The following is a 48,379-nucleotide window of genomic DNA, read 5'->3' as shown; positions in this document are numbered from 1 at the left end:
TTCCCCCCCCCCCCCCTCCCCCCCCAACCCGCCATTACGGAGCACCCCCCACCCCGACTGCTACGACTCGGACAAGCGACCCTCGGCCGCCCCCGCCCTACCGTGGACCACGAAAGCCAAGTACACCTCCAACGCGGAAGGGCCGGGACTCGCACATGACTTCCACTCACGCCTTCTGGCTCGCCGGCCGCCAGGTCACCGGCGAGGACACCTTCGACGTCACCTCCCCGTGGGACGGCCGGCTCGTCGGCAAGGTCAGCGTGCCCACCGATGCCCAGGTCGAGGAGGCCGTGGCCGCCGCGTACGCCGTGCGGGACGAGTTCGCCGCCACCCCGGCGCACGTGCGGGCCGCCGCCCTCGACCACGTCAGCAAGCGGCTGGTCGAGCGCACCGAGGAGATCGCCCAGCTGATCTCCGCCGAGAACGGCAAGCCGATCAAGTGGGCCCGGGGCGAGGTCGGCCGTGCCGTCTCCGTGTTCCGGTTCGCCGCCGAAGAGGCCCGCCGGTTCAACGGCGGCGAGGCCCAGCGGCTCGACACCGACGCCGGTGGCCAGGGCCGGCTGGCCCTCACCCGCCGTTTCCCGAAGGGCGTCGTGCTCGGCATCGCGCCGTTCAACTTCCCGCTGAACCTGTGCGCCCACAAGATCGCCCCGGCGATCGCGGCCGGCGCGCCCATCATCCTGAAGCCGGCGCCCGCCACCCCGCTCTCCGGCCTGATCCTCGGTGACCTGCTCGCCGAGACCGAGGGCCTCCCGGCCGGCTCCTGGAGCGTCCTGCCGGTCGCCAACGACAAGATGCCCGCCCTCGTCCAGGACGAGCGCCTGCCGGTCATCTCCTTCACCGGTTCCGAGAAGGTCGGTTACGCGATCATGGACTCGGTGCCGCGCAAGCACTGCACGCTGGAGCTGGGCGGCAACGGCGCCGCGGTCGTCCTCGGCGACTACGCCTCCGACGCCGACCTGGACTGGGCCGCGACCCGTATCGCGACCTTCTCCAACTACCAGGGCGGCCAGTCCTGCATCTCCGTGCAGCGCGTGATCGCCGACGCCTCGGTGTACGACCGGCTGCTGCCGCGCATCGTCGCCGCCGTCGAGGCGCAGGTCACCGGTGACCCGTCCGACGCCAAGACGGACGTCGGCCCGCTGGTCAGCGAGGACGCCGCCAAGCGCGTGGAGTCCTGGGTGAAGGAGGCGGTCGAGGCCGGCGCCACGCTCCTCACCGGCGGCGACCGCGACGGTGCCTCCTACGCGCCGACCGTCCTCACCGGCGTACCGGCGGACGTCACCCTCGCCTGCGAGGAGGTCTTCGGACCGGTCCTGACCGTGACGAAGGTGGACGGCGAGGCCGAGGCGTTCGCCGTGGCCAACGACTCCAAGTACGGCCTCCAGGCAGGCGTGTTCACGCACGACCTGCAGGTCGCCTTCCGCGCCCACCGTGCCCTGGAGGTCGGTGGCGTGGTGATCGGCGACGTCCCGTCCTACCGTGCCGACCAGATGCCGTACGGCGGCGCCAAGCAGTCCGGTGTGGGCCGTGAAGGCGTGCGGTTCGCGATGGAGGACTACACCTACGAGCGCGTGCTGGTTCTCACCGGTCTCGCGCTCTGACCTGCCACGGACAGGTCAGGCGGAACGGCCGCAGTCCACTGTGCGGGGACTGCGGCCGTTCCTGTTTCCGGCTGAATGATGTGGTCCGGTAAAGGATTTGGCATCCGCAGGTCAATTATCTTGTTCTGTGCATGACTCGCTCCACCGGGTGAGTGTCGACTAGGGCGACCAATCACGTCCGACCGATCACGCCCGATCGTGGACCACTCAGGGGAACACATGCACATAGCCCGTACCGGGCGCGGCCTCGCCGCCACCGCCGCCACCGCCGCACTCGTCGCCGCGGGACTGGCGACCGTCTCCTCGGCCGGCGCCGCCACCGCCGCCGCGCCCGCCGGCGTACCGCACACCTTCGCGGCCCCGGCCGTCGCCGGGCACACCCTCGCCCGCGACGTGGCCAGCCCCCTCCCCATCGCCCAGTGCCAGGCCAAGTGGCACATCAACTGCTACAACCCGCTCCAGTACAGAAACGCGTACAACCTCAACGCGCTGTACAAGAAGGGCATCACGGGCAAGGGGCGCACCATCGTCATCGTGGACTCGTTCGGCTCGCCGACGATCCAGCACGATCTCGACGTCTACAGCAAGCAGTTCGGGCTGAAGAGCACCAAGGTCAAGGTCGTCAAGTGGGGCCACGTGCCCGCCTTCGACCCCAAGAACTCGGACATGACCGGCTGGGCCGGCGAGACCACCCTGGACGTCGAGATGGCGCACGCCGTCGCGCCGGACGCCAAGATCGTCCTGGTGGAGACGGCCGTCGCCGAGACCGAGGGCACCACCGGTCTGCCGGAGATGATGAGCGCCGAGAAGTACATGATCGACCACGGTGTCGGCGACGTCATCAGCCAGAGCTTCGGCGCCACCGAGAACACCTTCCCCGGTTTCGCCAAGGGCGACTTCACCAGCATCAAGAAGCTGCGCTACGCCTTCGAGGACGCCGCCCGCAAGCACGTGACGGTCCTCGCCTCCTCCGGCGACGGCGGCGCCACCGACAGCACCGCGGACGGCAAGGGCTACTACAAGTACCGCGTCAACTCCTGGCCCTCGTCCGACCCGCTGGTCACCTCCATCGGCGGCACCCAGCTCCACCTGGACGACAAGGGCCAGCGCGTCAAGCCGGACAGCGTCTACAACGACTACGGCTCGGGCGGCGGCGGCCAGTCCCACGTCTTCACCCGTCCGGCCTTCCAGAACGGCGTGAAGAAGGTCGTCGGCACCCGCCGCGGCACCCCGGACATCTCGATGGCCGCCGCGGTCAACGGCGGCGCCTGGACCTACTCCAGCTTCGACCCGACCGCCATCGGCTGGGACGTCACCGGCGGCACCAGCGAGGCCAGCCCGCTCTTCTCGGGCATCGTCGCCCTCGCCGACCAGGCGGCCGGCCACCGTCTGGGCGACATCAACCAGGCCCTGTACACGCTCATGGGCCGCAAGGGCTCCGGCGTCGTCGACGTCAACGACGGCACCGACAACAGCTACCAGGGCGTCAAGGGCTACAAGGCCGTCAACGGCTACGACATGGCCACCGGCGTGGGCACGCTGAACGCGCTGACCTTCGTGCCGGCCCTCGCGAAGGCGGGCCGCCACTGACGAACGGCCACAAGGCCGCTCATCGGGCAACTCCTGCGACGGCCCCGGGTCCTGGACCCGGGGCCGTTCGCGTGTCCGCCCCCGACGCAACCATTCTTGCTAATGGAAATCATTTTTGTATAGCCTGACGGTGGCGCTAGCCCGCCAGGGTGAAGGGGCCCGGCACCGCTGCCTTCCGGTGCCGGCCCCCTTCCCGTCGTCGCCCCCTCCGGACCCTCAGCCGGAGAAGGCGACGTGCGCGAGCCGCAGCGGGCCGCGCAGTCCGATGCGGACGTCGCGTACGCCCTCGGTGACGACGCCGGCGCCCAGCGTGGTGTAGGCGTAGGGGCCGGCGGTCGGGGTGTCGAGGCGCAGGGCCGCGAGCACCGGCCCGCCGTCCAGGGAGACCTCCAGTACGCCCTCGCCCGACACCAGCGCGGTCAGCTCGGTCACGCCCGGTCCGAAGTCGCAGGCCCGGTAGACCAGTTGGGCCGCCGTGCCGTCCGCCGGGGTCACGGCGTCGCCCGCCGCCCGCGTCCGGTCCACGATCGCGATGCCCGCCTGTTCGTCGAAGTCCGCGCCCGCGAGGCCGAGTCGGACCACCGGACGCGGGGCCGGCGGGGTGCCGTCGACGTGGACGGTCGTCCGAAGCCGGACGTCCTGGCTGGACGCGCCGACGAGCAGCTCGTACGGGCCCGTCTCCAGTCGCGGGGTGCCGAGCGCCACGTCCCAGAACTCCAGCGCGGACAGCGGGACTTCGAAGGACACCTCGGCCGTCTCGCCCGGCGCGAGGGTGAGCCGGCGGTGGGCCAGCAGTTCCCGGCGCGGGCGGATCACCGACGGGTCCACGGCCCGGCCGTAGACCTGGACCACCTCGTCCGCCGCCCGGTCCCCGGTGTTCGTCACCGTGCAGGCGACGTGGAGCGTGCCGTCCGCGATCCGGGCCGCGAGCGAGCCGTAGCCGAAGGACGCGTACGACAGGCCGTGCCCGAAGGGGAACAGCGCGGTGCCCTCGAAGTAGAGATAGGTCTGGCGGCCGCCGATCACGTCGTAGTCGAACAGGTCGGGCAGATCGGTGTCGGAGGCGTACCAGGTCTGCGGGAGCCGGCCCGCGGGGCAGACGTCGCCGGCCAGCACGCGGGCCAGGGCCGTGCCCGCCGCCTGCCCGCCGTGCGCGGTCCACAGCACGGCCGGCAGTCGCGCCACGTCCACCGCGTACGGATACGCCGAGGTCAGGACCAGCACCGTACGCGGGTTCACGGCGCGGGCCGCGCGCAGCAGCCGCCCCTGGTGGGCCGGGAGTTCCAGGGTCGTACGGTCCTCGGTCTCGCGGCCGTTGACGTGCGGGTCGTTGCCCGCGACGACCAGGACGACGTCCGCCCCCTGCGCCGCCCGCGCCACCGCCTCCTCGCCCCGCTCCACCGTGATCACCTCGAAGACGTCGCCGGTGTCGGCGACCTTCGCGCCGTCGGCGGCGACCTGGACATGGCGACCCGTGCCCAGGTGCGTCAGGAGGTGACCGTGCCGGTGCGGTTCGAGGCGGAAGGTCTCCTGGACCACCCAGCCGCCCGGCTGGTCGGCCGAGGCGCGCACGAAGCCGTCGTCGGCGACCGAGAGGTAGCGGCCGTCCGGCGCGCGCAGGGTCAGCACGCCCTCGCCCCAGTCGGCCAGCGCGAACTCGGTGCCGGTGGCGTCCGTGGTGAGCGGCGGCAGATCGGTACGGCCGGACAGCAGCGCGGGGTCGAGCGCGCCCTCGGTGCCGCGCGCCTGCTCGGCGGCGTCCGCCGGTGGCACGTGCAGGAACGCGCCCGCGGCGGTGCGCAGCCGGATCCGGTCCACGCCCTCCGCGAACTCCACGCGCTCGGCGCCGAACCGCTCGTACAGGCCCTCCAGCGCGGTGGAGCGGTGGATGAGGCTGCCGCTGTACCAGTCGAGCTTGCACTCGTCGGCGAGGAGGCCGACCACCGCGATCCGGGTGTCGGGCGCGAGCGGCAGCAGGTCCTCGTCGTTCTTCAGCAGCACGATCGCCTGCTCGGCGGCCTCCCGTGCGAGCGCCCGGTGCGCCGGGGTGTCGAACGCGCCGGTGCCGGCGTGCGGGTCGCGGTGCGGGTCGAACTCGCCGAGCCGGAACCGGACCGAGAGCTGACGGCGGACGGCGGTGTCGATGTCGGCCTCGGTCAACAGCCCCCGCGCATGGGCCCCCTTGACCCGTTCGACGATCCGCGAGCCGTCCGTCCCGTGGTCGGTGAAGCTGTCCACGCCGGCCAGCAGGGCCGCCGCGGTGGCCTCCTCGTGGGTGTCGAAGTAGTGCTCGGCGTCGACCAGGTTGGAGGGCGCGCCCGCGTCCGAGCAGACCAGCAGATCCTCGCCGGTCCAGGTGCGCAGGGGCGCGCGCAGATACGGGGAGACGTGGTTGGGGCGGCCGTTGACCAGGTTGTACGCGGGCATCACCCCGGCCACCGCACCCGCCTCGACGGTCTCCCGGAAGGCGCGCAGATCGTACTCGTGCAGCACGCGCGGACGGACCGAGGCGGACGACGTGGCCCGGCCCGTCTCGTTGTTGTGCGCCAGCCAGTGCTTCAGGACGGGCGCCGTGCGCCAGTAGATCGGGTGGTCGCCGCGCAGACCCTGGGTGTACGCCGTCGCGATCGCCGAGGTCAGTTTCGGGTCCTCCGCGTAGCCCTCCTCGTTACGGCCCCACAACGGATGGCGCAGCAGATTGACCGTGGGGGACCAGACGTTGAGGCCGACCCGTTCGTCCCGGGCCCGCATCGCGCGGACCTCCTTCGACACCGCCTCGCCGACCCGCCGCACCAGCTCCGGGTGCCAGGTCGCGCCGAGGCCGACAGCCTGCGGGAACACCGTCGCCGGACCCATCCAGGCCACACCGTGCAGTGCCTCCTGGCCGGTGCGGAAGGCGCCGATGCCCAGACGCTCCACGGCGGGCGCGAACTGGTGCAGGAAGGAGATCTTCTCGTCCAGGGTCAGCCGCGTCAGCAGGTCGTCGATGCGCTTCGCGAAGGGCAGATGCGGATCGCGGAACGGTGGGGTGGACGGCGAGTCAACGGTCACGGGAGGTTCCCCTTGCGGAGGGAGCGACGAGGATGCTTTCGAAGCGCTTCGATGCTCGATCGAACGAGGTCGGGGTGTCAAGGTGCCGTGCGTGAAGATGACGCATATCCCGCCGCTGCAGCAAGGATTATCGACCCGCCGAACGGCTGCCCGTGGCATCGCAGGAATCTTGGGAGCGACCCTTGTGCGCCCCCAGGTGTTCACTTAACCTCACAGCAACATCGAAGCGCTTCGACTGACTGATTTTCGCCGCAGCATGCTTCCGCTCAGCCAGATCCACTCGAGACACCACGGCCGACGGCCACCGCCGGGTGTCCTGGTGCGCCACGAAGGGTTGACGCAATGACGCCGAACGCCGCCTCCGCATCCTCCGCGCCCAGCCGGAGAAGCGCTCCCAGCCGGCGGAGCTTCCTCGCCTCCACCGCGGTCGCCGCAGCGGCGGTCGCGGGCGGGGCGCCGTTGCTCAGCGCCTGCGGCGCCTCGGACGGCGGGTCGGGCGGGGGCACCACCTCCGGCAAGAACGCCAGGAAGCTGCTGCCGGCCTACGTGGCCAGCGACGTGGTGAGTCCGGACATCCCGTCCAGGAACGGCTCCTCGATGGGCTTCACCGGCAAGCTGGACGTCGCCACCCTCAAGACCTCGGTCCCGAAGAAGCTCGGCAAGGGCGGCAGGTTCACCGTCATGTCGCCGTTCTGGGGCTCGCCGCCGAAGCAGGACAACCCCTACTACACGGCGATGAACGACCTGATCGGCGCCGACGTCGTCTGGCAGAACCAGGACGGCAACACCTACGACCAGAAACTCGGCGCGGTCCTCGCCTCCAGCGAGGTCCCGGACGTGGTGGTCATCCCCGGCTGGAACATGGGCGGCAAGATACCCAGCGCCATCATCGCCAAGTTCGCGGACCTGGGCCCGTATCTGGCGGGCGACAAGGTCAAGGAGTACCCGAACCTCGCGGCGATCCCGACCGACGCCTGGCAGCGCTCGATCTTCGGCGGCAAGCTGCGCGGCCTGCCGATGCCCGCCTCGTACGTCACCAACATCGTGCCGATGTACCGCAAGGACCTCTTCGACAAGGCGGGATACCGGATCCCCCGGTCCGCCGACGAGTTCACCGCGCTGTGCAAGGAGATCACCAACGCCCGCGCCAAACGGTGGGCATGCGGCGACATGAAGTGGACCGCGTTCAACGCCTTCGGTGTGCTGTCCGGCTCGGAGAAGGCCCTCGGCTGGAACCTCGTCGACGGCAAGCCGGTCTATCGCGTCGAGACCGACGAGTACCTCGAAGCGCTGGAGTGGACCCGCAAGCTGTTCGCCGCCGGATACGTCCACCCCGACTTCGAGCTGGGCAAGAGCCAGGCCACCGACCCGAGTTCCAAGTTCGGCGCCGGCGAGTTCCTGATCTGGAACAACGACATCTCCAACTGGTACGGCCAGCAGGCCTCGCAGGCCACCCAGAACCCGGACTTCCGCATCTGGGGCATGGACATCTTCGGCCACGACGGCGGCAGCCCCACCCTGTGGGCCGCCGAGCCGGCGAGCATCTTCGCCTTCGTCAACAAGAAGGCCTCCGATTCCGTCGTCCGCGACGTGCTGGCGGCGGCCGACGTCACCGCCGCGCCGTACGGCACCAAGGAGTGGATGACGACCAACTACGGCGTCGAGGGCACGCACTACAGCATCAGGAACGGTGTGCCCGTCAAGAACGACAAGGGCAACAACGAGGTCATCAACGCCTACGTGATGCTCGCGAGCCCGGCCTCGACCATCGCCCACCCCGACTACCCGGACATCACCAAAGGCAGCGTGGAGTGGCAGCAGCGGATGGGCGCCTTCACCAAGAAGTCGACGTTCTGGGGTCTGCAGATCACCGAGCCCGCCCGCTACACCAATCTCTCCAACGACTTCGAGCAGCTCGAGGACGACGTCGTACGTGGCCACAAGAAGATCGGCGACGTGCAGCAGGCCGTATCCGACTGGCGGAAGAAGGGCGGCGACCGGCTCCGCGACTGGTACAAGAAGCTGCTCGACGACAACGGGCCGGCGGCGAGCTGATCCGGTACCGAGGCGAGGAGAAGGCCGTGTCCCACAGCACGGTGCCTCGGAACGGGGCCGAGGCGAAGACGAAGGCGGCGAAGACCCCGGTGGCGTCCGGCGGCCCCGGCGGACCCCACGGCCGCGTGCGCGGCGGGAAGCTGCCCTTCCGGCTCAGATTCGGACGCGACCGCACCCTGCTCCTGATGACCGTTCCGGTCCTGGTCCTGGTCCTGGTCTTCAACTACGTGCCGATCCTCGGCAACATCGTCGCCTTCCAGGACTACGACCCGTACGTCAGCGACAACGGCGTCGTCTCCATGCTGCACAGCCCCTGGGTCGGCTTCGACCACTTCCAGCAGATCTTCCAGGACCCGGACTTCTGGAGTGCCGTCCGCAACACGCTGGTGCTGTTCTTCCTCCAGCTCGTGCTGTACTTCCCCGTCCCGATCCTGCTCGCGCTGCTCATCAACAGCGTGGTCAGGCCCCGGGTGCGGGCCGTCGCCCAGGCGGTGCTCTACCTGCCGCACTTCCTTTCCTGGGTGCTCGTCATCGCCGTCTTCCAGCAGATGTTCGGCGGCGCCGGGATGCTCTCCCAACTGCTGCGGGAGCACGGCCACAACGGCATCGACATCATGACCGACCCGAACACCTTCAAGTTCCTCGTCACCGCGCAGACCGTGTGGAAGGACGCCGGCTGGGGGATCATCGTCTTTCTCGCCGCGCTCGCCTCCGTCAGCCCGGATCTCTACGAGGCCGCCGCGATGGACGGCGCCGGCCGCTGGCGCCGCATGTGGCACGTCACGCTGCCGGCGCTGCGCCCGGTGATCGCACTGTTGCTGGTGCTGCGTGTCGGCGACGCGCTGACGGTCGGCTTCGAGCAGATCCTGCTGCAACGCGACGCGGTCGGGCCCGGAGCCTCGGAGGTCCTCGACACCTTCGTCTGGTGGAACGGCGTCCGCAACCAGGACTTCGGCTACGCGGCCGCCGCGGGCCTGATCAAGGGCGTGGTCGGCATCGGCCTGGTCCTCGCCGCGAACAAGGTGGCCCATCTCATGGGCGAGCAGGGGGTGTACCAGAAATGACCGCCGTGATCGAGGAGCCCGCCCGCGGACAGGGCCGGTGGTCCGCCCCGCCACGGCCGGCGTGGGAGGAGGAGCCGTCGAAGGCCGGTCTCGCCGGCAAGGGCATCGCCCTGACCCTGGCCTGTCTCGCCGTCCTCTTCCCGCTGTGGATCGTGATCGTCACCAGTCTGTCCACGAAGAAGACCATCAACGACGCGGGCGGCCTGGTGATGGTCCCCAAGGGCATCACCTTCATCGCCTACCGGGAACTGCTCGGCGGCGGCCAGGTCACGCGGGCGGCGGTCATCAGCATTCTCGTCACCCTGGTCGGCACGCTGTTCTCGATGACGGTGTCGGTACTGGGCGCCTACGGCCTGTCCCGCACCGGCACGCTCGGCCACCGGTGGATCCTGATGACCCTGCTGGCCACGATGTTCTTCAGCGCCGGCCTGATCCCGACGTACCTGCTGGTCCAGTCCCTGGGCCTGACCGACACCTATCTGGCGCTGATCCTGCCGAGTGCGGTGAGCGTCTTCAACATCCTCGTGCTGCGCGGGTTCTTCATGGGCATCTCGCCGGAACTGACCGACAGCGCGCGGATCGACGGCGCCGGGGACTTCCGGATCCTGTGGCAGATCGTCATGCCGCTGTCGCGGGCGGTCCTCGCCGTGATCACGCTGTTCTACGCGGTCGGGTACTGGAGCGCCTGGTTCAACGCGTCGCTCTACCTGAACGACCAGGACAAGATGCCGCTGCAGAACGTCATGATCCAGCTGGTGCAGAAGCAGCAGGCTCCGGTGGGGCTCGGGCAGGCCATCAAGACGGGGGAGCTGTCCGGGCTGGCGGTGCAGATGGCGGTCATGGTGATGGCCCTGTTGCCGGTGGCCGTGCTGTCGCCGTTCGTCCAGAAGCATTTCAGGAAGGGGATGCTGACGGGGGCGGTGAAGGGGTGACGGTTCGCTGCGCGGCCGGCGCCGGCAGGCGACCCCGCTCCCGGCCGGCACCCATCCCGGTCCACCACTCCGCCCACGCCCACCGAGGTACCCCATGCCCACCCGTAGAACCGTCCTCGCCGGCACCGCAGCCGCCACAGCACTCCCCGGCCTCCCCGCCGAGGCGCACGCAGACCCGGCCCCGGCCCCGCAGGGCTACCGCCGGCGCACCGCGGTGATCGGCCGCACCGGTTTCGTCACCGGTGTCCTCTTCCACCCCGCCACCCCCGGCCTCGCCTGCGCCCGCACCGGCAGCGGCGACGCCTACCGCTGGGACGATCCCGCCGACCCAGCTGTCTCCTACGCCCACGACACCGACACCGGCCCCGGCACCCCGTGCGCCGGCTCCGACGGCGGCCGTACCTTCGCCGCCCGCGCCACCGGACTGCCCGCCGGGGACGGCCAGTTCCAGCTCGCCGTCGCTGCGACCGGCGATCCGCGCACCCACGGCCGCGTGTACCTCGCCACCAACGGGCGCGGCATCCAGTACGGGGAGCCCGTATGAGACCGACCCTCGCCGACGCCACCCGGGGCCGCATCCTCTTCGGCGGCGACTACAACCCCGAGCAGTGGCCCGAGGAGACCTGGCCCGAGGACGTCCGGCTGATGCGGCAGGCCCGGGTCAACTCCGTCACGCTCGGCGTCTTCTCCTGGTCGAAACTCGAACCCGAGCCGGGGGCGCGGGAGTTCGGCTGGCTCGACCGGGTGATGGACCTCCTGCACGAGCACGGGATCGGGGTCGTCCTCGCCACCCCGACCTCCTCCCCGCCGCCCTGGATGGGCCGCCTCCACCCGGACACCCTGCCCCGCGACGCCGACGGCCGGACCGAGTGGTGGGGCGGCCGGCAGCACTTCTCGCACTCCAGCGCCACCTACCGGCGCTACGCCGCAGCCATCACCGAGGACCTGGCCGCCCGCTACGGCACCCACCCCGCCCTCACGATGTGGCACATCAACAACGAGTACTGCACCTTCGACCACGGCGACGAGGCGGCCGCCGCCTTCCGCCGCTGGCTGCGCGCGAAGTACGCCTCCCTCGACGCCCTCAACTCCGCCTGGGGCACGGCCTTCTGGAGCCAGGGCTACGACACCTGGGACGGCGTCCTGCCCCCGCGGCACGTCCACTATCTGAAGAACCCGGCCCAGGTGCTGGACTTCAGGCGGTTCACCTCCGACATGCTCCTGGAGTGCTTCACGGCGGAACGGGACATCGTCCGCCGGTACACCCCGCACACCCCCGTGACCAGCAACTTCATGCCGCTGTGGAGCGGCCAGGACGGCTGGCGCTGGGCAGCGGAGGAGGATGTCGTCTCCGTCGACCTCTACCCCGATCCACGCGATCCGCTGGGCGGGCAGCGCGGGGCGCTCGTGCAGGACCTGACCCGCTCGCAGGCCCGCGGCCCGTGGATGCTCATGGAGCAGGCGGCCGGGCCCGTCAACTTCCGCGGGGTCAACCACCCCAAGCCGCGCGGCCTGGGCCGGCTGTGGTCCCTGCAGGCCGTCGCCCGGGGCGCCGACGCCGTCTGCTACTTCCAGTGGCGCCAGTCCCGCCAGGGCGCCGAGAAGTTCCACTCCGGGATGATCGGCCATGCGGGGGAGGGCGGCCGTACCCATCAGGAGGTACGGCGGCTCGGCTCCGAACTCGCCGAGCTGGCACCCGAAGTGAGTGGCAGTCGGGTACCCGCGGACATCGCCGTTCTGCACGACTGGCACTCCTGGTGGGCCGGGGCCCACGAAGGGCGGCCGTCCGACCGGGTGGAGCTGCCGGACGTGCTGACCGCCTGGCACCGGGCCCTGTGGGAGGCCCACCTGACCACCGACTTCGCCCACCCGGAGCACGACCTGTCCGGCTACCGGCTCGTCGTCGCCCCGCAGCTCTACCTCCTCACCGACACCGCCGTCGGCAATCTCCTCGGCTACGTCCGGAGCGGCGGCACCCTGGTCTGCGGCTTCCTCACCGGCATCGCCGACGAGGACGACCGGGTCAGGCCCGGCGGCATGGACGCCCGGCTGCGCGAGCTGTTCGGCATCCGCACCCTGCACGAATGGTGGCCGCTGGAGGCGGGGGAGACCGTCGAGTGCGCGGGCCTGCGCGGGACGCTGTGGTCGGAGGAGATCGAGGCCGAGCCCGGGGCCGCCGACGTCGTGCCGTACCGGGGCGGGGAGCTGGACGGGATGCCGGCCGTGCTGCGCAAGGGCCGCGCCTGGTACGTCTCCACGCTCCCCGAGCCGCACGACCTGCGCGCCCTGCTCGCCTCCGTCGCCGCCGGGGCGGGGGTGCGCCCGGTGCTGGAGGGGCTGCCGGCCGGCGTCGAGGCGGTGCGCCGGGGCGAGCTGCTGTTCCTGCTCAACCACGGGCGGGAGCCGGTCACCGTCGAGGTGCCGGGCAGCCACCGTGACCTGCTCGGCGGTGAGAAGGTCACGGGGTCCGTGCGCCTCGGCCGCTACGGTGCGGCGGTGCTGCGGCCATGAGTCACGGACCCGTCCACGGGACCTGGGAACCCGCCCCGGCGGCACGCTGGGAGGACGCGTTCCTGAGCGGGAACGGCCACCACGGCGCCCTTGTGTTCGGTGATCCGAACGATGAGCGGGTCGTCGTCACCCAGCACACCCTGGTCCGGCCGAACGGCGGCCAGCACGCCCGGCCGCCCCGGCTGGCATCCCAGCTCCCCGCCCTCCAGGACCGGTTGCTCGCCGGTGAGCCGGCCGCCGCCGAGAGCTTCACCGACGGTCGCCCGCTCCAGTGGGTGCAGCCCTTCCACCCCGCCTTCCGGATCCGGCTGCGCCGCCGGGGCGGGACCGGGTCCGGCTGCCGCCGGGCCGTCGACTTCACCGCCGGTGAAGTCACCGCCGTCCGCGGCGACCACACCAGCCGGGTCTTCGTCTCCCGCGCGGACGACGTGATCGTGCACGAGGTCACGGCGGGCGACCTCGACATCCGCCTGGACCACCGGCTGCCCGGCGTGCCGGCCGGGCTCCGGGTCGGCCACGGCGCACTCCTCACCCCCGAAGGCGCCCTGCTGAGCCTGCGCGCCCGCTACCCCGACAGCGACCGCGCCTACACCGGCGTGACCCTCGTCGCCGTTTGCGGTGGCGGCGTGGAACTCCGCCCGCCGGGCGCCCGCGTCACCGGCGCCCGCTCGGTGCTGCTGCTCACCCGCGTGCTCCGGCACACCGGAGAGACGGACGTCGTGGCCGAGGCCCGGCTGCTCCAGGCCCTCGCGGCCGGCACCGAGCGGCCGTACGAGGAACTGCTCGCCCGTCATCTCGCCCTGCACCGCACCGCCTACCAGCGCGTCACCCTCGACCTCGGCGCCGACCCCGCCGACCGTGCCCTGCCCGGCTCGGAGCTGCTCCGGCGCCCGCACGGCCCCGCCCTGCTGGAACGGCTCTTCGCCGCCGGCCGCTACCACCTGCTCTCCAGCAGCGGCCTGCTGCCGCCCCGGCTCACCGGCCTGTGGACCGGCGACTGGAACACCGCCTGGTCCGGGGCGTTCACCACCAACGCCAACCTCAACCTCCAGACCGCCTCCGCGCCTGCCGCCGCCCTCCCCGAGGTCACCGAGGCGCTGGCCCGGCTCGTCCAGCGGCAGCTGCCCGACTGGCGGGAGAACGCCCGCGCGATCTTCGGCGCCCGGGGTGTCGTCGCCCCCACGCACACCGACGGCGAGACCGGCCACACGTACCACTTCGACCGCGCCTACCCCCATCAGCTGTGGACGGCCGGCGCCGACTGGCTGCTCAAGCCGCTGGTCGACCACGACGAGACCCGCGGCGAGCGGGACCCGCGCACGGCCGCCGTCCTCGCCGAGATCGCCGCCTTCTACGAGGACTTCCTCACCCGCACCGACTCCGCCGGCCGCCTGGTCGTCGTGCCCTCCTACTCGCCCGAGAATCGGCCCGCGAACGCAGACTGGGGCGCGCTCAACGCCGCCATGGACCTGTCCGCCGCCCGGCACGCCCTGCTCACCGCCGCCCGATACCACCCCCAACAGGCCGGAAAATGGCGGGCGTTGGCGGCTCGGCTGCCGCCACACCGGATCAACGCCGACGGCGCGCTCGCCGAGTGGGCCTGGCCGGGCCTGGACGACACCTACGACCACCGCCATCTCAGCCACCTCTACGGCGTCTGGCCGCTGGACGAGATCAACCCCCACGACACCCCCGCTCTGGCCGAGGCCGCCCACCGTGCCCTCGCCCTGCGCGGCGCCGAGAACGACTCCGCCCACGGCCATCTGCACCACGCCCTGATCGCGGCCCGCCTCGGCGACGCCGGCCGGGTCGCCCGCGCCCTTCGCCAGGTCCTCGACGGCGACTTCTTCCACGCCTCCCTGATGAGCGCCCACTACCCGCACCGGGACGTCTACAACGCCGACGCCGCGCACGCCCTGCCCGGCGTCCTGATCGAGATGCTCGTCCAGTCCACCCCCGACCGGCTGGTCCTGCTGCCCGCCGTGCCGGACGCCTGCCCGACCGGTGAACTGCGCGGAGTGCGCACCCGGTTCGGCGCCGAGATCGACCTCGGCTGGACCCCGGGCGGCGCCCGGGCCGTCCTCAGACCGAGCCGCACCCACCGCATCGAACTGCGGACTTCCTCCGGTGCACAGCCGCTCGACCTCGTCGCCGGAGAAGACCACGTCCTCACCCTGGGGGCGTGGTAACCCCTCGCAGCTCCCCCCACCCATGGAAGGGACACCATGGCAACACGCACGTTGAACCGGGTCGCCACGGCCCTGATCGCCCCCGCCCTGGCCCTCGGCGCCACCGTCGCCCTCGCCGCGGCGCCCGCCTCCGCCGCCGTCTGGTCCTCCTGCGACCAGTGGGGCAACACCACGCTGAACGGCTACACCCTCTACAACAACATCTGGGGCTCCGGCGCCGGCAGCCAGTGCATCTGGGCCAACTCCGGCACCAACTGGGGCGTCAACGCCAACCACCCGAACACCGGCGGCATCAAGTCCTACCCCAACGCCAAGAAGGTGATCAACAAGTCGATCAGCTCCCTGGCCTCGCTGACCAGCGGATACAACGTCGCCGTCCCGTCCTCGGGCGCGTACAACACGTCGTACGACATCTGGGACACCGGCTACAAGTACGAGATCATGCTCTGGGTCAACAAGACCGGTGCCGTCGGCCCGCTCGGCACCTCGCAGGGCAGCCTCACCCTCGGCGGTTCCACCTGGACCGTCTACAAGGGCAACAACGGCTCCAACGACGTCTTCTCCTTCGTCCGCGGCTCCAACTCCGGCTCCGGCACGGTCGACATCCTGCCGATCCTGAAGTGGATCAAGGACACCAAGGGCTGGTTCGGCGACGTGACCATCGGTGACCTCCAGTTCGGCTTCGAGATCACCTCCTCCGCCGGCGGGCTCGACTTCACCGTCAACAGCGAGAGCGTCAGCAGCAGCTGAGCAACTCGTGCGGAGAGGGGGCCGGTCCGGAGCGGACCCGGCCCCCACCCGCTCACTCCGCGATCGGCAGCTCCGCGCCGTCCCGCAGGAACAGCGGGATGCGCTCCAGCGGGGCGTCCACCGTGACCGCCGTACCGCCCTCGTACGTCTCACCCGTCCACGCGTCCGTCCAGCGCGCGCCCGCCGGCAGATACGTGGTGCGGGCCACGGCGCCCGCGGTCAGCACCGGGGCGACCAGCAGGTCGCGGCCGAAGAGGTACGCGTCCTCCACCGACCAGGCCGTCCGGTCGCCCGGGAACTCCAGGAACAGCGGCCGCATCACCGGCAGCCCCTCCTCGTGCGTCTCCCGCATGACCCGCAGGATGTACGGCTTCAGCCGCTCGCGCAGCCGCAGATACCGCTCCAGGACCGCGCCGGCCTCCTCGCCGTAGGACCACACCTCGTTCGGGCCGCCGGTCATGTCCGGGCCCAGCGGCAGGCCCGGGTCGCGGAAGCCGTGCAGGCGCATCAGCGGGGACAGCGCGCCGAACTGGAACCAGCGGATCATCACCTCGCGGTACGCCGGATCGTCCGGGTCGCCGCCGTGGAAGCCGCCGATGTCGGTGTTCCACCACGGGATGCCGGACAGCGCGGTGTTGAGACCGGCCGCGATCTGCCGGCGCAGGGTCGCGAAGTCGGTGCCGATGTCGCCCGACCACAGGGCCGCGCCGTAGCGCTGGCTGCCCGCCCACGCCGACCGGTTGAGCGAGATCACCTCGCCGTCGCCGAGGCCCGCCGCCAGCAGGCCCTCGTGGAAGGTGCGGGCGTTCTCGCGCGGATACAGATTGCCGACCTCCAGGCCCGGACCCGCCCAGTAGCGCAGGTTCTCGGCGAAGCCGGGCTTCAGCTCGGGTTCGCAGGCGTCCAGCCAGAACGCCGTGATGCCGTACGGGGTGAGGTAGTTGTCCCGGACCCTCGACCAGACGAAGTCACGGGCCTCGGGGTTCGTGGGGTCGTAGAACGCCACCTGGACCGTGGACGCGACCTCCTTGTCCGGCCAGTCGGCGTGCGCCGTCGGGCCGTACTGGGTGCCGACGAAGTAGCCGCGCTGCTCCATGAGCCGGTGGTTCTCCGAGAGCGGGGACACCGACGGCCACACGGACACGACCAGCTTGATGCCCAGCTCCGCCAGTTCGCGGACCATGGCCGCCGGGTCCGGCCACTCCTTCGGGTCGAACCGCCACTCGCCCAGGTGCGTCCAGTGGAAGAAGTCGCACACGATCGCCGCGATCGGCAGGCCCCGGCGCTTGTACTCCCGTGCCACGGCGAGGAGTTCGTCCTGGGTGCGGTAGCGCAGCTTGCACTGCCAGAAGCCCGCCGCCCACTGCGGCAGCATCGGTGAACGCCCGGTCGCCGCAGTGTAGTTGCGCTGGCCGTCGGCCGGGGTGCCCGCCGTGATCCAGTAGTCGATCTGCCGGGCCGAGTCCGCCACCCAGCGGGTGCCGTTGCCCGCCAGCTCCACCCGGCCGATCGCCGGGTTGTTCCACAGCAGGGTGTAGCCCCGGCTGGACACCAGCACCGGCACGCTCACCTCGGCGTTGCGCTGCACCAGGTCCAGCACCAGGCCCTTCTGGTCCAGCCGCCCGTGCTGATGCTGGCCGAGGCCGTACAGCCGCTCGCCCTCGTAGGCGGCGAACCGCTGCTCCAGACGGTGGTGGCCGTTGCCGACCGCGGTGTAGAGGCGCGGTCCGGGCCACCAGAAGTGGGCCCGCTCCTCGGCGAGCAACTCGGCGTGGTCGTCGGTGCGCAGGAAACGCAGCAGGCCCTCCGCGCTCACCTCGACGGTCAGCGCGCCGGCCGTCACCCTTCCCGCTCCGTCGTCGACCGTGACCGTGGCCTCGGCCGGCGGCCGGTCCGCCGCCAGGGCGCCCGGCAGCCCCTCCAGCACCGGGCCGCCGAGCCGGGCCCGCACCCGGACCGCGTCCGGCCCCCACGGCTCGATCCGCACCGTCTCCTGACGGCCGCTCCACTCCAGCGCCCCGTCCCGCACCCGGAGCCGGCCGACGGTGGGGGAGGACTGGGCGAGGCTGACCTTGGACTCCGCGAGAGCGGGCTGAATACCGGCAGGCTGATTCACGGCGTGCTCCTGAAGAGATGCTCCTGACACGAGGAGCGCAGACAGGGGAAGCAGACAGGGGAAGCAGGCAGCGGTGTGCCCCGGCAGGGCAGGGTCGGTGAAGGTCAGGACGCGGCCGGCGCCGGTCCCGTACTCGCCCGCACCGTCAGCTCGGGCGCGAGCAGCACGACCTCGTCGCCGCCCCGCCCGTCCAGCTTGGCCATCAGGTGCTCCACGGCACGCCGGCCCATCTCCTGCGCGGGCACGGCGACCGAGGTCAGCCGGACCGACGCCTGGACGGCGACCTGGTCCGGGCAGACCGCGGCCACGGACACGTCCTCGGGCACGGCCCGGCCCTGCTGGCGCAGCAGCGCGAGCAGCGGCTCCACCGCCGACTCGTTCTGCACCACGAACCCGGTCGTTCCCGGCCGTTCGTCGAAGATCCGGGCCAGGGTGAGGGCCATCGTGTCGTACCCGCCCTCGCACGGCCGGTGCAGCACCCTCAGTCCCGACTCACGGGCCCGGGCGCGCAGTCCGTCGAGGGTGCGTTCGGCGAATCCGGTGTGCCGCTCGTAGACGGCCGGGGCCTCGCCGATGACAGCGATGTCACGGTGGCCGAGCCCCGCCAGATGCTCCACGCAGAGCGCGCCCGTCGCGCTCCAGTCCAGGTCCACGCAGGTCAGACCGGTGGTGTCGGCGGGCAGGCCGATCAGGACCGAGGGCTGGTCGGTCCCCCGCAGCAGCGGCAGCCGCTCGTCCTCCAGCTCGACGTCCATGAGGATCATCGCGTCGGCGAGACCGCTGCCGGTCACCCGGCGCACCGCGTCCGGCCCCTCCTCGCCGGTGAGCAGCAGGACGTCGTAGCCGTGCGTACGGGCCGTGGTGGCCACCGCGATGGCGATCTCCATCATCACCGGCACGTACATGTCGGTGCGCAGCGGGATCATCAGCGCGATGATGTTCGACCGGTTGCTCGCCAGGGCCCGGGCGCCGGCGTTCGGGTGGTAGCCCAGCTCCCGGATGCTCTCCTCGACCCGCTGCCGGGTGGTGGTGGAGATGGACCGCTTGCCGCTGAGGACATAGCTCACCGTGCTCGCCGAGACTCCGGCGTGCTGGGCGACCTCGGCGAGGGTGACCATCCGGCTCTCCAAGCTATGTGAAGCGCTTCGACAGAGCGCATAACGGTTAGGGCGAGTGAGGGTGAGATTGACACTAGCTTCAGCCGGGTCGAGGTGTCCATAGCTGTCGAAGCGCTTCGACACCTTTTCCTGGACCAGCTCAGAAGTGATCTTGCCGGGGCCTTCCGGCAATCCCTGGGGGCAAGGGCGGGCGGAAACCCTCCGGCCGAGTATCCGCCGAACGGCCGCGCGAGGGGTGGTGGGGTCGGCCCGTTTCGGGTACGAACGATCCAGTAGCACTGGTCGGTAGCGAACGGTCAGCAATCATCCCTCTTCGCGGCGAGGTGAGCCTCATGTCCGCCCCCACCACCCCACGCACCAACGTCACCGAGCGCGAGGCCCGTCAGGTGGCGGAGGCCGCCCGGGAACAGGACTGGCGCAAGCCCAGCTTCGCCAAGGAACTGTTTCTCGGGCGCTTCCGGCTCGACCTCATCCACCCGCACCCGCTCCCGGACGACGAGTCCGTCCGGCGCGGCGAGGAGTTCCTCGCCAAGCTGCGCGCCTTCTGCGAGTCGACCATCGACTCCGCCCGCATCGAGCGCGAGGCCCGCATCCCCGACGAGGTCGTGGCGGGCCTGAAGGAACTCGGCGCCCTCGGCATGAAGATCGAGCCCAAGTACGGCGGTCTCGGCCTCACCCAGCTCTACTACAACAAGGCCCTCGCCCTGGTCGGCTCCGCGAGCCCCGCCGTCGGCGCACTGCTCTCCGCCCACCAGTCGATCGGCGTACCGCAGCCGCTGAAGATGTTCGGCACCCAGGAGCAGAAGGACGCCTTCCTGCCGCGCTGCGCCCGCACCGACATCTCCGCCTTCCTGCTCACGGAGCCCGACGTCGGCTCCGACCCGGCGCGGCTCGCCACCGCGGCCGTACCCGACGGCGACGACTACGTCCTCGACGGAGTGAAGCTGTGGACCACCAACGGGGTGGTCGCCGATCTGCTCGTGGTCATGGCGCGCGTACCGAAGTCGGAGGACCACAAGGGCGGCATCACGGCGTTCGTGGTCGAGGCGGCCTCGGAGGGCGTCACCGTCGAGAACCGCAACGCCTTCATGGGCCTGCGCGGCATCGAGAACGGCGTCACCCGCTTCCACCGGGTGCGCGTCCCGGCCGCCAACCGGATCGGCCCCGAGGGTGCGGGCCTGAAGATCGCGCTCACCACGCTCAACACCGGCCGGCTGTCGCTGCCCGCGATGTGCGCCGGCGCCGGCAAGTGGTGTCTGAAGATCGCCCGCGAGTGGTCGGCCGAGCGCGAGCAGTGGGGCAAGCCCGTCGCGCTGCACGAGGCCGTCGGCTCCAAGATCAGCTTCATCGCGGCGACGACGTTCGCGCTGGAGGCCGTCCTCGACCTGTCCTCCCAGATGGCCGACGAGGACCGCAACGACATCCGCATCGAGGCCGCCCTCGCCAAGCTCTACGGCTCCGAGATGGCCTGGACGATGGCCGACGAACTGGTCCAGATCCGCGGCGGCCGGGGCTACGAGACGGCCGAGTCGCTCAAGGCGCGCGGCGAGCGCGGGGTGCCGGCCGAGCAGATCCTGCGCGATCTGCGCATCAACCGCATCTTCGAGGGCTCGACGGAGATCATGCACCTGCTGATCGCCCGCGAGGCCGTCGACGCCCACCTCTCGGTCGCCGGGGACCTCATCGACCCGGACAAATCCCTGTCCGACAAGGCGAAGGCGGGTGCGAGCGCGGGCGTCTTCTACGCCAAGTGGCTGCCGAAGCTCGTCGCGGGGCCGGGGCAACTCCCGACGTCGTACGGCGAGTTCAAGCACGGAGCAGATCTCTCGGGACATCTCCGCTACGTCGAGCGCACCGCCCGCAAGCTGGCCCGCTCCACCTTCTACGCCATGTCCCGCTGGCAGGGCCGGATGGAGACCAAGCAGGGCTTCCTCGGGCGGATCGTGGACATCGGTGCCGAGCTGTTCGCGATGAGCGCGGCCTGCGTGCGGGCCGAACTGCTGCGCAGCCGGGGCGAACACGGCAGCGAGGCCTACCAGCTCGCCGACGCCTTCTGCCGCCAGGCCCGCATCCGCGTCGAGGAACTCTTCGGCCGGCTGTGGACCAACACCGACGACCTCGACCGCAAGGTGGTCAAGGGAGTCCTCGCCGGGTCCTACACCTGGCTGGAGGAAGGCGTCGTCGACCCGTCCGGCGACGGCCCGTGGATCGCGGACGCGACCCCCGGACCGTCGACGCGGGAGAACGAGCGCCGCCCCTTCGGCGGCTGACCCGCTCGGTGACCGACCGGGCGCCTGGGGTCAGTTGCCCCAGGTGCCCTGGTTGACGGCGCAGTTCCAGCCCGAGCCGTGCAGGGCGAACTTCACGGCGTAGGAGCGGGTGTTGAGCAGATGCGTGGGGATCCGCACACCCAGGCTCGCCTTGCCCTTCAGCGTGGCGTTGTAGACGGACACCGACAGCGAGGAGTTGTGGGTGACCCTGCCGCCGGTCGGCTTGGCCTTGCCGAAGCGGATGTTCTTCACGTCCGTGACGCTGAACGTGACCTTCTTGAAGCTCTCGGTCGTCTTGCTCTTGATGCCGAAGTACAGGCCGCCGCCCGTCACCCAGCCGTGCGAGTCGACGTAGAAGCGGCTCGGAAAGACGATGTTGACCGGGCAGCCGGTGCTGGTCGACGTCCGGGTCGCGGCCGAGGCCGCGCCGGCGAGTCCGAGCTGTGCAGCGGTCAGGACCCCCGCGGTGGCCAGGACGGCCGCGGTCGCGCGCTTGCGGTTCATGATGGTGACTCCTCCCCGTTTCGCCCTACTTGATGGGCGCCAACGGGAAGGATGCCATCATCCGCGCCCCTGCGTGCGCAATTTCAGCAGTACTTGTCGCTGGGGTCCCGCGTGGTCCAGGAGCAGGCGTCGGCCCGGGCGCCGTTCGCCTTGGTGAGGGTGGCCGTGTCCTTGTCGTTGTTCCACACGTAGGCGCGGCGGTCCTGGTACTTGTCCGACGCGGTGTCCGAGCCGCGACCGGTGTGGATCTTCATGTACTTCCCGGCGCCGATCTTGACGTTCGGGAAGACGTACTTGTGGTTGGAGGCGTCCTTCAGGGTCCAGCCCTTGAGCGAGACGGCCGAGCCGCTCGTGTTCCGGATCTGCACCCACTCGGCGTTGAGACTCGCGTTGGAGCGGGTGTCGCTGCCCGGGCTGTCGAACCAGACGTGGTGGATGGTCACACCGCCGGCCGCCTGGGCCGGGGAGCTGAGCAGGGTGCCGGTGAGCACGGCCGCGCCGGCGAGGGCGGGCAGGGCGGCGCGCAGGCGCACAGTACGCATGGAGAGATCCCCCCAGGATGTCGTCCGCGGAAGTGAATGCGACTGAAGTGTTATCACATGATCTTCACTGGTACTTCACGACGGGAGAATCACTCCATCCGGCGACGAAACCTGTTAACGCACCCGCCCGGGGGACGCCCTGTCCGGAGCGCTGCCGGTTGCGGCAACAATGGAGGGATGACCGACAGTCCCGCCCATCCGGCACCCCTCGCCGATCCGCACCTCGTCTACGACCCCCTCGCGGGCGACGGCCCCAAGGACGTGGTGATCCTCGGCTCCACCGGATCCATCGGCACCCAGGCCATCGACCTCGTGCTGCGCCACCCCGACCGCTTCCGGGTCACCGCGATCTCCGCGAACGGCGGCCGCGTGCCCCTCCTCGCCGAGCAGGCCCGCCGGCTACGGGTGCGGACCGTGGCCGTAGCCCGTGAGGACGCCGCGGCGGCCCTGCGCGAGGCGCTCGCCGCCGAGTACGGCGCGGGGGAGCCGCTGCCCGAGATCCTCGCCGGACCGGACGCGGCCACCCGGCTCGCCGCCTCCGACTGTCACACGGTGCTGAACGGCATCACCGGCTCCATCGGCCTCGCCCCCACCCTCGCGGCGCTGGAGGCCGGCCGCACCCTCGCGCTGGCCAACAAGGAGTCGCTGATCGTCGGCGGCCCGCTGGTCAAGGCGCTCGCCAAGCCCGGCCAGATCATCCCGGTCGACTCCGAGCACGCGGCGCTGTTCCAGGCACTGGCGTCCGGGACCCGGGCCGACGTACGCAAACTCGTGGTGACCGCCTCCGGCGGCCCCTTCCGCGGCCGGACCAGGGCCGAGCTGGCGAACGTCACCGTCGAGGACGCCCTCGCCCACCCCACCTGGGCGATGGGCCCGGTGATCACGATCAACTCCGCGACCCTCGTCAACAAGGGTCTGGAGGTCATCGAGGCACACCTCCTCTACGACATTCCCTTCGACCGCATTGAGGTGGTCGTGCATCCCCAGTCGTATGTCCACTCGATGGTCGAGTTCACCGACGGATCCACGATCGCCCAGGCGACGCCCCCCGATATGCGTGGGCCGATCGCCATCGGTCTGGGCTGGCCCGAACGCGTCCCGGACGCCGCGCCCGCCTTCGACTGGAGCAAGGCCTCCACCTGGGAATTCTTCCCGCTGGACAACGAGGCCTTCCCCTCGGTGAACCTCGCCCGGCACGTGGGGCAGCTCGCGGGGACCGCTCCGGCGGTGTTCAATGCGGCCAACGAGGAATGCGTCGAGGCCTTCCGCAGCGGCGCACTGCCCTTCAACGGGATCATGGAGACCGTCACCCGGGTCGTCGAGGAACACGGCACCCCGGGCGCGGGAACTTCACTCACCGTGTCGGACGTCCTCGAAGCGGAGACCTGGGCGCGGGCCCGGGCTCGCGAACTCACAGCCACGACGGCGACCGCGGAGGCGCGTGCATGACGACCTTGATGTTCATCCTCGGCATAGTGGTCTTCGCGTTCGGCCTGCTCGTCTCGATCGCGTGGCACGAGCTGGGGCACCTGTCCACGGCCAAGCTCTTCGGCATCCGCGTACCGCAGTACATGGTCGGCTTCGGCCCGACCATCTGGTCGCGGAAGAAGGGCGACACCGAGTACGGCGTCAAGGCGATCCCGCTCGGCGGCTACATCCGCATGATCGGCATGTTCCCGCCCGACGAGGCGGGCCGGGTCTCCGCCCGCTCGACCTCGCCGTGGCGCGGCATGATCGAGGACGCCCGCTCGGCCGCCTTCGAGGAGCTGCAGCCGGGCGACGAGACCCGCATGTTCTACACGCGCAAGCCCTGGAAGCGCGTGATCGTCATGTTCGCGGGCCCGTTCATGAACCTGGTCCTGGCGGTCGCCCTGTTCTTCACCGTGCTGATGGGCTTCGGCATCCAGCAGCAGACCACCACCGTCGCCTCCGTCTCGCCCTGCGTCATCTCCCAGAGCGAGAACCGCGACACCTGCAAGAAGTCCGACGCGCTCTCCCCGGCCCAGGCCGCCGGCATGGAGAAGCGCGACAAGATCGTCTCCTTCGACGGCAAACAGACCAAGGACTGGAACACGCTGTCGGACCTGATCCGCGACAGCGCGGGCAAGACGGTCCCGATCGTCGTCGACCGGGACGGCAGGCAGCTCACCCTGCACGCCAGGATCGCCACCAACCTGGTCGCCAAGAAGGACTCCAGCGGCACCTACGTCCAGGGCCAGTACGTCAAGGCCGGCTTCCTCGGCTTCAGCTCCGCCACCGGCGTGGTGAAGCTGGGCTTCGGTGACTCCGTGACCTGGATGACCGACCGGGTCGGCGACGCGGTCGACTCCCTCGCCGCCCTGCCCGGCAAGATCCCGGCGCTGTGGGACGCGGCCTTCGGCGACGGCCCGCGCCAGCCGGACTCCCCGGTGGGCATCGTCGGCGCGGCCCGCATCACCGGCGACATCGCCACCCTCGACATCCCCGCCTCGCAGCAGGTGGCGATGTTCGTGATGCTGCTCGCCGGCTTCAACCTCTCCCTGTTCCTGTTCAACATGCTCCCGCTGCTCCCGCTCGACGGCGGCCACATCGCGGGCGCCCTGTGGGAGGCCCTGCGCCGAAACCTGGCCCGGGTGCTGCGCCGCCCGGACCCGGGCCCGTTCGACGTGGCGAAGCTGATGCCGGTGGCGTATGTGGTGGCGGGGATCTTCGTTTGCTTTACGATGCTCGTTCTCGTCGCAGATGTCGTCAATCCGGTCAAAATCGGGTAATAATCGGGCACTTTCTGCCACGATGACCTTCGAATGAGCCCTTCACTCGCATGACTCGCGCGAGTGAAGGGCTCACTTCTTTCGTACGACACGGAGGCGGACGGGGCTCCGGTCCGGGCGGAAGCCATCCGTACGGCGACGGCCCGGACATGGTTCACCCCGTGAAAATCTCCTGGCCATACGACGTTGGGGGCGGCCCGGAGGATGATCTTCCGGGCCGCCACCCGTCGGGTGGGTTTGCCGGACGGGATGTGCTCCCGCCCGGGCCGGTGCCGTAATCTCGAAGCCTGGAGCCCGCCGTTACGGGACCGGATCCTGATCCACGACTTGGGGTTGCACAGCAGATGACTGCGATTTCTCTCGGCATGCCGTCCGTTCCGACCAAGCTCGCCGAGCGCCGGAAGAGCCGGCAGATCCAGGTCGGAAGCGTGGCGGTCGGCGGGGACGCGCCCGTCTCGGTCCAGTCGATGACCACGACCCGTACGTCCGACATCGGCGCCACCCTCCAGCAGATCGCCGAGCTGACGGCATCGGGCTGCCAGATCGTGCGAGTGGCCTGCCCCACCCAGGACGACGCGGACGCCCTCGCCACCATCGCCTCCAAGTCCCAGATCCCGGTGATCGCGGACATCCACTTCCAGCCGAAGTACGTCTTCGCCGCGATCGAGGCGGGCTGCGCGGCGGTCCGCGTGAACCCCGGCAACATCAAGCAGTTCGACGACAAGGTCAAGGAGATCGCCAAGGCCGCCAAGGACCACGGCACCCCGATCCGCATCGGTGTCAACGCCGGCTCCCTCGACCGCCGCCTGCTCCAGAAGTACGGCAAGGCGACCCCGGAGGCGCTGGTCGAGAGCGCCCTGTGGGAGGCCTCGCTCTTCGAGGAGCACGACTTCCGCGACATCAAGATCTCGGTCAAGCACAACGACCCGGTGATCATGATCGAGGCGTACAAGCAGCTCGCGGCCCAGTGCGACTACCCCCTCCACCTCGGCGTCACGGAGGCGGGCCCGGCCTTCCAGGGCACGATCAAGTCGGCGGTGGCCTTCGGCGCGCTGCTGTCCCAGGGCATCGGCGACACGATCCGGGTCTCCCTCTCGGCTCCCCCCGTCGAGGAGGTCAAGGTGGGCATCCAGATCCTGGAGTCCCTGAACCTCAAGCAGCGTGGCCTGGAGATCGTCTCCTGCCCCTCGTGCGGCCGCGCCCAGGTCGACGTCTACAAGCTCGCCGAAGAGGTCACCGCGGGTCTGACGGGCATGGAGGTCCCGCTGCGGGTCGCGGTCATGGGCTGCGTCGTCAACGGGCCGGGCGAGGCCCGCGAGGCCGACCTCGGCGTCGCCTCCGGCAACGGCAAGGGCCAGATCTTCGTCAAGGGCGAGGTCATCAAGACCGTCCCCGAGTCCAAGATCGTCGAGACCCTCATCGAGGAGGCCATGAAGCTGGCCGAGAAGATGCAGGACGAGGGTGTGGAGTCGGGCGAGCCGTCGGTGTCGGTCGCGGGCTGACCTTTCGTTTTCCGGCAGTCCCGTCACCTCCCGGTGGCGGGACTCAGTCGTACCTCCGCCCAGACGGCCTTGCCGGGCTGCCGTGGCGTGACACCCCACTTGTCGGCGAGCGCCTCGACCAGGAGCAGGCCCCGGCCTCCCTCGCCCCGCGGGGCTTGCAGCTCGGGCAGCCGCTCGGTACGGGTGTCGGAGACCTCCAGCCGGAGGGTGGCACCCGCTGCGGTGAGCTTCAGGTGGAAGTCCCGTCCGGGTACGTGTCCGTGCCGGACCGCATTCGCTACGAGCTCGGCTGCGATCCGCGTGAGGGTTGCGTTCGCGGGCCCGGCGTAGGAGTGCCCCCACTCATCCAGCCGATGTGAGACGAGCCGCCGGGCGAGGCGCGCGCCGCGAGGGGTCGAGGTGAAGCGCATCGCGAATTCGTGGGCGGGGATTTCTGACTTCATGCCGTTTACGCTCCCGCACGCTCAGTAACGTTGACCAGCGGCCGCACCTCGACCAACAGGGGTTGTACGAGCGTGGGGTGCCGCTGTAGGCGTGCGCGCCGTGGCGGACGGTGGCGCCCAGGTATTGGGGGTGTATGTGAGCGAGGAAGTACAGGAACCAGAGGGTGAGTCCGAGCCGGCTCAGGCATTCCGCTCGCCTTCGGGCGGCTGCTGAAGAGGTTCAGGACGCTGGCCGGGATGGAACGCGCCCAACTGGGCTCTTCGACTGGCTACTCGGCGGCGACCGTCGCGTCGTTCGAGCAGGGCAGGCGGATTCCGCCCACGAAGTTCATCGTGCGAGTCGATCAAGTGCTGAATGCGCGTGGAAGATCTTCGAACGGAAGCCCGCACCCATCATCAGCTTCGTGATGGAGGAAGCCCTCCTGCGTAGGCGGCTGGGCGGACAGGCCGTCATGCGGGGCCAGTTGGAGCAGATCCTGCTCTTCGGGCAACGGCGTAATGTGGAGATCCAGGTCATGCCGAACGACCGTGAGGAGCATGCGGCACTCGCCGGCACCTTCACCTTGATCAACACGGCTAAAGGGCGCAGGATCGCCTAGGTGGACGCGCGCAAAGGCAGCCGCCTCTACTCAGACGGTCAGTCGGTCACGGAGATGGAGGAGCGGTACGGCATCCTGCGCGCCCAGGCTCTGACACCGCGCGAATCACTGGCCCTCGTGGAGAAGTTGCTGGGAGAGACATGAACGTTGACGAGCCGACCGAGCTGGTGTGGTTCAAGAGCAGCTACAGCAGTGGCGACGGCGGGCAGTGCCTCGAAATCGCGCTCGCATGGCACAAGTCCAGCTACAGCGACGGCGAAGGCGGCCAGTGCGTCGAGGTCGCCACCAGCCCCACCACGATCCACGTACGTGACTCCAAGCAGAACCGCACCGCCGCAGCCACCCTCATAGTGCCCCCCGCCGCCTGGCAGGCCTTCCTCGGGCTTGCACGATCCTGAAGGGGGCCTTACCACCCCTTGGTGCCGCTCTCGATGGCGAACGCGTCCTGCCAACAAGGGTCCTCGGACTGATGGGTCGGCTGACGGGGAGGGACGCGGCACCATGGGTGACCAGGGCGGCGGCGACGGCAAGATCCCTCGACATCGAGATCGAGGATCTGAAGACCCAGTCACCCCCCACCTGGGACCACTACGGCCTACGTCCTTAGCGGTATCCCCTCGGGGGCACCGGTGGGGACAGCAGAAGACGACCTTCGAGATCGTGCTGCCGGGCCCGCCCGCGGCCGGATCTCACCGCTAAGCGCTCCACCACCCCTCGGGGTACAGTGCGGAGGATCCAGCAGAACCCCAGCCCCGAGGCCCCGCACGTGTTGACCCAGACCACCTCACGGGTGCTCGAACCGAGCGACCTTGACGCCGCGCTCGCCGTCCTCGACCGCGAGCCGGTGACGAACGCCTTCGTGACCTCGCGCGTCCAGATCGCCGGCCTCGACCCATGGCGGCTCGGCGGCGAGATGTGGGGCTGGTACGAGGACGGCATGCTCACGTCGCTGTGCTACGCGGGTGCCAATCTCGTTCCCATCTGTGCCACGCCGCGGGCCGTGCGCGCCTTTGCCGATCGGGCGAGGAGGGCCGGGCGCCGGTGCTCCTCCATCGTCGGGCCCGCCGACGCCACCGCCGGACTGTGGCAGCTGCTGGAGCCCCACTGGGGCCCCGCCCGTGAGGTGCGTGCCCACCAGCCGCTCATGGTCACCGACCGGATGCCCGCCGACGTCCCCCCGGACCCCTACGTCCGCCGCGTCCGCAAGGACGAGATGGAGACGATCATGCCGGCGTGCGTGGCGATGTTCACCGAGGAGGTCGGTGTCTCGCCGCTCGCAGGGGACGGCGGGCTGCTGTACCAGGCCCGGGTCGCCGAACTCGTCGGCACCGGCCGCTCCTTCGCCCGCCTCGACGAGCACGGCAAGGTCGCTTTCAAGGCCGAGATCGGCGCCGCGACCAGCCAGGCCTGCCAGATCCAGGGGGTGTGGGTGGCTCCCGAGTACCGGGGGTCGGGGCTCGCGGCGCCGGGCATGGCGGCCGTGCTGCGGTATGCGCTCGCCGACGTCGCCCCCGTGGTGAGCCTGTACGTGAACGACTTCAACACGGCGGCGAGAAGGACGTACCGGCGCGTGGGCTTCCAGGAGACCGGCGCCTTCATGAGTGTGCTCTTCTGAACCTCCGTACCTCCCTGACCTCCACACCCCCCTGTACGCTCCCGGCATGGACCTCGCCATCGGCCACCTGGACCTCGCCGCCCACGTCGACGAGGCCCTAGCCGTCCAGGCCGTGGCCTTCGGACTGGGCCCCGACGAGGTCGCCGTACGCCGGCAGATCGTCCAGCGGCACATGCAGTACCGGGGCGCGCGGGCCCTCGGCGCGACCGCCTCCGGACACCTCGTCGGCTTCGTCTACGGCATGCCCAACAGCCGTACCCACTGGTGGTCCACCGTCGTGGAGCCCTACCTCCGGGCCCAGGACAACGACGCCTGGCTGGACGACTCCTTCGTCATCACCGAGCTGCACGTCCACCCCGGCCACCAGAACCGCGGCATCGGGCGGCGGCTCATCACCATGATCACCGACTGCGCCGCCGAACCCCGTTCGATCCTCTCCGCGATCGACACCGACAGCCCCGCCCGCGGCCTCTACCACTCCCTCGGCTACGTCGACCTCGCCCGCCAGGTCCACTTCCCGAGCGCGCCGAGGCCGTACGCCGTGATGGGCGCCCCCCTGCCGCTGCGCCGCAGATAGAGCCGCCGCGGACAAAGTCCCGGACGAAGCACCGGACAAAGCCCCGGACAAAGACGTGGCCATATCCGATTTCCACCGGCACAGCGAGCCCGGCTAACCTCCATGCCATCACCCTTACCGGCAGGAGTACGAGAACCATGGCCAACGCACCGGTCCAGCGCATGTCCCAGTTGATGGCGAAGACGCTGCGCGACGACCCGGCGGACGCCGAGGTCCTCAGCCACAAGCTCCTCGTCCGGGCCGGCTACGTCCGCCGCACCGCCGCCGGCATCTGGAGCTGGCTGCCCCTCGGCAAGAAGGTCCTCTCCAACGTGGAGCGGATCGTCCGCGAGGAGATGGACGCCATCGGCGCCCAGGAGGTCACCCTCCCCGCCCTGCTGCCCCGGGAGCCGTACGAGGCCACCGGCCGCTGGGACGAGTACGGCCAGGAGCTGTTCCGGCTCAAGGACCGCAAGGGCGGCGACTACCTCCTCGGCCCCACCCACGAGGAGATCTTCACCCTCCTGGTCAAGGACCAGTGCACGTCCTACAAGGACCTGCCGGTGATCCTCTACCAGATCCAGACCAAGTTCCGCGACGAGGCCCGCCCCCGCGCCGGCATCCTGCGCGGCCGTGAGTTCCTGATGAAGGACTCGTACTCCTTCGACACCGAGGACGAGGGCCTCGCCCAGTCCTACGCCCTGCACCGCCAGGCCTACCAGCGCATCTTCGAGCGCCTGGGCCTCGACTACCGCATCTGTGCCGCGACCGCCGGTGCGATGGGCGGCTCCAAGTCCGAGGAGTTCCTCGCCCCGGCCGAGGCCGGCGAGGACACCTTCGCCGACTGCCCGAACTGCGACTTCGCCGCCAACACCGAGGCGATCACCTACGCCCTGAAGCCGGTCGACGGGGCGGACGTGCCCGCGCTCGAGGAGATCCCGACCCCCGACACCCCCACCATCGAGACCCTGGCCGCCTCGCTCGGCGTCCCGGCCTCCGCCACGCTGAAGAACCTGCTGGTCAAGGTGGACGGCGAGATCGTCGCCGTCGGCGTGCCCGGCGACCGCGAGGTCGACCTGGGCAAGGTCGAGGCGCACTTCGCGCCGGCGAGCGTGGAGATGGTCACCGAGACCGACTTCGCGGGCCGCCCCGACCTGGTCCGCGGCTACGTCGGCCCGCAGGGCCTGGGCGAGAAGGTGAAGTACATCGCCGACCCGCGCGTGGCCCCCGGCACCGCCTGGATCACCGGCGCCAACAAGGAGCACACGCACGCGAAGAACGTCGTCGCCGGCCGTGACTTCGAGGTCGACACCTACGTGGACGTCGTCGTCGTGCAGGAGGGCGACCCCTGCCCGCAGTGCGGCACCGGCCTGAAGCTGGACCGCGCCATCGAGATCGGCCACATCTTCCAGCTGGGCCGCAAGTACGCCGACGCCCTCAAGCTCGACGTCCTCGGCCAGAACGGCAAGCCGGTCCGCGTCACCATGGGCTCCTACGGCATCGGCGTCTCGCGTGCCGTGGCCGCCCTCGCCGAGCAGTCCGCCGACGACAAGGGCCTGGTGTGGTCCAAGGAGGTCGCCCCGGCCGACGTGCACGTCGTCGCCGCCGGCAAGGCCCTGCAGACCGAGCTGGCCCTCGACGTCGCCGAGAAGCTGGCCGCCGCGGGCGTCCGCGTCCTGGTCGACGACCGGGCCGGGGTCTCCCCGGGCGTGAAGTTCACCGACGCCGAGCTGATCGGCGTCCCGCAGATCCTGGTCGCCGGCCGCCGCTCCGGCGAGGGCGTACTGGAACTGAAGGACCGCAGGACCGGCGAGCGCGAGGAGCTGTCGGCAGAGGACGCGATCGCGCGCCTGACGGCCTGATCACACCGTGGTTCCCCGCGCCCGAGCGGCGCGGGGAACTCCGCCCCCCGACCCCTAGAGCCACCCGGCGAACTCCAGCAGGAGCTCCGCGTCCTTCGGCCGGCCCACGCGGAGCGCACGGACGCCGGACTCCACAGCACGGAACAACGTCCACCCCCGCAAACGGTCCTGATCGGTCTCCAGCGACTCGGCGAGCCGCTTGATCCGCCGCCGGACGACCGCCGCGCCGGACGGCGTCGCGATCAGGTCCTCCACCCGGTCCCGCACCAGCCGCGCCAGATCGAAGGCGCACTCGCCGACCACCGGATCCGGACCCACCGCCAGCCACGGCATCCGCTCCCCGGACAGCACCTTGCTCTGCCGGAACGTGCCGTGCAGCAACCGGTGTTCGGGCGGCGCGGCGAGCAGGTCCTCGCGGGCCGCGAGTGCCGCGTCGACCAGCGGCGCCACCTCGGGGTCCGCGTCCGCACCCACCCGCATGGCCGCCGCCTGCCGCCCGGTGCGCCCGGCGACCGTCTCGAAGACATGGTCCGCCGGCGGCTCGACCCACAGCCGGCGCAGCGTCCCCGCCGCCTCCAGCAGCGCCTTCGCCTCCGGCAGCGAGCGCACCGACACGTCCGGATGCAGCCGCTCGAGGAGCAGCGCCCCCTCCGCGGCACCGGCTTCCAGCAGCTGTACGGCGCCCAGGCCGGCCCAGCGCACCAGCGCCGCCCGCTCGCTGCCCGGCCGGGCCCGGGGCGGGGCCAGCTTCAGCACGGCCGGGGTGCCGTCCGTCCGCCGCACCAGCACCACCAGACTGCTGCGGCCGCCCGGCACCTGCACCCGTTCCACGGTCAACTCGCGCTCGGCGACGGCCCGTTCGGCGGTCGCGGGCAGCTCCGCCAGCCAGGCGTCCTGGGCCGGTGCCGTCTCACCGAGCGCCCGTACCAGGCGCGGCGGCGGTTCGAAAGCCATGCGCGAGTCGTTTCCTTCCAGTCCGGGACCAGTCCGGGTCGTGTCGTACGGGCGCCTACCGGGTCAGCGGGTCACGGTGTCGCCGAGGCAGCAGAGGGTGCCGTACCGGCCGCGCCCGTCCCCTCGGCGGCCCGCTCGGCGAGCCCAGGGAAGGCTACGCTCTCCCCGTTCCAGCGCACCGCGCGCACCGCGGCCTCCCGCAGCGCCCCGGCGGCCGCGCCGCGCCGCGTGCCCGTCGCCGCCCGCACCAGGTCCGCGTACACCCCGGCCAGGCGCTCCTCAAGCCGCGCGGCGAGCCGCACCGCCGCCGCCGAGTCCGGCACCGGGAACGGCAGCGCGTAGCCGGCGTCCGCGGCGACCGGCAGGCCGCCGAGGTCGCGCACCTCGCGGGTGAGCGCGTCCCGCCCGGCCCGGTGGGCGTCCCACGCCGCCCGCGCCTCGCTCCGGCGGGCCGCGGCGATCCGGCCGCCGACGACGCCGTACCCGTACACCGCCGCGTGTTCGGCGGCCAGCGCCGCCTGCAACGCCGTCAGCTCGGCCTTCTTGGCCTCGTCGCTCTCGGTGCTCACTTGGCCCCCTCGGTCAGCAGGTACGCGTGCACGGCCCCGGCCGCCGCGACCGACGCCAGCAGCCGCGCCAGCTCGCCCGGTACGGCCAGCAGGGCCTTGGCGCGCTGGTCGGCGAGGGTGCGCTCGGCGGTGGCCAGCGCGGCGACGGCGTCCTTCTCGGTCGCCGGCACGGGGGCCGGCGACGCCGGCGCGGACGGCGACTTCGCGGGCGAGGGCGTCGTGGCGTCCCCGAACGCCGTGGCATGCGCCGCGACCTGGGCGCGCAGCGGGCGCAGCCGGTCCGCGAGCCCCGGATGCGCGGCGAGGACGGCGTCGTAGCGCGCCACCAGGTCCCGGCTGTCCCGGGCCGCACGCGCGCGTGCCCGTGCGGTCACCGACGAGGTGCCGCCGCCGGAGTGCGGATCGGCGGTGCAGCCCGCCAGCAGGGCGGCACCGGCGGCCGAGGCGAGCAGGGATCTTCTGCGCGGCCCCGAGGGGGTGCGCGGCGGCGGTGGGTACGGCACTGCAGACGTCCTCGGGGAACTCGTACGGAGGGAAGACCGAAGGATGGGCGGCACGCCCGTGATCACGGTACCCGCGCATCCCCCGGACTCATGTCACCGGCTCGACCAGGGCCCCAGGCTCCCGGGCGCCCGGCCCCACCGCCGCGGGCACAGGTGGACGGCAACACACCCCGCGACCGGATACCCTTTGACCAGACACGCGACCCATCCCACAACAGCACACGCGGCCGAGGAGTCACCCGGATGAGCACCACCCAGAGCGAGAGGCTGCGAGAGCTGCTCGAACCGCTCGTCACCTCCCAGGGGCTGGATCTCGAAGAGATCGCCGTGGACGCGGTCGGACGCAAGCGGGTGCTGCGCGTGGTCGTCGACTCCGACACCGGAGCGGATCTGGACGCCATCGCCGATGTGAGCCGCGCGCTCTCGGCGAGGCTCGACGAGACCGACGCGATGGGCGACGCGGCGTACGACCTGGAGGTCGGCACCCCCGGCGCGGAGCGCGCCCTCACCGAGCACCGGCACTTCGTGCGCGCCGTCGACCGGCTCGTGAAGTTCCAGCTGACCGAGGGCGGCGAGCTGGTCGCGCGCATCCTGAGCGTCGACGCCGAGGGCCTCGACGTCGAGGTGCCCGGCGTGAAGGGCCGCAAGGCCACCGCCCGCCGGCTCGGCTTCCCGGAGATCGACAAGGCGCGCGTGCAGGTCGAGTTCAACCGCAAGGACAAGAAGGACATGAAGGAAGAGGAGGAGGCGTAGCCGTGGACATCGACATGAGCGCCCTGCGGGGCTTGGTTCGGGAGAAGGAGATCTCCTTCGACCTGCTGGTCGAAGCGATCGAGTCGGCCCTCCTCATCGCCTACCACCGCACCGAGGGAAGCCGCCGACACGCGCGCGTGGAGCTCAACCGGGAGACCGGGCACGTGACCGTGTGGGCGAAGGAGGATCCCGAGGACCTCGAGGAGGGGCAGGAGTCCCGCGAGTTCGACGACACCCCGTCCGGCTTCGGCCGTATCGCCGCCACCACCGCCAAGCAGGTGATCCTGCAGCGGCTGCGCGACGCCGAGGACGACGCGACGCTCGGCGAGTACGCGGGCCGCGAGGGCGACATCGTCACGGGCGTGGTCCAGCAGGGCCGCGACCCGAAGAACGTGCTCGTGGACATCGGCAAGCTGGAGGCCATCCTGCCGGTGCAGGAGCAGGTGCCCGGCGAGACGTACCCGCACGGCATGCGCCTGCGGTCGTACGTCGTCCGGGTGGCGAAGGGTGTGCGCGGCCCGTCCGTGACGCTCTCCCGCACGCACCCCAACCTGGTGAAGAAGCTCTTCGCCCTGGAGGTGCCGGAGATCGCCGACGGCTCCGTGGAGATCGCGGCGATCGCCCGCGAGGCCGGCCACCGCACCAAGATCGCCGTACGGTCCACCCGTTCGGGTCTGAACGCGAAGGGCGCCTGCATCGGCCCGATGGGCGGCCGGGTGCGCAACGTGATGGGCGAGCTGAACGGCGAGAAGATCGACATCGTCGACTGGTCGGACGACCCGGCCGAGCTGGTGGCGCACGCGCTGTCACCCGCTCGGGTGAGCAAGGTGGAGGTCGTCGACCTCGCCTCCCGCTCCGCCCGGGTGACCGTGCCGGACTACCAGCTGTCGCTGGCGATCGGCAAGGAGGGCCAGAACGCCCGCCTCGCCGCCCGCCTCACCGGCTGGCGCATCGACATCCGTCCGGACACCGAGCAGCCCGACCGGTCCGAGCAGGACTGAGGGAACGGCCGGGGGCCGCCGGGAATGGATCCAAGCCGCAGGAGGCTTGGTTTACGACAACAGCCGTTCGATCTTTCCCCCGAAGGGGTGAGGTCGGTACGGGGAGGTAGACTTAATCGTGTCTGGCCGGACGCACGCCGGAGTATGCCCTGAACGCACCTGTGTGGGGTGCCGGGAGCGAGCGGCCAAGGACGATCTCCTGCGGATCGTGAAGATCGAGGACGCATGCGCCCCCGATCCTCGCGGTACGCTGCCCGGCCGGGGCGCCTATGTGCACCCTGTCCTGGTCTGTCTCGACCAGGCGGTACGCCGCCGGGCGTTCTCACGGGCATTGCGCGCCCCGGGAGCGCTCGACACAAAGGCGTTGCGCCAGTACGTCGAGCAGACGAAGGTTGCTGAGCAGGCAACACCGTAAGACGTGTCGTGCGGAACTCCGTGCGGCCCAGGTACCCCGCGAGTTGGAAGTAGGTCGAGATTGCGATGAGCACTCGATGAGCACGCGATGAGTACGCCCATGAAGTAGCGACGGTCCGGACGCACCCGGACCTAAAAGGAGCGAAGTGGCTAAGGTCCGGGTATACGAACTCGCCAAGGAGTTCGGGGTTGAGAGCAAGGTCGTCATGGCCAAGCTCCAGGAACTCGGTGAATTCGTCCGTTCGGCGTCTTCGACCATCGAAGCGCCCGTAGTACGCAAGCTGACCGACGCCTTCCAGGGCGGTGGCAACGGCAAGTCCGCCGGTAAGCCCGCCCCGCGCAAGGCTTCCCCCAAGCCCGCCGCGCCCTCTCCGGCGCAGGCGGCACGTCCGGCTGCCCCGAGGCCGCCGGCCCCCAAGCCTCCGACGGCGCCCGCTGCCCCGCAGCCGGCCGCCCCGTCGGCGCCCGCGGCGTCCGCGCCGGCCCCCGGCCCGCGTCCGGTGCCGGGCCCCAAGCCCGCGCCGCGTCCGGCCCCGGCAGCCCCGGAGTTCACCGCTCCGCCGGCCGCCCCGGCCGCTCCCGCCGCCCAGACCCCGCAGGCCCCGGCCGCGCAGGGTCCGCGTCCCGGCGCCCGTCCCGGTGCGCCGAAGCCCGGCGCTCGTCCGGGTGGCTCCGGCCAGGGCCAGGCGGCCCGTCCGGGCCAGGGCGCTCCGCGTTCCGGTGGCCAGGGCGCGCGTCCGGGCGGTCGTCCGGCCGGTCCGCGTCCCGGTAACAACCCCTTCACCTCCGGTGGCTCCACCGGCATGGCCCGCCCGCAGGCCCCGCGCCCGCAGGGCGGTCCGCGTCCGGGTGGTCCCGGTGCCCCCGGCGCCGGTCCCCGCCCGCAGGCGCCCGGCGCCCAGGGCGGCGGTCCGCGTCCGCAGGCTCCGGGCGGTTCGCGTCCGTCGCCGGGCGGCATGCCCCGCCCGCAGGGCGGCCCGCGTCCCGGCCCGGCCGGTCCGCGTCCGAACCCCGGCATGATGCCGCAGCGTCCCGCTGCCGGTCCGCGTCCCGGCCCCGGTGGCGGCGGCGGTCGCGGCCCGGGTGGTGCCGGTCGTCCCGGTGGTGCCGGTCGTCCCGGCGGCGGCGGCTTCGCCGGCCGTCCCGGCGGTCCCGGTGGCGGCGGTGCCCGTCCGGGTGGCGGCGGCGGCTTCGCCGGTCGTCCCGGCGGTCCCGGTGGCGGCGGTGGCGGCTTCGGCGGTGGCGGCGGCGGCCGTCCCGGCTTCGGTGGCCGTCCCGGCGGTCCCGGTGGCCGTGGTGGCACGCAGGGCGCCTTCGGTCGTCCCGGCGGTCCCGCGCGTCGCGGTCGCAAGTCGAAGCGGCAGCGTCGCCAGGAGTACGAGGCCATGCAGGCCCCGAGCGTCGGCGGCGTGATGCTGCCGCGCGGCAACGGCGAGACCATCCGTCTCTCCCGCGGCGCGTCGCTCACCGACTTCGCGGAGAAGATCAACGCCAACCCGGCGTCCCTCGTCGCGGTCATGATGAACCTCGGCGAGATGGTCACGGCCACGCAGTCCGTCTCCGACGAGACGCTGCAGCTCCTCGCGGGCGAGATGAACTACGCGGTTCAGATCGTCAGCCCCGAGGAGGAGGACCGCGAGCTGCTCGAGTCCTTCGACATCGAGTTCGGCGAGGACGAGGGCGACGAGGAGGACCTGGTGGTCCGTCCGCCGGTCGTCACCGTCATGGGTCACGTCGACCACGGTAAGACCCGACTGCTCGACGCCATCCGCAAGACGAACGTCATCGCGGGCGAGGCCGGCGGCATCACCCAGCACATCGGTGCCTACCAGGTCTCGACCCAGGTCAACGACGAAGACCGCGCGATCACCTTCATCGACACCCCGGGTCACGAGGCGTTCACCGCCATGCGTGCCCGTGGTGCCCGGTCGACGGACATCGCGATCCTGGTCGTCGCGGCCAACGACGGCGTCATGCCGCAGACGGTCGAGGCGCTCAACCACGCCAAGGCGGCCGACGTCCCGATCGTCGTCGCGGTCAACAAGATCGACGTCGAGGGCGCCGACCCGACCAAGGTGCGCGGTCAGCTGACCGAGTACGGCCTGGTGGCCGAGGAGTACGGCGGCGACACCATGTTCGTCGACATCTCCGCCAAGCAGGGTCTGCACATCGACTCGCTGCTGGAGGCCGTGGTCCTCACGGCCGACGCCTCGCTCGACCTGCGGGCCAACCCGCACCAGGACGCGCAGGGCATCTCGATCGAGTCCCGTCTCGACCGCGGCCGCGGTGCCGTGGCGACGGTCCTCGTCCAGCGAGGCACGCTGCGGGTCGGCGACACGATGGTCGTGGGCGACGCCTACGGCCGTGTGCGCGCCATGCTCGACGACAACGGCAACAACGTCGCCGAGGCCGGCCCGTCGACGCCGGTCCAGGTCCTGGGCCTGACCAACGTCCCGGGTGCGGGCGACAACTTCCTCGTCGTCGACGAGGACCGCACCGCCCGCCAGATCGCGGAGAAGCGCGCCGCCCGTGAGCGCAACGCCGCGTTCGCCAAGCGCACGCGCCGCGTGTCGCTGGAGGACCTGGACAAGGTGCTCAAGGCCGGCGAGGTCCAGCAGCTGAACCTGATCATCAAGGGTGACGCCTCTGGTTCCGTCGAGGCGCTCGAGTCCTCCCTGCTCCAGCTGGACGTCGGCGAAGAGGTCGACATCCGCGTCCTGCACCGCGGCGTCGGTGCGGTCACGGAGTCGGACATCGACCTGGCGATGGGTTCCGACGCCATCGTGATCGGCTTCAACGTCCGCGCGGCCGGCCGCGCGGCGCAGATGGCCGAGCGCGAGGGTGTGGACGTCCGGTACTACTCGGTCATCTACCAGGCGATCGAGGAGATCGAGGCGGCCCTCAAGGGCATGCTCAAGCCGGAGTACGAAGAGGTCGAGCTCGGTACGGCGGAGATCCGCGAGGTCTTCAAGTCGTCCAAGCTGGGCAACATCGCCGGTGTCCTCATCCGCTCGGGCGAGGTCAAGCGCAACACCAAGGCGCGCCTCATCCGCGACGGCAAGGTGGTCGCGGAGAACCTCAACATCGAGGGCCTGCGTCGCTTCAAGGACGACGTCACCGAGATCCGCGAAGGGTTCGAGGGCGGTATCAACCTCGGCAACTTCAACGACATCAAGATCGACGACGTCATCGCGACGTACGAGATGCGGGAGAAGCCGCGGGCGTAACGGCCTACGGTTCGTGCTGGCCGACGGAACTCCGGTTCTGTCGGCCAGCGCGCCGTTCCAGGGGGCGTGCAGCCCCCTGGGCGGTGCCGAAACCCTGTCGAGCCACCGGCAGGTACGCGGTACCGTTCTTGATGTCCCCGGCCACACGGCCCCGGGGCCATCGATCCCGTACCGGCGGGTGAACCGGCTACACACATGTACGTGGGGACTCTGTCCTTCGACCTCCTCCTCGGCGACGTCCACTCGCTGAAGGAGAAGCGCTCCGTCGTCCGCCCGATCGTCGCCGAACTCCAGCGGAAGTACGCGGTGAGCGCGGCCGAGGTGGACCACATGGATCTGCACCGGCGGGCGGGCATCGGCCTCGCCCTGGTCTCCGGCGACGCGGCACACCTCACCGACGTACTGGACCGGTGCGAGCGGCTGGTCGCCGGCCGCCCCGAAGTGGAGCTGCTGTCGGTCCGACGCCGCTTCCACGGCGAGGACGACTGAAGACGGCCGAAGACGACCGACGGCGACCAGACCACAGCAACGCAAGAAGAAGAAAGAACGGGAGACGGACCAGTGGCCGACAACGCGCGGGCGAAAAGGCTGGCGGACCTCATCCGAGAGGTGGTGGCCCAGAAGCTGCAGCGCGGGATCAAGGACCCGCGGCTCGGCTCGCACGTCACCATCACGGACACCCGGGTCACGGGTGACCTGCGGGAGGCGACCGTCTTCTACACGGTCTACGGGGACGACGAGGAGCGGGCGGCCGCGGCCGCCGGCCTGGAGAGCGCCAAGGGCATCCTGCGCTCCGAGGTCGGCCGCGCGGCCGGTGTGAAGTTCACGCCGACCCTGACCTTCGTCGCGGACGCCCTGCCGGACACCGCCCGGACCATCGAGGACCTCCTCGACAAGGCCCGGCAGTCCGACGCCAAGGTGCGGGAGGCGTCCGCCGGCGCGGCATACGCCGGCGAGGCGGACCCGTACAAGAAGCCGGAAGCCGACGAGGAGACGGACGACAGCGCCGAATGACCAGCAAGCCCACCCCGCCCGACGGCCTTGTCATCGTCGACAAGCCGTCGGGCTTCACCTCGCACGACGTGGTCGCCAAGATGCGCGGGATCGCCCGGACCCGCCGCGTCGGCCACGCCGGCACCCTCGACCCGATGGCGACCGGTGTCCTGGTCCTCGGCGTCGAGCGCGCCACCAAGCTCCTCGGGCACCTCGCGCTGACCGAGAAGGAGTACCTGGGCACCATCCGCCTGGGCCAGAACACGGTCACCGACGACGCCGAGGGCGAGACGACCTCGTCCGCCGACGCGTCCAAGGTGACCCGGGACGCCATCGACGCCGGCATCGCCAAGCTGACCGGCGCGATCATGCAGGTGCCGTCCAAGGTCAGCGCCATCAAGATCGACGGCGTACGGTCGTACAAGCGGGCCCGCGAGGGCGAGGACTTCGAGATCCCCGCCCGCCCGGTGACGATCTCCTCCTTCACGGTGTACGACGTCCGTGAGGCCGTCGCCGACGACGGTACGCAGGTCCTCGACCTGGTCGTCTCGGTCGTCTGCTCCTCGGGCACCTACATTCGCGCCCTCGCCCGTGACCTGGGCGCCGACCTCGGCGTCGGCGGCCATCTGACCGCGCTGCGCCGCACCCGCGTGGGGCCGTACAAGCTGGACGCGGCGAAGACGCTGGACCAGCTCCAGCAGGAGCTGACCGTGATGCCGGTCGCGGAGGCCGCCGCGGCCGCGTTCCCGCGCTGGCAGGTGGACGCCAGGCGCGCCCGGCTGCTGCTGAACGGCGTGCGCCTGGAGATGCCCGAGACGTACGCGGGCGCCGGTCCCGTCGCCGTCTTCGACACCGAGGACCGTTTCCTCGCGCTGGTCGAGGAGCAGAAGGGCAAGGCCAAGAGCCTGGCCGTCTTCGCCTGAGACACCGCTGCGACACCGCCGGGGCGGCCCCGATGCGGTGCGAAGCCGTCGAGAGGCCGTCGAGGCCGCTCCACGGGCCCGCGTCGAGCGGTTGTCCGTGGAGCGGCGGCCGGCCACGGGGTGGGCGCCGGCCGCCGCTCCACGGTCCCCCCTCGGTTCCCCCACCCCTAGGGTTGTCCACCGGCACGCGTCTATTCACCCGTCCGGGCAGGCGCTCGGAGTGAACCGGGGGAGCGGATGGGGGCGCGTTCGCCGCGCGATCTTTCCCGCCGATCACCGCGCGCCTACCGTCGAAGACAGGCACGGGCACGGGCGGGGAGGTACGGCCATGGCGGGACGGGGCCCGCGCACCGGAAACGGTCGCCCGGAGGCGCAGGACGGCACCGGCCGCACATCCGGTACCCCTGACCTCCACCTCCACCCCCCTCTCCCGCCCCGTCCTGTTCCCGCCCTCGTGCAGATCCGCGACCTGGCCGGCCGTCCCCGGGGCATCGGTTTCCTCGCCGATCACGACGGCACCCTGCTCACCAGCCACGAGGCCGTCGACGGCCTGCCCCGGCTCGTGCTGCATGCCGAGGGCGACGGTGCGGGGGAGCGCGTCTGCGTGGTCGACGCCGCCGCCGTCACCCCGCTGCCCGCCCGCGACCTGGCCCTGGTCCGCACCGAGGGGCTGGGCCTGGCCCCGCTGCCGCTGACGGTGCGGGAGCGGATCGACGCCGGGACCTACGTGGAGGTGCCCGCGGGCTGCTGGCGGCAGGCGCGGGTGCTGGCCGCCACCGAGGCGACGTACACCGCCACCGACCGCTTCCATCTCCTCCCGGACGTGCTGGAGCTGGCCATCGGCACCGCCGGCCGGGACGCGCTGCGGCTCGGCGGCGGGGCGGCGGGCGGACCGGTGCTGGACCCGCGGACGGGCGCGGTTCTCGGCATCGTCGGCACCGCCCTGCACTCCGCGCGGCGCGACGCGGGCTTCGCGGTCCCGCTGCGGCCCGCCGACGGCCCCCTCGCCGAGCTGCTCGCCCGCAACGCGGCCACCGTGCCCGCGTACGGCGCCGACCTCAACCCGGCCGGCATCCAGGAGCTGACCGCCACCTCGCTCGGCCAGGACGGCCCGCACGCCGGCCTCACCGGCATCGCCGAACCGGTCGAACGCGCTGGCACCGCACGGGAGTTGGCGGCCTTCGTGGCCGGCGACCGGACGGTGCTCGCGCTCGTCGGTGCCCCGGGCAGCGGTCGTACGACGGAACTCGCGGCCCTTGCCGCACGCCGGGCCCGTGCCGAACGGCCCGCGCCCACGCTGTGGCTGCGGGGTGCCGACCTGGCGGACGCCGACGGCTCCCTGGCCGACGCCGCCCGCCGCACCCTGGAACGGGCCGCCCGGATCGTCGCCGCCGCCCGCCGCGTCCACCCCGACGACCTCGGCGACCTCACCCCCGAGGGGCTGGCCCGCCTCGCCGCCCGGGCCGGCCACCCGCTGCTGCTCCTCCTCGACGGCCCCGAGGAGATGCCACCCGTCCTCGCCCACCGGCTGCCCGAGTGGATCCAGGGGACGGCCGACTGGCTCCGCGAGACCGGGGCGCGGCTGGTGGTGGCCTGCCGGGAGGAGTACTGGGAGCGGGCGGGGGCGGGTTTCCCGACGGATCTGCTGTATGCGCCTGCCGGTGGCGCGGCTCCGGGCAGCGGTGCGGTGCCCGCCGGTGGTGGTGCGGCTCAGACCGGTGCCGCAGCTCCTGCCGGCAGGGCGGTCCCGGCCGGTTCGGCGGCTGTGGCTGGGCCGGCGGCTCCTGCGGGCAGGGGGGCTGCGGCCGGTCCCGTGGCTGAGGCCGCTCCTGTTGCTGATGCCGGTCCCGGGGCCGCGGCCGGTTGCGCCGTGGCTGCCGTTCCCGCCGCCCGGTCCACGGCCACCGCCCCTGCCGCCCCCACCACCCGAAACGACCCTGTCGTCCCCTTCCCGCCCTGTGTCCGCCTCGCCGCCCTGACGCCGGACGAGGCGCGCCGGGCGCGTGTGCGCTACGGCATCCCCGACGATGCCCTCGTGGGCCGCGACGCCGGGCATCCGCTCACCCTCCGGCTGCTGTCCGAGGTCCGCGCCGCCGCCCCGGACGCCCCGTTCGCCGGGCCCGTCGACCGGCACGAGGTGTTCGCCGCCCACCTCGACCTGATGTGCCTGCGCATCGCGGTGCGCCTCGCCACAGAGAGCGGCCTGCGCGGTACGGCCGTACGCCGGCTCGCCGCGCGCGTGGCCGGACAGGTGCACGAGGCCGCCCGGCGCAGTCTCGGGCCCGGGCAGGGCGAGCTGGACCGGGAGTCCTTCGAGGCGGTGTTCCCGTGGGGGCCCGCCCCGGCCCGGCTCGGCGGCGGCACCGGCTGGGCGTCGGCCGTGCTCACCGAGGGCCTGCTCGTCCCGGCCGGCACCGGCTACCGCTTCGCGCACGAGGAGCTGGCCGACTGGATCCAGGGCACGCACCTCGACCTGGACGAGGCCCTGCGCGCTCTCGTCCACCGCCCCCGTGCCACCTGGCACACTGCCGCCTACGCTCCCGTGCCCGTCCCGCACCATCGCGTCGGCCCCGTCGTCCAGGCCCTGCTGCTCCTCGCGAGGCAGCACGGGGCCCGCCAACTGGCCTTCCGGCTCAGGGACTTGACCGAAGCCCTCGACCGGGACCCCGGCTCCTGGTGGGCCGCCCGGCTGCTCGCCCACACCCTGCTCCAGGTCCCGGACGCGACGCCGTACACCGACGTGCTCTCTCTGCTCGCCGACCGTGTCGTGGCCTGGCGCCGGGCGCGACGGCCCGTACCGGCCGAGTTCGGACCCGGCTTCTGGACCGAGCTGCCCGTCCCGGACGCCGAGCGGATCGATCTGCTGCGCCGCCTCGTGCTGGCCGACCAGTCGCCCCCGGAGCCCGGCGAGCGCTACCTCGACGCCGTCGCCCGGCTGCTCGCCGCCGCGCCCGCCGCCGTACAGCCGCAGCTGACGCGCTGGTTCGACGACGAACGGCCGCTGCCCGCGACCCCGCACGCCACCGTCGCCACCGCCGCGCAGGCGCTGCTGCACACTCACCGGCACGGCGCGCTGGACGACCTCACCGACCTCCTGGCGGCGAGTGCCCACCGGCGCGCGGACGAACTGCTCACCACGCTCGCCGAGGACGAACCGTCGGCCGTCTGCCGGGCCGTCGACCGCTGGGCGCACGACGGGCGTCCCGCCCGCCGGGCCGCGGCCGTGGCCTTCGGGCCGCGCGCGGCCCCGCACGCGCGCGCGGAGGCCGACCGCGAGTTGCTGCGCCACGCCGCCCTCGCGCTGCTCGCCCGTCCCGCCGACGCCACCCTGCACGGCGGCGCCCTCGCCCTGCTGGTCCACGACCCGCACACCCGGGACCGGTACCTGGCCGAGGCCCTGCGGCACTTCGCCGACGGCGACCCGCACATCCCGCCCGGTGTCCTGGCCCCCGCCCTCGCCACCCACCCCGAACCGGTCCTGGAGGCCTTCCGCGCCCGGCTGCGAGCCCCGGACGCGGCGGACATCCTGTGCACGCTCTCCGAGGCGGCCACCCCGGCACTCGCGCGCAGCGTCGCCGCCCTGGCCCGGGAGGCCGTACGACAGCGTCCGCAGACCGCGGGACGTCTCGCCGCCCACGTCGAGGACCGGCTGGAGCAGGGGCCGACCGCCCGCCCCGTCCTGCTGCCCCTCGTCACCGGCCTGCTCGACGACGGACCCGAACCGCTGCGCGCGGCCCTCGCCACCGTCCTCGCGGGCCCGGCCACCCCCGCCTCCCGCCCGCTGCGCCGCGAGCTGCTGGAGGTCCTGCTGGCACGGGAACAGGACCCGTCCGTCCTGGACGCCGTCCTGCACGCGGCGGCCGAGCCCAGCGACAGCGCCGAGGAGGACGACCGCCGGGAGGAGGAGGTCCGCGGGCTCGTCCACCGCACCGGCCTGCTCCTGGTCCGCACGCCGGAGGGCGCCACCCGCTTCGACCGAGGCCTGGTCGACCTGGGCCGGCACGTGCCCGGCTTCGCCACGCAGATGGCCCGCTGGCTGACCGACACCCCGGACGACTGGGTCGCGGTGGTGGGCCCCAGCACGCGCCGCATGCTGGAAAACCTGGCGGGCGTACGCGTACCGGCGTGATCAGCGATAAAGGGGGCGACCGCGAACGTGCGCCCGGTCACAGCCCCGACACCGATGCGGGCCAGGGGCACCCGGCATGGCACCCTTAGACCTGCACAAGAGGTCAAGGTAGACACGGACACGGGTTCGAGGAGCGGTCACAGTGCAACGCTGGCGTGGCTTGGAGGACATCCCCCAGGACTGGGGGCGCAGCGTCGTCACCATCGGTTCCTACGACGGCGTCCACCGCGGCCACCAGCTGATCATCAAGCACGCCGTGAACCGCGCCCGCGAGCTGGGCGTCCCGGCCGTCGTGGTCACCTTCGACCCGCATCCGAGCGAAGTCGTCCGCCCCGGCAGCCATCCGCCGCTGCTCGCCCCGCACCACCGCCGCGCCGAACTGATGGCGGAGCTGGGCGTGGACGCGCTCCTCATCCTCCCCTTCACCACCGAGTTCTCGAAGCTCTCGCCCGCCGACTTCGTCGTGAAGGTCCTGGTGGACAAGCTGCACGCGAAGGCGGTCGTGGAGGGCCCCAACTTCCGCTTCGGCCACAAGGCCGCCGGCAACGTCGAGTTCCTCGCCGAGCAGGGCAAGACCTACGACTTCGAGGTCGAGGTCGTCGACCTGTACGTCACCGGTGAGGCGGGCAACGGCAAGCCGTTCTCCTCGACGCTGACCCGCTGCCTGGTCGCCGAGGGCGACGTCGAGGGCGCCCGCGAAATCCTGGGCCGCCCGCACCGCGTGGAGGGCGTGGTCGTGCGCGGCGCCCAGCGCGGCCGCGAGCTGGGCTTCCCGACGGCCAACGTCGAGACCCTCCCGCACACCGCCATCCCCGCAGACGGCGTGTACGCCGGCTATCTGCACGCGCAGGGCGAGATCATGCCGGCGGCGATCTCGGTCGGCACGAACCCGCAGTTCGACGGCACCGAGCGCACGGTGGAGGCGTACGCCATCGACCGCGTCGGCCTCGACCTGTACGGCCTGCACGTCGCCGTCGACTTCCTCGCGTACGTGCGCGGCCAGGCGAAGTTCGACTCGCTGGAGGCCCTGCTGGAGCAGATGGCCGTGGACGTGAAGCGGTGCCGGGAGATCGTGGCGGCGGACGCGGCGGACTCGTCGGCCGAGGAGTAGTTTCCTCCCACTCGCGCGTGACGAAAGGGCGGCCGGTGCGCATCGCACCGGCCGCCCTTTCGTCATGCGGTCCTACTGCTGCGGAGGCGGGGCCTGCGGCGGCTGCGGCTGTCCCTGCGGCGGGTACGGCGGCTGGGGCTGTCCCTGCGGCTGTCCCTGCTGCTCGGGCTGAGGCTGCGCCGGGTACGCCTGGGCCGACGGCTGACCCGGCTGACCCGGCTGACCCGGCTGACCCGGCTGCGGCGGGTACGGCTGGCCCGGGGGCATCGGGTACGACTGGCCCGGCTGTCCGTGCTGGGGCGGGTAGGGCTGCTGGCCCGGGGCTTGCGGCGGATACGGCTGACCCGGGACGGGCTGTCCGGGCATGGGCTGTCCGGCCATGTGCTGCGCAGGAGGCATGGGTTGGCCGTACACAGGCTGCCCTGGCATCTCCTGCCCTGGCATCGGCTGCCCTGGAATCTGCTGCCCGGGCATCGGCTGACCCGGCATCGGCTGACCCGGTACCTGCTGCCCAGGCATGGGCTGACCCGGTACCTGCTGCCCGGGCATGGGCTGACCCGGCATGGCGTGGCCCGGCATCGGCGGGGCGGCCACCGGCGGCGGGTTGCCGTCGCTGGTCCACAGCCCGTGCGACTGCTGGTGGCGTACGAAGTCCTCGGCGATCAGCGCGGCGAGGTTGAAGTACGCCTCGCGCGTCCGCGGTCGCATCATGTCGAGGTCGACTTCCGCGCCGGCGGCCAGATGCTCGTCGAAGGGCACGACCACGACCCCGCGGGTCCGTGTCTCGAAGTGGGACACGATGTCCTCGACCTTGATCATCTTGCCGGTCTCGCGGACTCCGGAGATCACGGTCAGGGACCGGGAGACCAGGTCGGCGTACCCGTGGGCGGACAGCCAGTCCAGCGTCGTACTGGCGCTGCTCGCACCGTCCACGGACGGCGTCGAGATGATGATCAGCTGGTCGGCGAGGTCGAGCACCCCGCGCATGGCGCTGTACAGCAGACCCGTACCCGAGTCGGTCAGGATGACCGGGTACTGCCGGCCGAGTACGTCGATGGCGCGCCGGTAGTCCTCGTCGTTGAACGTGGTCGAGACGGCCGGGTCGACGTCGTTGGCGATGATCTCCAGACCGGAGGGCGCCTGCGAGGTGAACCGCCTGATGTCCATGTAGGAGTTCAGGTACGGGATCGCCTGGACGAGGTCACGGATGGTGGCACCGGTCTCCCGGCGCACACGCCGCCCGAGCGTACCGGCGTCCGGGTTCGCGTCGATCGCGAGGATCTTGTCCTGCCGCTCGGTGGCCAGAGTGGAGCCGAGCGCGGTGGTCGTGGTGGTCTTTCCCACGCCGCCCTTGAGGCTGATGACCGCGATCCGGTAGCAGGACAGGACCGGCGTGCGGATCAGCTCCAGCTTGCGCAGCCGCTCGGCCTCCTCCTTCTTCCCGCCGATCTTGAAGCGACTCGATGCCGCGGTGGGCCGCCCGCTCTTCGCCTTCTGCTTCTTGTTGTTGAGCAGCCGGTCGGCGGACAGCTCCACGGCGGCGGTGTAACCGAGCGGCGCGGCACCGGGGTTGGTCATCTGCCGCTGGTCGTGCTGGATGGGCTGCGGCCAGGCGGCACCGGTCCGCGGATCGACCGACGGCTGCGGGGCCGGGGCCTGCGGCTGCGGGAAGCCGTAGCCACTGGGCTGTGGGGTCGGCCCGTCGGCACTCGGCGCCGAGGGCTGAGGGAAGCCGTAACCGCCTTGCGGGGCGGGCGAGTTGGGGGGCGTGGCCTGGGGCTGGGGCTGGGGCTGGGGCGGAGGGAATCCGTAACCGCCGGGCGGGATCGGCCCACTGGGGTCCGACTGCGGCCCGGGCGGCGGCGGGAAGCCGTAACCACCGGGCTGCGCCTGGGGGTTGGGGCCCGGCTGGGGTGCGGGCGGCGGCGGGAAGCCGTAACCCCCGGCGGCGGGCACACCGGGCTGGTCGGGCTGGTTGGGCTGGTTCCAGGCGGCGGGCGCCGGCTGCGGGGCCTGCGGCTGGAACGGCGGGGGGGTGTTGTCCGGCCGGGGTGCGTGGTGCGATCCGGCGGTGCCGTCGGGTCCCGCCGTGCTGTCCTGCGCGGTGGCCTCCGGCGCCTCGGCGCCCTGTGTCACACCGTCCGCGGACATGGCGGCACCGGAGTCCGGCCCGTCGGCG

Annotated in this window: 35 protein-coding genes and 2 pseudogenes; 27 read left to right on the top strand and 10 right to left on the bottom strand. The window is 71.7% G+C overall.

Annotated features, from left to right (window positions below):
• Positions 1-155: 155 nt before the first annotated feature.
• Both ADK64_RS29140 and ADK64_RS29135 read left to right on the top strand, forming a co-directional pair.
• On the top strand, positions 156-1,604 hold the full coding sequence (locus tag ADK64_RS29140; protein ID WP_053663703.1) for an aldehyde dehydrogenase family protein: 1,449 nt from the start codon (positions 156-158) through the stop codon (positions 1,602-1,604).
• Between the two features lie 219 nt (positions 1,605-1,823).
• The gene (locus tag ADK64_RS29135) at positions 1,824-3,194 is read left to right on the top strand and encodes a S53 family peptidase (protein WP_053663700.1); all 1,371 of its coding nucleotides are present in this window, start codon (positions 1,824-1,826) and stop codon (positions 3,192-3,194) included.
• Positions 3,195-3,410: 216 nt separating this feature from the next.
• On the opposite strand, the gene ADK64_RS29130 is transcribed toward ADK64_RS29135, so the two are convergent.
• Positions 3,411-6,245, bottom strand: coding sequence for a glycoside hydrolase family 3 C-terminal domain-containing protein (locus ADK64_RS29130; RefSeq protein WP_053663697.1), 2,835 nt, complete (start codon positions 6,243-6,245; stop codon positions 3,411-3,413).
• A gap of 342 nt (positions 6,246-6,587) precedes the next feature.
• Between ADK64_RS29130 and ADK64_RS29125 the strand changes: the two genes are divergently transcribed.
• From ADK64_RS29125 to ADK64_RS29095, 7 genes and pseudogenes are all read left to right on the top strand, one after another.
• Complete coding sequence (locus ADK64_RS29125) at positions 6,588-8,300, top strand: extracellular solute-binding protein (RefSeq protein ID WP_053663695.1); 1,713 nt, start codon at positions 6,588-6,590, stop codon at positions 8,298-8,300.
• Between the two features lie 26 nt (positions 8,301-8,326).
• Positions 8,327-9,364 (top strand): ABC transporter permease, encoded by a 1,038-nt coding sequence (locus tag ADK64_RS29120; protein WP_053663693.1) that lies wholly within the window; start codon positions 8,327-8,329, stop codon positions 9,362-9,364.
• A complete protein-coding gene (locus ADK64_RS29115; RefSeq protein ID WP_053663691.1) occupies positions 9,361-10,296 on the top strand; it encodes a carbohydrate ABC transporter permease in 936 nt (311 codons plus the stop codon). Before ADK64_RS29120 ends, ADK64_RS29115 begins: the two co-directional genes overlap by 4 nt.
• A 94-nt stretch (positions 10,297-10,390) precedes the next feature.
• Positions 10,391-10,615, top strand: a pseudogene (locus tag ADK64_RS47620) (1,4-beta-glucanase); the annotation flags it as partial.
• Positions 10,616-10,836: 221 nt separating this feature from the next.
• On the top strand, positions 10,837-12,807 hold the full coding sequence (locus ADK64_RS29105) for a beta-galactosidase (RefSeq protein ID WP_053663688.1): 1,971 nt from the start codon (positions 10,837-10,839) through the stop codon (positions 12,805-12,807).
• Positions 12,804-14,996, top strand: a complete 2,193-nt coding sequence (locus ADK64_RS29100) for a glycosyl hydrolase family 95 catalytic domain-containing protein (protein ID WP_053663686.1) — start codon at positions 12,804-12,806, stop codon at positions 14,994-14,996. The genes ADK64_RS29105 and ADK64_RS29100 overlap by 4 nt, the downstream gene beginning before the upstream one ends.
• A gap of 36 nt (positions 14,997-15,032) precedes the next feature.
• Positions 15,033-15,746 carry a glycoside hydrolase family 12 protein gene (locus ADK64_RS29095; RefSeq protein ID WP_053663684.1) on the top strand — a complete coding sequence of 238 codons (714 nt, stop codon included), beginning with the start codon at positions 15,033-15,035 and terminating at the stop codon, positions 15,744-15,746.
• Positions 15,747-15,798: 52 nt separating this feature from the next.
• On the opposite strand, the gene ADK64_RS29090 is transcribed toward ADK64_RS29095, so the two are convergent.
• Together ADK64_RS29090 and ADK64_RS29085 are read right to left on the bottom strand one after the other, a co-directional pair.
• Positions 15,799-17,862, bottom strand: coding sequence for a TIM-barrel domain-containing protein (locus ADK64_RS29090; RefSeq protein ID WP_053663682.1), 2,064 nt, complete (start codon positions 17,860-17,862; stop codon positions 15,799-15,801).
• A gap of 104 nt (positions 17,863-17,966) precedes the next feature.
• Positions 17,967-18,980, bottom strand: a complete 1,014-nt coding sequence (locus tag ADK64_RS29085; protein WP_053663680.1) for a LacI family DNA-binding transcriptional regulator — start codon at positions 18,978-18,980, stop codon at positions 17,967-17,969.
• 332 nt (positions 18,981-19,312) lie between these two features.
• Here ADK64_RS29085 and ADK64_RS29080 point away from each other — a divergent pair, with 332 nt between their 5' ends.
• Positions 19,313-21,250 (top strand): acyl-CoA dehydrogenase family protein, encoded by a 1,938-nt coding sequence (locus ADK64_RS29080; RefSeq protein WP_053663678.1) that lies wholly within the window; start codon positions 19,313-19,315, stop codon positions 21,248-21,250.
• 30 nt (positions 21,251-21,280) lie between these two features.
• Here ADK64_RS29080 and ADK64_RS29075 read toward each other — a convergent pair whose 3' ends face one another.
• The gene (locus ADK64_RS29075; protein ID WP_053663676.1) at positions 21,281-21,754 is read right to left on the bottom strand and encodes a hypothetical protein; all 474 of its coding nucleotides are present in this window, start codon (positions 21,752-21,754) and stop codon (positions 21,281-21,283) included.
• Positions 21,755-21,837: 83 nt separating this feature from the next.
• Complete coding sequence (locus ADK64_RS29070; RefSeq protein ID WP_053663675.1) at positions 21,838-22,296, bottom strand: lamin tail domain-containing protein; 459 nt, start codon at positions 22,294-22,296, stop codon at positions 21,838-21,840.
• Positions 22,297-22,473: 177 nt separating this feature from the next.
• Between ADK64_RS29070 and dxr the strand changes: the two genes are divergently transcribed.
• The 3 genes from dxr to ispG all read left to right on the top strand — a co-directional run bounded on the left by dxr (position 22,474) and on the right by ispG (position 26,548).
• The gene (dxr, locus tag ADK64_RS29065; RefSeq protein WP_053663673.1) at positions 22,474-23,745 is read left to right on the top strand and encodes a 1-deoxy-D-xylulose-5-phosphate reductoisomerase; all 1,272 of its coding nucleotides are present in this window, start codon (positions 22,474-22,476) and stop codon (positions 23,743-23,745) included.
• Entirely contained in the window at positions 23,742-25,046 is a 1,305-nt protein-coding gene (locus ADK64_RS29060) for a M50 family metallopeptidase (RefSeq protein WP_053663671.1), read from the top strand. Before dxr ends, ADK64_RS29060 begins: the two co-directional genes overlap by 4 nt.
• Positions 25,047-25,390: 344 nt before the next feature.
• Positions 25,391-26,548 (top strand): flavodoxin-dependent (E)-4-hydroxy-3-methylbut-2-enyl-diphosphate synthase, encoded by a 1,158-nt coding sequence (gene ispG / locus ADK64_RS29055; protein WP_053663669.1) that lies wholly within the window; start codon positions 25,391-25,393, stop codon positions 26,546-26,548.
• Positions 26,549-26,571: 23 nt separating this feature from the next.
• On the opposite strand, the gene ADK64_RS29050 is transcribed toward ispG, so the two are convergent.
• Entirely contained in the window at positions 26,572-26,991 is a 420-nt protein-coding gene (locus ADK64_RS29050) for an ATP-binding protein (RefSeq protein ID WP_234384741.1), read from the bottom strand.
• 186 nt (positions 26,992-27,177) lie between these two features.
• Between ADK64_RS29050 and ADK64_RS42265 the strand changes: the two are divergent.
• The 5 genes and pseudogenes from ADK64_RS42265 (at position 27,178) to ADK64_RS29025 (ending at position 31,623) form a co-directional block, all read left to right on the top strand.
• Positions 27,178-27,734 (top strand): annotated as a pseudogene (locus tag ADK64_RS42265) (DUF5753 domain-containing protein).
• Complete coding sequence (locus ADK64_RS29040) at positions 27,731-27,988, top strand: DUF397 domain-containing protein (RefSeq protein ID WP_053663663.1); 258 nt, start codon at positions 27,731-27,733, stop codon at positions 27,986-27,988. Before ADK64_RS42265 ends, ADK64_RS29040 begins: the two are co-directional and overlap by 4 nt.
• Positions 27,989-28,356: 368 nt before the next feature.
• Positions 28,357-29,205 (top strand): GNAT family N-acetyltransferase, encoded by an 849-nt coding sequence (locus ADK64_RS29035; protein WP_053663661.1) that lies wholly within the window; start codon positions 28,357-28,359, stop codon positions 29,203-29,205.
• A gap of 46 nt (positions 29,206-29,251) precedes the next feature.
• On the top strand, positions 29,252-29,782 hold the full coding sequence (locus ADK64_RS29030; RefSeq protein ID WP_053663659.1) for a GNAT family N-acetyltransferase: 531 nt from the start codon (positions 29,252-29,254) through the stop codon (positions 29,780-29,782).
• A 137-nt stretch (positions 29,783-29,919) separates the two neighbouring features.
• Positions 29,920-31,623: a proline--tRNA ligase gene (locus ADK64_RS29025; RefSeq protein ID WP_053663657.1), complete on the top strand. Its 1,704-nt coding sequence runs from the start codon at positions 29,920-29,922 to the stop codon at positions 31,621-31,623.
• Between the two features lie 54 nt (positions 31,624-31,677).
• On the opposite strand, the gene ADK64_RS29020 is transcribed toward ADK64_RS29025, so the two are convergent.
• The 3 genes from ADK64_RS29020 to ADK64_RS29010 all read right to left on the bottom strand — a co-directional run bounded on the left by ADK64_RS29020 (position 31,678) and on the right by ADK64_RS29010 (position 33,649).
• Complete coding sequence (locus ADK64_RS29020) at positions 31,678-32,577, bottom strand: aminoglycoside phosphotransferase family protein (protein ID WP_053663655.1); 900 nt, start codon at positions 32,575-32,577, stop codon at positions 31,678-31,680.
• A 71-nt stretch (positions 32,578-32,648) separates the two neighbouring features.
• On the bottom strand, positions 32,649-33,146 hold the full coding sequence (locus ADK64_RS29015) for a ferritin-like domain-containing protein (protein ID WP_053663653.1): 498 nt from the start codon (positions 33,144-33,146) through the stop codon (positions 32,649-32,651).
• Positions 33,143-33,649, bottom strand: coding sequence for a hypothetical protein (locus tag ADK64_RS29010; RefSeq protein WP_053663651.1), 507 nt, complete (start codon positions 33,647-33,649; stop codon positions 33,143-33,145). The genes ADK64_RS29015 and ADK64_RS29010 overlap by 4 nt, the downstream gene beginning before the upstream one ends.
• 243 nt (positions 33,650-33,892) lie before the next feature.
• On the opposite strand from ADK64_RS29010, the gene rimP reads away from it, so the two are divergent.
• From rimP to ADK64_RS28960, 9 genes are all read left to right on the top strand, one after another.
• Positions 33,893-34,402, top strand: a complete 510-nt coding sequence (gene rimP, locus ADK64_RS29005; protein WP_053663650.1) for a ribosome maturation factor RimP — start codon at positions 33,893-33,895, stop codon at positions 34,400-34,402.
• A gap of 2 nt (positions 34,403-34,404) precedes the next feature.
• Positions 34,405-35,403, top strand: a complete 999-nt coding sequence (gene nusA / locus ADK64_RS29000) for a transcription termination factor NusA (protein WP_053663648.1) — start codon at positions 34,405-34,407, stop codon at positions 35,401-35,403.
• A gap of 118 nt (positions 35,404-35,521) precedes the next feature.
• Entirely contained in the window at positions 35,522-35,818 is a 297-nt protein-coding gene (locus ADK64_RS28995) for a YlxR family protein (RefSeq protein WP_053663646.1), read from the top strand.
• 145 nt (positions 35,819-35,963) lie between these two features.
• Entirely contained in the window at positions 35,964-39,044 is a 3,081-nt protein-coding gene (gene infB / locus ADK64_RS43610) for a translation initiation factor IF-2 (RefSeq protein WP_078992899.1), read from the top strand.
• A 195-nt stretch (positions 39,045-39,239) separates the two neighbouring features.
• Entirely contained in the window at positions 39,240-39,533 is a 294-nt protein-coding gene (locus ADK64_RS28980) for a DUF503 domain-containing protein (protein WP_053663640.1), read from the top strand.
• A 72-nt stretch (positions 39,534-39,605) separates the two neighbouring features.
• On the top strand, positions 39,606-40,058 hold the full coding sequence (gene rbfA / locus ADK64_RS28975; protein ID WP_053663638.1) for a 30S ribosome-binding factor RbfA: 453 nt from the start codon (positions 39,606-39,608) through the stop codon (positions 40,056-40,058).
• The gene (truB, locus tag ADK64_RS28970) at positions 40,055-40,960 is read left to right on the top strand and encodes a tRNA pseudouridine(55) synthase TruB (protein WP_053663636.1); all 906 of its coding nucleotides are present in this window, start codon (positions 40,055-40,057) and stop codon (positions 40,958-40,960) included. Before rbfA ends, truB begins: the two co-directional genes overlap by 4 nt.
• Before the next feature lie 328 nt (positions 40,961-41,288).
• The gene (locus ADK64_RS28965; RefSeq protein WP_107093119.1) at positions 41,289-45,089 is read left to right on the top strand and encodes a trypsin-like peptidase domain-containing protein; all 3,801 of its coding nucleotides are present in this window, start codon (positions 41,289-41,291) and stop codon (positions 45,087-45,089) included.
• Positions 45,090-45,231: 142 nt separating this feature from the next.
• The gene (locus ADK64_RS28960) at positions 45,232-46,200 is read left to right on the top strand and encodes a bifunctional riboflavin kinase/FAD synthetase (RefSeq protein WP_053663631.1); all 969 of its coding nucleotides are present in this window, start codon (positions 45,232-45,234) and stop codon (positions 46,198-46,200) included.
• 72 nt (positions 46,201-46,272) lie between these two features.
• On the opposite strand, the gene ADK64_RS28955 is transcribed toward ADK64_RS28960, so the two are convergent.
• A partial coding sequence (locus ADK64_RS28955) for a MinD/ParA family ATP-binding protein (protein WP_159046358.1) occupies positions 46,273-48,379 on the bottom strand: 2,107 nt, incomplete at its 5' end.

Origin of the sequence: Streptomyces sp. MMG1121 (assembly GCF_001280015.1) — a bacterium.
In the GTDB taxonomy this organism is placed as follows: Bacteria; Actinomycetota; Actinomycetes; order Streptomycetales; family Streptomycetaceae; genus Streptomyces.
The sequence above is the reverse complement of the archived record's forward strand: the minus strand, read 5'-3'. Positions and strand labels throughout refer to the sequence as shown.

Bases quoted from the DNA above. Each gene is read 5' to 3' on its own strand.
- ADK64_RS29140 (WP_053663703.1), top strand. From the start codon at position 156: ATGACTTCCACTCACGCCTTCTGGCTCGCCGGCCGCCAGGTCACCGGC.
- ADK64_RS29135 (WP_053663700.1), top strand. From the start codon at position 1,824: ATGCACATAGCCCGTACCGGGCGCGGCCTCGCCGCCACCGCCGCCACC.
- ADK64_RS29125 (WP_053663695.1), top strand. From the start codon at position 6,588: ATGACGCCGAACGCCGCCTCCGCATCCTCCGCGCCCAGCCGGAGAAGC.
- ADK64_RS29115 (WP_053663691.1), top strand. From the start codon at position 9,361: ATGACCGCCGTGATCGAGGAGCCCGCCCGCGGACAGGGCCGGTGGTCC.
- ADK64_RS29105 (WP_053663688.1), top strand. From the start codon at position 10,837: ATGAGACCGACCCTCGCCGACGCCACCCGGGGCCGCATCCTCTTCGGC.
- ADK64_RS29100 (WP_053663686.1), top strand. From the start codon at position 12,804: ATGAGTCACGGACCCGTCCACGGGACCTGGGAACCCGCCCCGGCGGCA.
- ADK64_RS29095 (WP_053663684.1), top strand. From the start codon at position 15,033: ATGGCAACACGCACGTTGAACCGGGTCGCCACGGCCCTGATCGCCCCC.
- ADK64_RS29085 (WP_053663680.1), bottom strand. From the start codon at position 18,980: ATGGTCACCCTCGCCGAGGTCGCCCAGCACGCCGGAGTCTCGGCGAGC.
- ADK64_RS29080 (WP_053663678.1), top strand. From the start codon at position 19,313: ATGTCCGCCCCCACCACCCCACGCACCAACGTCACCGAGCGCGAGGCC.
- ADK64_RS29075 (WP_053663676.1), bottom strand. From the start codon at position 21,754: ATGAACCGCAAGCGCGCGACCGCGGCCGTCCTGGCCACCGCGGGGGTC.
- ADK64_RS29070 (WP_053663675.1), bottom strand. From the start codon at position 22,296: ATGCGTACTGTGCGCCTGCGCGCCGCCCTGCCCGCCCTCGCCGGCGCG.
- dxr (WP_053663673.1), top strand. From the start codon at position 22,474: ATGACCGACAGTCCCGCCCATCCGGCACCCCTCGCCGATCCGCACCTC.
- ADK64_RS29060 (WP_053663671.1), top strand. From the start codon at position 23,742: ATGACGACCTTGATGTTCATCCTCGGCATAGTGGTCTTCGCGTTCGGC.
- ispG (WP_053663669.1), top strand. From the start codon at position 25,391: ATGACTGCGATTTCTCTCGGCATGCCGTCCGTTCCGACCAAGCTCGCC.
- ADK64_RS29050 (WP_234384741.1), bottom strand. From the start codon at position 26,991: ATGAAGTCAGAAATCCCCGCCCACGAATTCGCGATGCGCTTCACCTCG.
- ADK64_RS29040 (WP_053663663.1), top strand. From the start codon at position 27,731: ATGAACGTTGACGAGCCGACCGAGCTGGTGTGGTTCAAGAGCAGCTAC.
- ADK64_RS29030 (WP_053663659.1), top strand. From the start codon at position 29,252: ATGGACCTCGCCATCGGCCACCTGGACCTCGCCGCCCACGTCGACGAG.
- ADK64_RS29025 (WP_053663657.1), top strand. From the start codon at position 29,920: ATGGCCAACGCACCGGTCCAGCGCATGTCCCAGTTGATGGCGAAGACG.
- ADK64_RS29020 (WP_053663655.1), bottom strand. From the start codon at position 32,577: ATGGCTTTCGAACCGCCGCCGCGCCTGGTACGGGCGCTCGGTGAGACG.
- rimP (WP_053663650.1), top strand. From the start codon at position 33,893: ATGAGCACCACCCAGAGCGAGAGGCTGCGAGAGCTGCTCGAACCGCTC.
- ADK64_RS28980 (WP_053663640.1), top strand. From the start codon at position 39,240: ATGTACGTGGGGACTCTGTCCTTCGACCTCCTCCTCGGCGACGTCCAC.
- truB (WP_053663636.1), top strand. From the start codon at position 40,055: ATGACCAGCAAGCCCACCCCGCCCGACGGCCTTGTCATCGTCGACAAG.
- ADK64_RS28965 (WP_107093119.1), top strand. From the start codon at position 41,289: ATGGCGGGACGGGGCCCGCGCACCGGAAACGGTCGCCCGGAGGCGCAG.